The organism is Romboutsia sp. BSD2780061687b_171204_C1 (genome assembly GCF_015560225.1).
Lineage (GTDB): Bacteria > Bacillota > Clostridia > Peptostreptococcales > Peptostreptococcaceae > Romboutsia_C > Romboutsia_C hominis.
The window spans coordinates 634,385-692,055 of sequence record NZ_JADMRK010000001.1 but is presented as its reverse complement, the minus strand read 5'-3'; the positions used below and the strand labels follow the sequence as shown (position 1 = coordinate 692,055).

General features: G+C 26.8%; 54 protein-coding genes, 1 pseudogene and 1 other annotated feature (2 of these 56 running past the window's edge). Of the genes and pseudogenes, 11 read left to right on the top strand and 44 right to left on the bottom strand.

The features are described from left to right. The 13 genes from yjeM to bioB form a co-directional block, all read right to left on the bottom strand. Positions 1–863, bottom strand: partial view of a glutamate/gamma-aminobutyrate family transporter YjeM gene (yjeM, locus tag I2H23_RS03500; protein WP_092926076.1) — the 5' portion only. Its footprint begins 670 nt before the window's first position; the window shows 863 of its 1,533 coding nt (coding positions 1–863); it begins with the start codon at positions 861–863; its stop codon lies beyond the left edge, outside the window. 641 nt (positions 864–1,504) lie between these two features. Further along, positions 1,505–2,272, bottom strand: coding sequence for an EFR1 family ferrodoxin (locus I2H23_RS03495; protein WP_092926078.1), 768 nt, complete (start codon positions 2,270–2,272; stop codon positions 1,505–1,507). A 45-nt stretch (positions 2,273–2,317) separates the two neighbouring features. Then, positions 2,318–3,001 (bottom strand): hypothetical protein, encoded by a 684-nt coding sequence (locus tag I2H23_RS03490; protein ID WP_195581085.1) that lies wholly within the window; start codon positions 2,999–3,001, stop codon positions 2,318–2,320. Positions 3,002–3,148: 147 nt separating this feature from the next. Continuing rightward, positions 3,149–4,801, bottom strand: a complete 1,653-nt coding sequence (locus I2H23_RS03485) for a M20/M25/M40 family metallo-hydrolase (RefSeq protein ID WP_092926082.1) — start codon at positions 4,799–4,801, stop codon at positions 3,149–3,151. Positions 4,802–4,894: 93 nt separating this feature from the next. Next, a complete protein-coding gene (locus tag I2H23_RS03480) occupies positions 4,895–6,241 on the bottom strand; it encodes an alanine/glycine:cation symporter family protein (RefSeq protein ID WP_195581084.1) in 1,347 nt (448 codons plus the stop codon). Positions 6,242–6,407: 166 nt separating this feature from the next. Next, the gene (locus I2H23_RS03475) at positions 6,408–7,667 is read right to left on the bottom strand and encodes an MFS transporter (protein ID WP_092926086.1); all 1,260 of its coding nucleotides are present in this window, start codon (positions 7,665–7,667) and stop codon (positions 6,408–6,410) included. 205 nt (positions 7,668–7,872) lie between these two features. Further along, positions 7,873–8,811 carry a hypothetical protein gene (locus I2H23_RS03470; protein WP_092926088.1) on the bottom strand — a complete coding sequence of 313 codons (939 nt, stop codon included), beginning with the start codon at positions 8,809–8,811 and terminating at the stop codon, positions 7,873–7,875. 55 nt (positions 8,812–8,866) lie between these two features. Continuing rightward, a complete protein-coding gene (gene bioF / locus I2H23_RS03465) occupies positions 8,867–10,003 on the bottom strand; it encodes an 8-amino-7-oxononanoate synthase (protein WP_195581083.1) in 1,137 nt (378 codons plus the stop codon). A gap of 16 nt (positions 10,004–10,019) precedes the next feature. After that, entirely contained in the window at positions 10,020–10,811 is a 792-nt protein-coding gene (locus I2H23_RS03460; RefSeq protein WP_195581082.1) for a 6-carboxyhexanoate--CoA ligase, read from the bottom strand. A gap of 129 nt (positions 10,812–10,940) precedes the next feature. Next, on the bottom strand, positions 10,941–11,480 hold the full coding sequence (locus tag I2H23_RS03455; protein ID WP_195581081.1) for a hypothetical protein: 540 nt from the start codon (positions 11,478–11,480) through the stop codon (positions 10,941–10,943). A 1-nt stretch (position 11,481) separates the two neighbouring features. Then, positions 11,482–12,858 (bottom strand): adenosylmethionine--8-amino-7-oxononanoate transaminase, encoded by a 1,377-nt coding sequence (bioA, locus tag I2H23_RS03450; RefSeq protein ID WP_330615389.1) that lies wholly within the window; start codon positions 12,856–12,858, stop codon positions 11,482–11,484. Positions 12,859–12,907: 49 nt separating this feature from the next. Beyond that, positions 12,908–13,639 (bottom strand): dethiobiotin synthase, encoded by a 732-nt coding sequence (bioD, locus tag I2H23_RS03445; RefSeq protein WP_195237613.1) that lies wholly within the window; start codon positions 13,637–13,639, stop codon positions 12,908–12,910. Beyond that, positions 13,626–14,576 carry a biotin synthase BioB gene (gene bioB / locus I2H23_RS03440; protein ID WP_195581080.1) on the bottom strand — a complete coding sequence of 317 codons (951 nt, stop codon included), beginning with the start codon at positions 14,574–14,576 and terminating at the stop codon, positions 13,626–13,628. The genes bioD and bioB overlap by 14 nt, the downstream gene beginning before the upstream one ends. A gap of 182 nt (positions 14,577–14,758) precedes the next feature. Continuing rightward, positions 14,759–15,051 (top strand) — a binding site (T-box leader). A gap of 138 nt (positions 15,052–15,189) precedes the next feature. Between bioB and I2H23_RS03435 the strand changes: the two genes are divergently transcribed. Then, positions 15,190–15,729, top strand: a complete 540-nt coding sequence (locus tag I2H23_RS03435) for a tryptophan transporter (RefSeq protein WP_195581079.1) — start codon at positions 15,190–15,192, stop codon at positions 15,727–15,729. Positions 15,730–16,041: 312 nt separating this feature from the next. Here the strand turns inward: I2H23_RS03435 and rocF are convergent, their stop codons facing one another. The 4 genes from rocF to I2H23_RS03415 form a co-directional block, all read right to left on the bottom strand. Next, a complete protein-coding gene (gene rocF / locus I2H23_RS03430; RefSeq protein ID WP_195581078.1) occupies positions 16,042–16,950 on the bottom strand; it encodes an arginase in 909 nt (302 codons plus the stop codon). A 249-nt stretch (positions 16,951–17,199) separates the two neighbouring features. Beyond that, a complete protein-coding gene (locus I2H23_RS03425; RefSeq protein ID WP_195581077.1) occupies positions 17,200–18,141 on the bottom strand; it encodes an aminotransferase class IV in 942 nt (313 codons plus the stop codon). A 153-nt stretch (positions 18,142–18,294) separates the two neighbouring features. After that, entirely contained in the window at positions 18,295–18,558 is a 264-nt protein-coding gene (locus I2H23_RS03420) for a Mor transcription activator family protein (protein WP_092926106.1), read from the bottom strand. A gap of 413 nt (positions 18,559–18,971) precedes the next feature. Continuing rightward, positions 18,972–19,643 (bottom strand): YkgJ family cysteine cluster protein, encoded by a 672-nt coding sequence (locus tag I2H23_RS03415; protein WP_195581076.1) that lies wholly within the window; start codon positions 19,641–19,643, stop codon positions 18,972–18,974. A 382-nt stretch (positions 19,644–20,025) separates the two neighbouring features. On the opposite strand from I2H23_RS03415, the gene I2H23_RS03410 reads away from it, so the two are divergent. Next, positions 20,026–21,624, top strand: coding sequence for a peptide chain release factor 3 (locus tag I2H23_RS03410; protein ID WP_195581075.1), 1,599 nt, complete (start codon positions 20,026–20,028; stop codon positions 21,622–21,624). Positions 21,625–21,782: 158 nt separating this feature from the next. Here the strand turns inward: I2H23_RS03410 and I2H23_RS03405 are convergent, their stop codons facing one another. The 9 genes and pseudogenes from I2H23_RS03405 to I2H23_RS03365 form a co-directional block, all read right to left on the bottom strand. Continuing rightward, positions 21,783–23,255, bottom strand: coding sequence for a potassium channel family protein (locus I2H23_RS03405; protein ID WP_195581074.1), 1,473 nt, complete (start codon positions 23,253–23,255; stop codon positions 21,783–21,785). A gap of 126 nt (positions 23,256–23,381) precedes the next feature. Further along, positions 23,382–24,275: a hypothetical protein gene (locus tag I2H23_RS03400; RefSeq protein WP_195581073.1), complete on the bottom strand. Its 894-nt coding sequence runs from the start codon at positions 24,273–24,275 to the stop codon at positions 23,382–23,384. Positions 24,276–24,477: 202 nt separating this feature from the next. Then, a complete protein-coding gene (locus I2H23_RS03395; RefSeq protein ID WP_243248183.1) occupies positions 24,478–25,512 on the bottom strand; it encodes a type II toxin-antitoxin system antitoxin SocA domain-containing protein in 1,035 nt (344 codons plus the stop codon). A 55-nt stretch (positions 25,513–25,567) separates the two neighbouring features. Continuing rightward, on the bottom strand, positions 25,568–25,960 hold the full coding sequence (locus I2H23_RS03390) for a hypothetical protein (RefSeq protein ID WP_195581072.1): 393 nt from the start codon (positions 25,958–25,960) through the stop codon (positions 25,568–25,570). A 134-nt stretch (positions 25,961–26,094) separates the two neighbouring features. Beyond that, positions 26,095–26,640 (bottom strand): DUF5986 family protein, encoded by a 546-nt coding sequence (locus I2H23_RS03385; RefSeq protein ID WP_195581071.1) that lies wholly within the window; start codon positions 26,638–26,640, stop codon positions 26,095–26,097. A gap of 214 nt (positions 26,641–26,854) precedes the next feature. Next, a complete protein-coding gene (locus tag I2H23_RS03380; RefSeq protein WP_195581070.1) occupies positions 26,855–27,478 on the bottom strand; it encodes a hypothetical protein in 624 nt (207 codons plus the stop codon). A 135-nt stretch (positions 27,479–27,613) separates the two neighbouring features. Next, positions 27,614–28,789 carry a restriction endonuclease subunit S gene (locus I2H23_RS03375; RefSeq protein ID WP_195581069.1) on the bottom strand — a complete coding sequence of 392 codons (1,176 nt, stop codon included), beginning with the start codon at positions 28,787–28,789 and terminating at the stop codon, positions 27,614–27,616. Then, positions 28,782–30,338: pseudogene (locus tag I2H23_RS03370) on the bottom strand (type I restriction-modification system subunit M). The gene I2H23_RS03375 and the pseudogene I2H23_RS03370 overlap by 8 nt, the downstream one beginning before the upstream one ends. A 19-nt stretch (positions 30,339–30,357) precedes the next feature. After that, positions 30,358–33,666, bottom strand: a complete 3,309-nt coding sequence (locus I2H23_RS03365; protein WP_195581068.1) for a type I restriction endonuclease subunit R — start codon at positions 33,664–33,666, stop codon at positions 30,358–30,360. Between the two features lie 570 nt (positions 33,667–34,236). On the opposite strand from I2H23_RS03365, the gene I2H23_RS03360 reads away from it, so the two are divergent. The 4 genes from I2H23_RS03360 to I2H23_RS03345 all read left to right on the top strand — a co-directional run bounded on the left by I2H23_RS03360 (position 34,237) and on the right by I2H23_RS03345 (position 35,832). Beyond that, positions 34,237–34,902 (top strand): N-acetylmuramoyl-L-alanine amidase family protein, encoded by a 666-nt coding sequence (locus I2H23_RS03360; RefSeq protein WP_195581067.1) that lies wholly within the window; start codon positions 34,237–34,239, stop codon positions 34,900–34,902. Between the two features lie 166 nt (positions 34,903–35,068). Then, positions 35,069–35,293, top strand: coding sequence for a DUF1659 domain-containing protein (locus tag I2H23_RS03355; protein WP_195581066.1), 225 nt, complete (start codon positions 35,069–35,071; stop codon positions 35,291–35,293). Positions 35,294–35,399: 106 nt separating this feature from the next. Continuing rightward, positions 35,400–35,627, top strand: coding sequence for a DUF2922 domain-containing protein (locus I2H23_RS03350; protein ID WP_195581065.1), 228 nt, complete (start codon positions 35,400–35,402; stop codon positions 35,625–35,627). A gap of 58 nt (positions 35,628–35,685) precedes the next feature. Then, positions 35,686–35,832 carry a YvrJ family protein gene (locus tag I2H23_RS03345; RefSeq protein WP_195581064.1) on the top strand — a complete coding sequence of 49 codons (147 nt, stop codon included), beginning with the start codon at positions 35,686–35,688 and terminating at the stop codon, positions 35,830–35,832. Between the two features lie 157 nt (positions 35,833–35,989). Here I2H23_RS03345 and I2H23_RS03340 read toward each other — a convergent pair whose 3' ends face one another. The 5 genes from I2H23_RS03340 to I2H23_RS03320 form a co-directional block, all read right to left on the bottom strand. Next, on the bottom strand, positions 35,990–36,256 hold the full coding sequence (locus I2H23_RS03340) for an RNA polymerase sigma factor region1.1 domain-containing protein (RefSeq protein WP_195581063.1): 267 nt from the start codon (positions 36,254–36,256) through the stop codon (positions 35,990–35,992). A gap of 73 nt (positions 36,257–36,329) precedes the next feature. Further along, positions 36,330–37,043 (bottom strand): DnaA ATPase domain-containing protein, encoded by a 714-nt coding sequence (locus tag I2H23_RS03335; RefSeq protein ID WP_243248181.1) that lies wholly within the window; start codon positions 37,041–37,043, stop codon positions 36,330–36,332. After that, positions 37,012–37,944, bottom strand: a complete 933-nt coding sequence (locus tag I2H23_RS03330; RefSeq protein WP_195581061.1) for a DnaD domain protein — start codon at positions 37,942–37,944, stop codon at positions 37,012–37,014. The genes I2H23_RS03335 and I2H23_RS03330 overlap by 32 nt, the downstream gene beginning before the upstream one ends. A 12-nt stretch (positions 37,945–37,956) precedes the next feature. Next, on the bottom strand, positions 37,957–38,208 hold the full coding sequence (locus I2H23_RS03325; protein ID WP_195581060.1) for a BRO family protein: 252 nt from the start codon (positions 38,206–38,208) through the stop codon (positions 37,957–37,959). Between the two features lie 43 nt (positions 38,209–38,251). Continuing rightward, positions 38,252–38,470 (bottom strand): helix-turn-helix transcriptional regulator, encoded by a 219-nt coding sequence (locus I2H23_RS03320; protein ID WP_240275892.1) that lies wholly within the window; start codon positions 38,468–38,470, stop codon positions 38,252–38,254. A 225-nt stretch (positions 38,471–38,695) separates the two neighbouring features. On the opposite strand from I2H23_RS03320, the gene I2H23_RS03315 reads away from it, so the two are divergent. From I2H23_RS03315 to I2H23_RS03300, 4 genes are all read left to right on the top strand, one after another. After that, entirely contained in the window at positions 38,696–39,088 is a 393-nt protein-coding gene (locus tag I2H23_RS03315) for a helix-turn-helix domain-containing protein (protein WP_092926145.1), read from the top strand. A gap of 127 nt (positions 39,089–39,215) precedes the next feature. After that, positions 39,216–39,689, top strand: coding sequence for an ImmA/IrrE family metallo-endopeptidase (locus I2H23_RS03310; protein WP_195581059.1), 474 nt, complete (start codon positions 39,216–39,218; stop codon positions 39,687–39,689). A gap of 799 nt (positions 39,690–40,488) precedes the next feature. Beyond that, the gene (gene megL, locus I2H23_RS03305) at positions 40,489–41,682 is read left to right on the top strand and encodes a methionine gamma-lyase (RefSeq protein WP_195581058.1); all 1,194 of its coding nucleotides are present in this window, start codon (positions 40,489–40,491) and stop codon (positions 41,680–41,682) included. Positions 41,683–41,771: 89 nt separating this feature from the next. After that, positions 41,772–43,166 (top strand): Na+/H+ antiporter NhaC family protein, encoded by a 1,395-nt coding sequence (locus I2H23_RS03300; RefSeq protein ID WP_195581057.1) that lies wholly within the window; start codon positions 41,772–41,774, stop codon positions 43,164–43,166. A gap of 108 nt (positions 43,167–43,274) precedes the next feature. On the opposite strand, the gene I2H23_RS03295 is transcribed toward I2H23_RS03300, so the two are convergent. The 8 genes from I2H23_RS03295 to I2H23_RS03260 all read right to left on the bottom strand — a co-directional run bounded on the left by I2H23_RS03295 (position 43,275) and on the right by I2H23_RS03260 (position 50,172). Further along, entirely contained in the window at positions 43,275–43,796 is a 522-nt protein-coding gene (locus I2H23_RS03295; protein WP_195581056.1) for an ECF transporter S component, read from the bottom strand. 27 nt (positions 43,797–43,823) lie between these two features. Next, positions 43,824–44,414, bottom strand: coding sequence for a class I SAM-dependent methyltransferase (locus tag I2H23_RS03290; RefSeq protein WP_195581055.1), 591 nt, complete (start codon positions 44,412–44,414; stop codon positions 43,824–43,826). Positions 44,415–44,459: 45 nt separating this feature from the next. After that, a complete protein-coding gene (locus I2H23_RS03285) occupies positions 44,460–44,978 on the bottom strand; it encodes an FmdE family protein (RefSeq protein ID WP_195581054.1) in 519 nt (172 codons plus the stop codon). 177 nt (positions 44,979–45,155) lie between these two features. After that, positions 45,156–45,911: a MerR family transcriptional regulator gene (locus tag I2H23_RS03280; RefSeq protein WP_195581053.1), complete on the bottom strand. Its 756-nt coding sequence runs from the start codon at positions 45,909–45,911 to the stop codon at positions 45,156–45,158. Between the two features lie 178 nt (positions 45,912–46,089). Further along, complete coding sequence (locus I2H23_RS03275; protein WP_195581052.1) at positions 46,090–47,196, bottom strand: DUF362 domain-containing protein; 1,107 nt, start codon at positions 47,194–47,196, stop codon at positions 46,090–46,092. Positions 47,197–47,292: 96 nt separating this feature from the next. Continuing rightward, positions 47,293–48,555 carry a 4Fe-4S dicluster domain-containing protein gene (locus I2H23_RS03270; protein ID WP_166505287.1) on the bottom strand — a complete coding sequence of 421 codons (1,263 nt, stop codon included), beginning with the start codon at positions 48,553–48,555 and terminating at the stop codon, positions 47,293–47,295. 317 nt (positions 48,556–48,872) lie between these two features. Beyond that, a complete protein-coding gene (locus I2H23_RS03265) occupies positions 48,873–49,136 on the bottom strand; it encodes a hypothetical protein (protein ID WP_092926167.1) in 264 nt (87 codons plus the stop codon). Positions 49,137–49,335: 199 nt separating this feature from the next. Further along, entirely contained in the window at positions 49,336–50,172 is an 837-nt protein-coding gene (locus I2H23_RS03260; protein WP_195581051.1) for a class I SAM-dependent methyltransferase, read from the bottom strand. Between the two features lie 239 nt (positions 50,173–50,411). On the opposite strand from I2H23_RS03260, the gene I2H23_RS03255 reads away from it, so the two are divergent. After that, the gene (locus I2H23_RS03255; RefSeq protein ID WP_195581050.1) at positions 50,412–51,791 is read left to right on the top strand and encodes a DUF4832 domain-containing protein; all 1,380 of its coding nucleotides are present in this window, start codon (positions 50,412–50,414) and stop codon (positions 51,789–51,791) included. An 85-nt stretch (positions 51,792–51,876) separates the two neighbouring features. Here the strand turns inward: I2H23_RS03255 and pelG are convergent, their stop codons facing one another. From pelG to I2H23_RS03230, 5 genes are all read right to left on the bottom strand, one after another. Further along, complete coding sequence (pelG, locus tag I2H23_RS03250; protein ID WP_195581049.1) at positions 51,877–53,331, bottom strand: exopolysaccharide Pel transporter PelG; 1,455 nt, start codon at positions 53,329–53,331, stop codon at positions 51,877–51,879. A gap of 2 nt (positions 53,332–53,333) precedes the next feature. After that, positions 53,334–54,740 carry a GT4 family glycosyltransferase PelF gene (gene pelF, locus I2H23_RS03245; protein WP_195581048.1) on the bottom strand — a complete coding sequence of 469 codons (1,407 nt, stop codon included), beginning with the start codon at positions 54,738–54,740 and terminating at the stop codon, positions 53,334–53,336. Position 54,741: 1 nt separating this feature from the next. Beyond that, the gene (locus I2H23_RS03240) at positions 54,742–56,562 is read right to left on the bottom strand and encodes a DUF2194 domain-containing protein (protein WP_195581047.1); all 1,821 of its coding nucleotides are present in this window, start codon (positions 56,560–56,562) and stop codon (positions 54,742–54,744) included. Next, positions 56,555–57,265 (bottom strand): hypothetical protein, encoded by a 711-nt coding sequence (locus I2H23_RS03235; RefSeq protein ID WP_141664389.1) that lies wholly within the window; start codon positions 57,263–57,265, stop codon positions 56,555–56,557. The genes I2H23_RS03240 and I2H23_RS03235 overlap by 8 nt, the downstream gene beginning before the upstream one ends. A 178-nt stretch (positions 57,266–57,443) precedes the next feature. Then, positions 57,444–57,671, bottom strand: partial view of an NAD(P)-dependent oxidoreductase gene (locus tag I2H23_RS03230; RefSeq protein WP_195581046.1) — the end only. 1,797 nt of this gene lie beyond the right edge of the window; only the last 228 of its 2,025 coding nucleotides appear in the window; the start codon falls outside the window, past its right edge — the gene reads right to left on this strand; its stop codon occupies positions 57,444–57,446.

Here is a 57,671-nt window from a genome sequence, read left to right as displayed (position 1 = left end):
CCCATGTGAACGCTCTTGTCTGATAGTATATCAGCCCAGTTAGTGAACATACCACATGCAAATATACCAATAGCATATCCTATAGATATAACTATAGCAGATATAGCAAGACCTTTAGGGAATGTTTTCTCAGCATTTTCAGTTTGGTCAACTAATCCTCCTAAAACTTCAAGTCCTCCAAATGCAAATATTGCAAATGTAACAAATGATAATACCATTAATGGACTTTGGTAAGCAGGGTTTGGAGAAGTTAAAAATGCATCTGCAAAATTGTTTACTGGTTGAGCTAATTCTCCACCGTTAAATATAACTACAGCTAATGCTCCAACTAATAATACTATGTTTAATAAGGCAACAAATGTACCACCTATAGAAGTAACCTTTGTTATCTTTTCAACACCTTTACTTGCTACTACTGTAACAAATACTATCCATAAAGCACCAAGTATTCCTATAGTTTGAGTTGAACTTAATCCAAATAAACTCCAACTTTGAGTTATATCTGCTCCAAATATGGCATTCGAAAACGGTATCCATATACCTGAAGATACGTTAACCATCCATATTATATAAGAAGCATACCACATGAATGTTCCTATGAATGCATACTTAGGTCCTACAGATTTTTCCATCCATGAATACATACCACCACTTTCATTTTTGAAAGATGATCCGTATTCTGCCATCATGAATGCATAAGGTATGAAGAATACTAATGCACTTAGTATATACCAAGGTATAGCTCCATATCCCATTAAGTAGTATGATCTTGGCATGTTAGCAAAACCAAACACTGATGTAAATATCATTAATATTAATGACATTAAAGTAAGTTTCTTTGCACTACTTGTGTTGTTTCCCATTTTTGCACCTCATAATATTTATTTTTGATTATTCCTTTTGTAATTTCATCTGTATTACTTAAGGGATGATAAAATTATAACATTCGACAAGCTATTTCGACAATACTCTGCAGTGTTTTCACAATATTTTCTATTTTGTAACTTATTTTATTTTTCTAAAAATTAATTTTTTATTAATTTTAATTTTCATTTTTATATATTTTTTTCTTTGCATAAGTATTTGCCTTTTCAAAATTAACATATACTAATACTACATTTTTCAATGTGTTTACTTTATTTTGATACTAGTATTTTTAAATCTTTTAATCATTTAATTCATTAATTATTTTTAATAACTTTTCAATTTTTGACTTTTTTGAATAATTGATTAAATTTTATTCAAACGAAAGATTAATAAGAAGATTTTAAAAAAATAATTTTTCTTTTATTTTTATTATTGTGATTACTTCACTTCTAAATTGATAAACTTTTAACTATAAATTTGCAATTGTTTTCTTCTTTAAAAATATAAAGTTTAATTTAGAATTACTCAATATTTTTATTATATATTAAACCACTGAAAATAGTTAAAAGGTTAAAAATATAAGTGATATATAATAAAAAAGATATAGAGGCTTTTACTAGCTTCTATATCTTTTTTATTATATATATTTGTTTATATTGTATTGTTTAAAGTTTTGTTTTTTGTATAAAATAGCATTAGTAGGACATCTATGTATACACTTTAAACATCCTATGCACTGATTTTTAAATGTCAATTGCCTATTATTCATAGATATATTATTAGTAGGACAATTTTTTTCACATATACTACAGTCTATACACTTATCTTTATCCAATGAAAATTTCTTTTTAGGAAATTTTTTAGTATACAGTAAAAACATATCATAAACTATTTTACTGCTAAATACCTTTTTACTATAGTTTATAATTTTTAAATTTTCTTCTAAAAACTTATTTACTATAGCCTCTACCTTTGGTTTTGCATTTACTATGCTTTGTTTTATTTCTTCTTCACTATCTCTTTTAAAGAAAGCTACATAGTAATTATTTGGCATAGAAATAGCTTCATCCACTAACACTTCAAATCCTTTTTTACTAACTACTTTACCAAGATATTTTCTTCCTTGTTTGTCTTCTTTATCTGCAAGTGTTGAATATATTATACATTTTTTATTTGTATCTTTTATATTTTTTATCCAATCTATTAAAATCTCAGGTATCATATCAGCATGTATTGGCCCACCAAATATATAAAAATCATACTCTCTATCTAATTTATTCTGCTTTTGTATATCTATAAGATCTATACTTATATTTCTTAACTCAAAATTTTCCTTAAATAATTTTGCTACGTACTCTGTATTTCCTGTACCTGAAAAATAAATTACTGCCCCTTGTTTATACAAATAATCGCCTCCTTTTCATATTTCATATAATCTTAATACAAAACTTTATTTTGACTCTTTTAGCATTATATTTTCTAAGTTTATTATCATATCAATATTAAGTCCTTTAGAGTTTAATTTAATCTTTTCTAATTTTATATCTTTGAAGTTTTCTTTATGTACTATCACATTTCCTTCATTAAAATCTACTAATATACCTTTTTCCTTTGGGAACCAATCTTTTATAAAACTATTTAATCCCATATCTACTATAAAATTAGCTATCTTTAAATCAAGTAATTTTACTTCTTCTATATTTAATACTAAATCTTTATCCTTATTTAAAGATGGTATAACTTTAACTTCTATTGGAGTGGTTATATTTTTCATTATTTCATAATTTACTCTTGCTTTTATATATCCATCTTCTATATTTATGCTTAATTTATTTATTTTATTATTTTTAGTTTTTTCTAGAAAATAATTAACACCATTTAAAATAGCTTCTTTAGGTGCTATAAATTCGCCTTTTATACCTACTGGATTTTTTATTATCTCTACGTTATTTGCTTTAATTCCAGCCACTGCCTCTAAAAATTCTATGCTTTCTGTTTTATTTGATACATTTTCTTCTTTTTTAGTAGGGGTTATAGTAACTTCTTTTTCTTCTTTCTTATTAAATATAAAAAAGCCACTTATGATTAAAACTGCTACTATGATGCTTATTATAAATTTTTTTCTTTTGTCCATACCATGTGCTCCTCATTTTTTATTTGTCTATATTTAATATTCTACTACAATTTAAAATTATATAAACAAATTTATATTACATCTATATATAAATTTGCTTATATAAAAAGCTATCATTAATAGATAGCTTTTTATATTTCTATTGTTTTATTTTATATTAAATATCTCATAAACTAGATCTCTTATAAGTTTTGGAGCTACCTCATAAGAATAGTCTACTAATATTCTTTCAGTAAACTTATGAGGATCTCTTCCATGAGGTCCATAGTTTATAACAGGAAGATTTAATTTTTTAATATCTTCTAGTGGTAACTTATATTTATACCCAAGTGAAGGCATATTAGGTTTTAAAAAGTCTATAACATCATCTGCATCTTGTAGTGCAAAATAACTTAAATCAGATAATCCTTGGAAGTATTTTTGTTTTTTAATATCTACGTTATACTCTCTCTTGCCTTTTTCTATTATTTTATCAGCTACTTTGATAAGCTTTTTATCAAATTCTCTGCTCTCATCAAGTCCTACATGCGGATAATATGGTGGTGCAAAGAATATTATTATCATAGGATTTCTGTCTTTTGAAAACTTATGAACCTCTTTAACAATATTTGTACTAACATCTCTCTCATCTAAAGTTTCATCTTCTATCCATATATTTATCATTTCATCTAAGTGACTTTTAAAATCCTCACCATTATCTTTTAATACTTGACTATAAAATTCATCAAAAGTAAGAACTTTAACATCTAAATCCATGTCTTTTACTGGCAAATTACTTTTATTTTTGTATATTTCTTGATATTTCTTAACTTTATTATAAGCTTCATTTATAGATTCTTCACACACATCCCTAAATTTATCTATGGCTTCTTTAGGATTCATTTTGAATGTTTGTAAATTATAATATATTATAGAAGATATTGGAGTTTGAACATTATATAAATCCTTAGTGTCTTTATATTTTAGACAAGTTGGAGGCATAGTAACTTCACCGCTTACGTCTTCACAAAAATCTGTATTTACATCTAATCTACTTATAAGCTCACTAGCTATTAAGTTAGCATTTATTCCAGATAAACTTTCTCCAACGTGAGTTTCTTTTCCTACTACATAAAAACCTGGAAGTAGTTTACCGCAAGTCCCTAGATATATATATTTATTGTCATCACCTGGATAAGATGCAAAATCTGGTTCACAATTAAGTACTGTTATAGCTTCTAAATTTTCTTTTTCTAATAGTTTATTAGCAAAAGGAATGGCACTTATTGCACCTTCTGAATTTGTTTCTTCATCTGGTACAGCAAGCAACATTATATTTCCTTCAAAGTCCTCTAATTTGCTAAAATACTCTATTAAAGACATTTGTATAGAAAGACCTGTCTTCATGTCCATTATACCTCTACCAAATAACCATTCTCCAGATAATAAATCTTTTTTAGAATCTTCATCTAAATTGTCTATATTATCTCTTAATCTTTTAGTATACTCATATGGTTTTAGTATATATTCCTTTAAATTACCTGCATCTTCTATTCCTACTGTATCCATATGCGCTACTGTAAGTAATGTTTTTTTAGTCGGCTTTTTAGATTTCATAAGTGCACACACAAAATATCTATTTAAGCTATCATTTAAAGGAACTAAGTGTAGGTGATTTGGATTTTCTTTGTAATAGTCTAGTTCTGATAATTTTTTATACACTAACTTTGCCATATTTTCTTCGTTATTAGTTCCTGATACACTATTTTGACCTACTAACTCAATAGCCAAACTTTTAAGTTCTTCACTACTTAACCACATAAAAATTCCCCCTAATTTTATATATAAAAATTATAGTAATGCATTTAAAAATAAATCAGTTAATAACATTTAATCTAAACTTATTTATAATAACTATTTATTCATTAACTCTTTATTGTTAAAAAAGCTATCAGACTCTTTTTTAACTTCTTTTCTAAGTAGTAAAACTCCTATCATATTAGTAACTATTACTCCAGCTAAAGTAAAGTCTAATAATACAATTACACTTCTTAAATCTACTAAAGCACCTACCATTATAAATGCCAAGTAAACTATTCTCATAACCTTAGCAAACTTACTTCCAAATAAATATTCAGCTTGTTTTTCTCCGTAAAATATTATTACTATCATAGTTGAGAATACAAATAAAAGCATACAAATAGTTAACATTCCTCCACCAAAACTATTTCCAAATACAGTTTGCATTGCCATAGCTGGCATAGCTGCTGCCTTACTAGCACCAACTTTTGTCCATATATCTGTTGTTAATACTAAAAATCCTGACATAGTACATATTATTAATGTAGCTACTATTATTTCAAATACTCCCCATAAACCTTGTCTTGCAGGATGGTCAGTTATTGCTGCACTATGTGCTATAGTAGATGTACCCATACCAGCTTCATTTGAATAAGCTCCTCTTGCTGCTCCTGCTTTTATGGTAGATGCTACTGCTGAACCCGCGAATCCACCAAAGGCTGCTACAGGTGTAAAAGCACTCTCTATTATTAGCATAAATGCTCTAGGTATTTCAGTAAAATTAAGACCAATAACTATTAAAGCCATAACTATGTATAGACATGCCATTATAGGAACTAACTTTTCTGTTATCTTTCCTATTCTTTTTATACCACCATATACTACAAAACCTACAAATGCCACTAATAATATTCCAGATACAATAGGTGCTATATTTATAGTTTCTGCACTTTGAACAAAAGATGCTGATTGCGTTGCTATTGAAGGAGCTATTTCTATCATTAGGAAAAATGCAAATAAACTACCAAGCCAAGGCAATTTTAATCCATCTCTTATATAATACATTGGTCCACCTACATACTCTCCTTCTTCATTTTTCACCCTATACTTTATACCAAGTATTATTTCTGAGTACTTAAGGGCGCATCCAAATAATGCTATAAGCCACATCCAAAAAATAGCTCCAGGGCCTCCAGTAGCTACCGCAAGTGGAACTCCTATTATGTTTGATGCTCCTATAGTAGATGCAAGCGCTGAAGTCGCTGCTTGAAATGGACTTATAGTCCCATCACCATCAGTTTTAGCGAACATCTTCCCGAAAGTCTGTTTTAGTATAAATGGTAACTTAGTAAATTGAAAAAACTTAAGTGTGAAAGTCATTACTATACCACCACCTACTAATATAACTAAAACAGGATATGTCCATAGCCAATTAGTAAAACTTTCAAATAATTCAAACATTATACCAACTCCATAATTTTATTAAATAGAGAAGTTTCTATTTATTAAACAATATTCCTATACTGTCTAATAAATGTATAAAGTTATTATTTTTAATATAATAAAAAACACTAATGTATAAGAATTTATAATTACCTATACATTAGTGTTTTTGTTTGATTAAATATTAATTTACCTTTATAGCTAAATCCTTTTTGTCTTCTCTAATACCCATGTTAGCAGATATTAAAGCTATGATATTCATAGCTATAAATATCACAAATCCTATTTTATACCCAAGTACTACATTACTAGCATTCATATCTATAGTAAAAGCTATAAATAAATTTATTATACCGCTACCTATAAATTCACAAGTATTTACAACGCTAGTAGATAATCCTGAGTATTTTTCTTCATTTTTATATTGAACATCATTAAATGCTTGTATATGACTCATATTTATAGTTCCCACTATAAAAAATAATACTGGAAGAGTAAAAATAGGTGGCTTGACATTACTTATAAGTATTATATAAGACCATATGAATATATTTATTATGTTGCCAAATTTTATAACATTAAATTTATTAGTTTTTATTCTAGCAAATACATAATCCATAAATAAAGCACCAAATACAAGACCATAAGTCAAAAATGATGCAATAAAAGCTGCTACACTCTTTTTAACTTCATAAACATCTGTAATATACGATACTATCCACAAACTACTAAACGCGGTAGTTATACCAACCATAGAAAACATAATTAAAGAATTATACCAAGTTGCTTTATTTCTAAATACAGACTTTAATCCTTTAAGTAAATTTACTTTTTCTTCTTCTATAACTTCTATATCAACTTTAAATCCATATTCTTTTGGGGTATCTCTAACTACTAAATATATTACTACTCCACATAAAACTCCTATAATACCTATTAATATAAAAGAATTTCTCCAACCTATAATATCATTTAGAAATACTAATGGAAATGTTGCAAATACACCACCTAAGCACCCTATAAAAGAAAACTTAGCTGTAGCTGATGTAAACTCTTCTTTTTTAAACCAACTCCCTTGAAACTTTAACACAGAAAGTAAAGTTACAGATACTCCCGCACCTATCATTACTCTAGATAGATAGGCTACTTTTATCCCTTCTATAAATCCAAATAATATAGAACCAATTCCACCTATAAGCATACCTATACTACATACTTTTCTAGGTCCATATCTATCAAGAAGTATTCCCCCTGGTATTTGCATAAGTGCATATGCATATAAAGTAAATGATGCAATATTAGATATTTCTATATTGCTAAATCCTAATTCTAAGGATAAATTATCAGATATAACTGCCGTAGATAACCTTAGAAAATAAGCTATTACAAAAGAAAATGTAAGTACAGACCATATACCCCATTTAGTTTTATTATAGTTTTTCATCTTACTCCCCTATCCTTTTACTATTTTTAATTATTTTTACCTTACTATTTCAGTATACAAATATTTTACTTGTTAATAAACTATAATTTTTATAAAAGACTTTTTATTTTGCTAAAATGTAATTTAAATTATGCTTTTTATTAAAACTACCTTTATAATAAATGTACTCTAAATATTTATAAAAAAAATGCCATATAAATGGCATTTATCTTAAAGAATTTATTCTTATTTTATCAAGTTCATCTTCATTAAATATATGATTATTATAAAGCACTAAATACTCTTCACTTACAGTGGAATCAAATACTATTAAATCATCAGTGTTTATACTTATATTTATACCTTTATCATATATTTTTCTAACTGGATGATTTTTTATATCATCTACTGCCCCTAGATATATATTACTAGTAGGACATATGTTTAATCTTATATTTCTTTCTTTTATCATGTCCAATACATAATCACTTTCAACGGCTCTAAATCCATGTTGAAGTTCATCTATATTAAGAGTTTCTATAGCTTCTTTAACATTTTCTGCACCTAAAAACTCCCCTGCATGTACTTTTAATTTTAGTCCATTTTTTTTAGCATAATCATAGTATGTTTTATATCTATCAAATCCAACTATTTCTTCATCTCCATATAAATCTATAGACTTAAACACTTTACTATCTATAATTTTAGGTATTAGTTTTTCAAGATTTTCATCACTTATACTTTTAGCTATACCTATTTCTGGTCTAAAATCTATTTTATCTTTGTACTTATCAACTAAGCTTCCTATACAATCAAAAAAATCTTTATCATTTTCAAATCTTAATATATCATGACAGTCTACACTAGCTTCAAGTATTACTATATTATCATCTATAGCATCTTTAATAGTTGCTTCTATTGTCCATAGAAAATCTTCTTTAGTTTTTATATGATTCATATATTCATTAAATATAAAATCATCTAATCCTTTTATTCCCTTCATATCTTTAGAAGGTCTTTTTATTTTACCTTTTGTATAACTATGTATATTATCAAATTTCATACCTAAGCCACAATGATTGTGAAGTTCTGCTTTTTTTATAGTTTTTAATCCTTTTAAGTCATTTTCTTTTAGATATCTCTTAAAGTTTTGGCTATTTGTCATATTTTCCTCCTTAGGCGTTTTAATCCATTATAACATATCATAGTTATTTTTCTTACTATATTAATTTTTTAATAGAATTTATTACTAAATCTATATCACAAAAATCATGAGTTGCCATTAGTGTAACTCTAAGTATAGCTTCTCCTTTTTTTACTGTTGGATATCTTATTGCTGGTATATGTATACCTTCTTCTAGTAAACTTTCACTTATTTTTATTGCCTTTTTTTCATCTCCTATTAATATAGGTATAATTGGTGTTTCTCTATTAATATCAAATCCAATATTTTTAAGACCTTTACATAGATATTCTACATTTTCTTTTAGCTTTTTGACTAAGTATGGATTCTTTTCGATAATTTCAAAACTTTTAATTGATGCTCCTATAACTGCTGGAGAAAGTGCTGTTGAGAATATGAAGCTTCTTGATTTATTTCTTAAATAATTAATAATATCACTATTAGCACATACAAATCCTCCTTCACTTCCTATTGACTTAGAAAGTGTCCCTATTGTTATATCTGGTTTTATATTAAAATACTCACTACTTCCTCTTCTAGTTTTTCCTATTACTCCTGTAGCATGTGCATCATCTACTATAGATATAAGGTTATGTTTTTTAGCTATTTTAACTATTTCATCTAGTTTACATATATCTCCATCCATACTAAATATACTATCAGTAACTATTATTCCATGCTTTGGATTTATTTCATTTATCTTGTTAGTTAAATCTTTAATATCATTATGTTTATATACTATAGTTTTTCCTTTTGATAATCTACACCCATCTATTATAGATGCATGGTTTAATTCATCACTAAATATATAATAATCTTCATCACATATAGCTGAGATTACTCCTATATTTGCCATATACCCAGTATTAAATATTATTGCATCTTCATACCCTTTAAACTTTGCTATTTTTTCTTCTAATTTTTTGTGTAAATCATAGCTACCTGTAGTTAATCTTGAACCTCCAGAACCTAATCCATATTTGTTAATAGATTCTATTGCGCTTTTTTTAACCTCTTCATTATTACAAAGGCCAAGATAATTATTAGAAGACATTAAAAGTACTTTTTTGTTATTTATAGTTGTATATTTATCTTGTGGTTTATTTAAATATTTTATCTGTCTATAAAGATTATTCTCTTTTATTTGTTGTAGTTTTGCTTTTATTTTATCCATTATATCTCCTTATTTATTATTTAAATATGACTTTGTCTTTAACTATTACTTTGGTATTTTCAAGATATTTTATAGTATCTTCAAGTGTATATTTAGAATCTATAGTAGGGTCATATAAAAATATTCTTCCCCCTCTATCCTCACCTATATCTTTCATATGTTTAACTCTTATATATCCAAATTTTTTACTTGCTATATATCCTGTTGTATAATTTTTATCATCAGAACAACACATTTCACCTATTATATTAGGAGCATTACATACCTTAGATGATAGGCATAATGCTTCTATAAAATGTGTATTTTGAAGTAGTTTTTCATTTTTATTTAAGTTATCAGTACATTCATATTGTTTATCTAACATATCTACTTTTGAATCTTCAAAATCCATATAAGTGGCTCTTATTCCTCTTAACTTATCTTTTTCTAGTCTTTTAAGATTATTAACATCAAGAAGTACTGCACCTCTCATATTTTTTATACTTTTAAATAAATCTATAATATATATAGCGTTTTTACTATTTATATTTAGTTTTAATAAATTATTATATAGAAATTCATAGCTTTCTTTTTTATTTTTAGTATTTGAAGTTGTAACATAAAGTGGATCTATGTATTTTAATTCTTCTTTTTTAACCTCTTCTATTTTTATATTAATAAAATCACTTTTTCCTTTTGAATGAGTTAATGCTCTTTTTATTAAAACACTAACTGCATTTTGTAAATCTTTTTCACTTACTATACTTTCAGCTCCAGATATATGATTATACGATTTTGACCCTCTCATCTTTATACTATATAAATTCATTTGTTATCATCCTTTATCTGATTTTAGAGTTATAATTAAAATGCTATATTCAGATAAAATATTACTTCTAAATATAGCATTTTATATTTTAGTTTATGATTTACTAATTTCTAATTTATTTTTATAGGTTTATACTAATTCTTCTTTAATATTTACTACTGCATTTTCTTTTTTATCATACTTTTTTATAAATGACTTATAAGGTGTTACTTTTACTATTTTTTCTATTGTCTTATATATAAAATATGAAGACAATAATGTGTAAATCATCCCGGGTAGTGCTGATAAAATTAATGCTTTAAATGGTGTACCTGTAATACTTGCCATTACTACTCTACCTACTGCTGTACCTACTATACCAGCTGTTGATACTACTATTATATTGCTACCTAAAATACCTATTAGTGAACCTGCTACTACTCTAAATGTCATAGCTACTATTACATTTAAAATTGTATGAGTTCCCATAATAAGGTTTATCATACTAGCTATTATTCCTGCACTTATATATCTTTTAAATCCAAAAGTAGAACATATACCTATAGCAATTGGTGCTGACATTTGAAATTCTGTTCCTGGTATAATTCCTGGTAATTTAAATGTTCCTGATATTGCTATTATTACTGATAATAATGCCACTAGTGTTATTTCTCTAGTTTTATTGTTCATATTACATCTCCTTATCAATAACTGGATTTTCCTTAAAGTATTTTATTATACTATCTCTAGCTACTTCTACCATAAAGTCTATTTCTTCTTTGCTTATAACATATGGTGGCATAAAGTATATTATATTTCCTAAAGCTCTAAGTAAAACTCCCTTTTCTAAGGCATTTTGATATATGTTGTACCCTACTCTTTTTTCACTTTCAAATAGCTCTTTAGTATCTTTATTTTTAACTAATTCTATAGCACCTATCATACCTATTTGTCTGTACTCACCAACATATGGTATATCATTTAATACACTTTCCACCTTTTTTCTTAAATAATCACTTTTATCTTTATTTTTATCTAATACATTCTCTTCTTCAAATATTTTTAAGGTCTCAACTGCTATACTACATCCTAGTGCATTTCCTGAATAACTATGACTGTGTAAAAATGCCTTCATTGTATTATATTCATCATAAAAAGCATTATATATTTTATCACTCATTAAAACTAATGATAATGGCATGTACCCTGCCGTAAGTCCTTTTGATAAACACATTATATCTGGTGAAATATCACTATGCTCACAAGCAAACATTTTACCAGTACGTCCAAAGCCTACTGCTATTTCATCAGCTATTAGATTTATATCATACTTATCGCATAACTTTCTTAAATGAACTAAATACTTAGGTGAATATATCTTCATTCCTGCCGCACATTGAACTATAGGTTCTACTATTATTGCACTTACTTCTTCATGAATTTCTTTTATAGTGTTTTCCATATTTATAAAACACTCTGCATTACAGGTGTCTCTATTTTTATCAAACTTACATCTAAAGCAATCTGGTCCTTCTACTTTTACAGTATCAAGTAACATTGGTTTATATATTTTACTGTATAAATCCATATCAGAAACTGCTAAAGCTCCTGTTGTTTCTCCATGGTAAGCATCACTAATTTTTGCAAACTTTGTTTTTTTGCACTTTCCTATTTGTTGATGATATTGAAAGCTTAACTTTAAAGATATCTCTATAGCTGAAGATCCATTGTCTCCAAAAAATACTTTATCTAATCTATCTGGAGTTATATTTATAATTTTTTCACATAGATTTATGGCTGGTTTATGGCTAAAATTTGCAAATATAGTATGTTCTAAAGTATTTGCTTGATTGTATAAAGCATTATTTATTCTTTCGTTTGAGTGACCAAATAAATTTACCCACCAAGATGAAACTGCATCTAAATATTTTTTTCCATTGACATCTTCTAAAAATACACCTTTGCCTTTTTCTATTACTATAGGTTTAAAAGTTTCATAGTCCTTCATCTGAGAACAAGGATGCCATATATATTTTAAATCTTTTTCTTGAAGTTTTTTCATACTCATACTTTTTCTCCCTTACTTTTATAAAAATCATCTATGTTTAATACAATTTTTACTCAAATAATGAAAGTATATTTTCTAAATTAAGTTTGTCGTATTCTTTACATATACTTTCTTTATTAAACTCTTTAATTTTATTTAAAATACCTAGTACCTTAAGGTTGGTTATTTTTTCTATCATTTTTATATTGTCATCTTCATAAAACTGATTATTGTAATTATTTATAAATATTCCTCTGCATTTTATATTCTTAGACTTTAAAAACTCATAGGTTAGTACACTATGGTTTATAGTTCCAACAGATGCACTTGCTACTATTACTACATCCATATTTAAGTCTTTTATAAGGTCATATATAAAATAATCATTAGTTATTGGAACAACTATACCTCCAGCGCCTTCAACTACAACATAATCATATGTTTTTAAAAGTTTGTTATAATGATTTTTTATATTTTCTTTATTTATATATACATTTTCTATATTACACGCTAAATGAGGTGACACTTCTGTTTTTAGGCAGTAAGTATTCATAGTATTGTAATCTATATCTAAGTCACAAATATCTCTTATATATTTAATATCTGGCGGTATTATTTTTATATTTTCTTCTATACATCCACTTTGTATTGGCTTATATGTTATTACATTTTTATTATGTTTTTTTAATTTATAAGTTATAGCTCCACTTACAAAAGTCTTTCCTATGTCTGTGTTAGTTCCTATTACAAATATACCTTGTCCCATATTTATCATCCAATCTTTTAAATTATCTAACTTCAAATCCTAATTTTTCTATCATTTTTATATCATCAGCTATGCTATTTCCACAAGTTGTCAATAAATCACCACTTATAGTAGCATTAGCACCACATTTAAAAGCTAATTCTCCATAGTTTGTTAGTAAATTTCTACCACCTGCTAATCTTATTTGGGCACTTGGGTTTATAAATCTATATATAGCTACCATCTTTAAAAAGTCTTCTTCCTTAATAGATTTACTATCTATTTTTGTTCCTTTTATATAATCTAGTGCATTAAGTGGTATCGACTTTATCCCTAAATCTCTAATCTCAAAAGCCATATCAATTCTATCTATTTCACTTTCTCCAAGACCAAATATACCTCCACTACAAACTTCTAGTCCTACACTTTGTGCGTCTTTTATAGTTTTTATTTTTTCCTCATAAGTGTGTGTTGTGCATATATTGTCAAAGTAATTTCTTGATGTTTCTAAATTATTATGATATCTTTTGACACCAGCTTTTTTAAGTTTTCTTAAATCTTCTTTACTAAGTAAACCATGTGATGCGCATGTTTTTATGTCTACATATTTGTTTATAGCCTTATAGGAGTTTACTATTTTATCTATTTCTATATTGCTTAATTTTTTTCCTGATGTTACTATTGAATATCTTTTTATCCCTTTATCTTTATGATATTTTGCATCTTCTACAAAGTAGTCTGTATCTTTTAATGGGTAAACTTCTATATCTGTAGTATGATAAGATGACTGTGCACAGAACTTACAGTCTTCACTACATTTTCCACTTTTACCATTAACTATTGAGCAAATATCAAATTCATTTTGTAAAAAATATTCTCTTATTTCATTTGCAAACTTTCCTAAACTTTCAAAGTCATAGTCTAATAGTTTTATTGCTTCTTTTCTATTTATTAAATGTCCATTTTTTATTTTATTTGTCATTTCATATAACATTTTGTATTCTCCTTTTATTACCTGGTACTAATTATATAGTAGTTTACTTTTTTATTTACGTCAACCTATTTTTTATTTTAAGTTTACATTAAATATATTTCTTATATAACTTAATTTTTTTATATAATTATTTTTTCATATTGACAAATTTGAAATTTATTAATACCATAATATAAATAAATATTAATCCATTGATAAGGGGTAGTAGTTAAGTTTAGGTTCGTTATAGAGAGCTAAGGATGGTGGAATCTTAGCATGAAAAAACTTAATGAATGGGCCTTTGAGGAGTAAAGGGAAATCTATTTAGAGAGTACTATTTACCGTGTCCTTCACGTTATAGAAGGTAGAGTATGTTAGTACTTGATTTAAGAGGGATTTTTATATTTAGTGTTATGTTAAATATATTTATATTTGATATCACACTGTATATAAATTGCAATTTAGGTGGCATCGCGGAGAAGACTTCGTCCTATTTATTTAGGACGGAGTTTTTTTATTTTATATACAAATATATTTAAGGAGGTGATTTCTATGGTATGAAAGATTGATTGTGATAATAACACTCATTGGTTAGATTTTATTAAAATATCAAAATTTAGGAGGTTTTTCGTTTATGAAAACAAAAAAAATAACAACAAATTCAATACTTTTAGCTATAGGTTTAATACTTCATCAAATCACCCCTACTTTAGGTTTACCTATGCAACCTGATTTTGCACTTGCTATGTTATTTATAGTAATGATGCTTAATAAATATGATTATAAAACTTGTGTAATATCTGCAATCATCACTGGAATATTTACAGCTTTAACTACAAAGTTTCCAGGTGGCCAAATACCAAATTTATTAGATAAAATTATAACTGCTAATTTTATATATTTACTAATGTTTATGTTTTATAAAATAAAGCTTTTAGATAAATTTCTTAAAAGTAAAAAAGAAAGTGTATTAGCTATGATTATACTACCTTTTGGTACTTTAGTTAGTGGTACAATATTTTTAATCTCTGCTAAAGCTATAGTAGGACTTCCTGCTCCATTTTTACCTTTATTTTTAACAGTAGTACTACCTACTTGTATTATAAACTTATTTGTGGGTATATTTTTATATAATATTGTCAATTTATCTTTAAAAAGAAGTTTTAGAGCTTAAAATAAACAATAAATAAAGCTACCTATAATTTAGCTAATATTAGGTAGCTTTATTTATTATTTATACACTTATTTATCTTTTTTATCTAATTCTTCTCTTAACTTCTCCTCTGTCAAAACATAAGCATTTGCAATTATCTTATTGCAGAACCTGCAACTATATTCGGCTCCACCTCAACAAGTTTTTACTTGTAGTCTGTTTTTACAGTAAGGACAATAATATGCTTTTGTCATATCTTCACCCCTTACTATACTATTGCATCTATCTACAAATCGTTCTTATTTATAACTTATATATCTGTAATTATTTTATTTATTTTAACTTTTTAATTAAGTTAGATGTATATTCTAATAAGTTCGTACATATATTAAGAGTTTCATCGTTTTCATCTAAAATTGGGTTAAATTCTACAAAATCCATAGATTTAACAAGTCCACTATTTATAAGTTCTTTTAATATAAGTTTTGTATCCTCTATGCTATATCCATCACTAACTCTTGTTCCTGTTCCTTTAACTATATCTTTATCCATAAAATCTATATCTAAACTTATATGGATTGCATCTACATTTTGTTTTTTACATTTTTCAATTATTTCATGTATTATCTTTTCAATTCCTAATTTATTAATTTTAGTTTTGTCATACATACTAACTTTAGTATTGTCTAACAATTTTCTCTCCTCTATATCTATATCTCTTCCACCTATATGAAATACATTCTCTTCATGTAGTTTAGTTTTATGCCTATATAAGTTTACTAATCTTTCATCTCCATAACCACATAAGAAAGCTAAAGGCATACCATGAGAATTTTTACTTTCTGATATTATTTCTGTGTTAAAGTCTCCATGTGCATCTATCCAAACTACCCCTAAATTTTTAAAGTATGAACTTGCACCTGATATACTTCCTAATGCTATACTATGATCTCCACCTATTATAATTGGAAAGTCTTTATTATTTAGAGATGTATATACCATGTGTGCTAAATTTAGATTAACATTATATATGCTATTATAGTACTTTATATTTTTATCGCTCAAAAACTTATCTTCCTCTCTAATATCTTCTACATAGATATCTCCCATATCATATATACTTAGTTCGCTTTTTTTCATTATGTTTACTATATTAGCTTCTCTAAGCTTTTTAGGCCCGTATTGAGCTCCATTTCTGTCACATCCATGATTTGTAGGTACACCTATTAAATTTACATTCATAAAAAATCCCCCTTGTAGAAATTACTTATTATAGTTAAAAATCTACCTTTACAATTATTTTATGATGCATTTTATAAGTTATTCTTAAGCTATTTTTATTAATTACTATTTAGCTTGTCCTTTTATCTTCTTATTTTTTAATAATAATCTAAATCCATCCATGTTATATAAAAATAGAGAGCTAGTTTTTAGCTCCCTATTTTTATATAACATATTTATAAGCTACATCAAAGTTTAATAGTATTCTGATTAAACTTTAATGACCCAATCTTTTGGTCCTTGTATATCTTTATATTGTATTCCTCTTAATATATCATAAAGTTCATTAGTAATAGGTCCAATCTTATTATTTTGCACTATATACTCTTTATTTTCATATATAATACTTTTTATAGGTTTTATCATATATTTAGTAGAACAAGTTCCAATTTCACAAAAGTTATCTATTTCATCTAAATATATATCTCTTTCTTCTACCTTCATATTTAAATAGTTTTTAGCAATATACATAAGGGAATTTTTAGTTATACTAGGTAGTCCTGATGAAGATTTTAAACTTACAAACACATCATTTTTAGTTATAACAAAAAGATTTATATTATTTATGTCTTCAAGTTTGTTATTTTTATTTATATATATAAGTTCTTTATCTTTTAAACTTTTAGTACTATTACTGACTTCATCTATTCTTTTCCTATCTTTGGTTATTATAATATTTGAAAGATTCATAGGTGTAGGCCCTACTGGCGTTACATATATAGAAAATATGTATTCTTTTGGTACTTTAATGTTTGATATTTCACTTATAAATGGTCTTATATATAAGCTAGCTTTACTATCATATGGCGGTACAAATCTTTCATTAGCTCTCACTACATCTTTTAATGCTTTTATAAACTTTTCTTTTGGTATATTTGGGATTAATAGCTTTTCACAATTTCTATTTAATCTCACTATATTTTCATAAGGTCTGAATAAGTAAATATCTCCTTCTTTACTTCTATATGCTTTTAGTCCTTCGAAACACTGTTTTATATAATCTATATCTAATTTTTTTTCATCTATACTTAGTCTATTTTGTTTTACTTTACCTTCATCCCAATCATTAGCTATATATCTAGATATATAACTATAATCTGTTTCTCTATATTTAAATCCTAGGTTTTTCCAGTCTAAATCAACATACTCCATAGATTATCCCCCCTAGTTTTATATTTAATTATATATATGTTATTATTTTATTTTTAATACGAAACATATAAATTATAATCTATATATTCCTACCAGGAAATTTTTATATTTTAAGTTTACAAGTAAAGAGGAACGAAACGTTCCTCTTTGTATTTAATATGTTATATTTGAATTGATGATATTTCTAACTTGTACTTCACTTATACCAAACTTTCTAGATAGCTCTTTATAGTTACCATTAAAAGATTTTCTAATTATCTTATTTCTAATAGGTTTTAATACACTATTTTCACTAGGTATATAAACACTACTTCCACCAGCTAATTTTATAAGTTCCTTAACATTATCAAGTCCTATTACTTCTTCAATATCAATTAAAGACTCTGGTAAATCTTCTTTAGTTAAATACTTAAGCATAATATCCCTCCATATAATAGATATAGATTGTAATACTTATAATTATTTTACCACCTATATATACCTATATAAACGTTATTTATTATGCTTATTTCAACATAATATTTATTTTAACCATATTCTCTATACTTCACTATTATATTCAATTAGGTTTAGCTACATATTAATATACGTTCTATAATCATTTTAGGAAAACCAAAATATGAAAAATTATCTTTGAATAATAATAATTAAAAGTATTTTTAAAAAATCAAGCTCCTAACTAACGCTAAAAGCTTGATTTCTTATTTTATTATAGGACTATATTTTAAATTATTTAATTCTTCAATACTTAGTCTTATTTTTTTAACTATAGTATTAATATATAATAATGACTTTGCTATTTATACTGCTTTATTTTTTCTATACTCTTTTTAAATAACACCTAATCTATTTTTTATATTAGGTAAATTTTTTGTAAATACAAAGTAAAAATTCTCTCCTTCATCTATCTTAATACGATAAAATTCATCTAATAAAATTTCATTTATTTCTTTTATTTCACTCTCATCTCTTACAAACTTTAAACGGAAAGTTAATGCCTTAATAAATTTATGCCACTCTAAAATAAACTTCTTATTTTCATCATAGTTTTCAATTCCTACCCATTTTTTAACCTTAACATCTTTTAAATTCTCTTTAGGACAATTTCCTACCTGTAAAAAGTACTTAAAATCATCATCTTTGTACACTCTTCCAAGAGGGAATAAACGACAAATATTTGGTCGTTTAGCATGAATAGTACATCGCCCTTCTTCATTTAAAAAGCTACATCTTTTCTTATTATCATCTTGCATATTTAAATATGGTAATAAAATTTTGTTGGTTTCACGTAATTTAATTTTGTTTCCTAGTAATTCATCAAATCCTACACCTAAATAATTCACCATTTCATATATATCAAAAGGTGTAAGCACCACTAGTTCTCCAACATCACAACAACAATCACTACATCCATCGCAACCACATGTATCTGCTTTTACTGTGTCTTCAATGTCATATAATTTTCCATCTGATATTTCTTCTAGTATATTTATTCGTTTCATATATTTCTCATCCTCATTTATTATTTAGATTTTATTAAATTTCAAATAAGATATTACCATACTAAAAATATTCTTACAACTTATCATCATCCTATATTATATAGTCTAGTTTTTATATAAAAAAATCCTCTTAATCTTAAAGAGGACTTTGTGTTATACAGTAAAATAGTAAAACTATTTTCATAATATTTTCACAAAGAAAGTGTTACAGTATGTAGCATTTAGTTGCTTTCTATATTGACAGTTTTTAAATAAAGTTATAATATCAAAAAGACTGTAGTTTTTTATAGTACATAGAAAATTATGTTCATTTTAAAACTATTATTAAGTATAACTTTTTATATTTATATAATCATAAAATTAAAATAAAGGATGATAAAAAATGACACAACAAAATTTAAACTTGATTGATGAGGTTAAAAGAAGAAGAACCTTTGCAATCATTTCCCATCCCGATGCAGGAAAGACTACATTAACTGAAAAGTTTCTATTATATGGTGGCGCCATTCGTGAAGCAGGATCAGTTAAATCAAGAAGATCTCAAAAACATGCAGTATCTGACTGGATGGAAATTGAAAAACAAAGAGGTATATCAGTTGCATCAAGTGTTCTTCAATTTGAATATAATAACTTTTGCATAAATATTCTTGATACTCCTGGGCATCAAGATTTCAGTGAGGACACTTATAGAACTCTTATGGCAGCAGACTGTGCAGTAATGGTTATTGACTCTGCTAAAGGTGTTGAGGATCAGACAAAGAAATTATTCCATGTTTGTAAAATGAGAGGAATTCCAATATTCACTTTCATCAATAAAATGGACCGTCAAGGAAAGGATCCATTTGAGCTACTTGAAGATATTGAAAATGTTTTAGGAATTCGTTCTTGTCCAGTAAACTGGCCAATTGGTTCTGGTAAAGAATTTAAAGGTGTGTTTAATCGTCATAAAAATCAAGTTGAATTATTTGATGATGGTAACCATGGACAATCTATTGCTAATTCTATAACTGGAGATGTATCTGATGAAAAATTTAATACTTTATTAGGTGATGCTCTTCATTCAAAATTACTAGAAGATATTGAACTTTTAGATATTGCTGGAGATAATTTTGACTTAGATAAAATATTAAATGGTGAATTAACACCTGTGTTCTTCGGAAGTGCCCTTACTAACTTTGGTGTAGAACCATTCTTAGAATCGTTCCTAGAAATAACACCACCACCAACTCCTCGTAGCAGTAATTTAGGTGATATTGACCCTAGTTCGGATAACTTCTCAGGATTTATATTTAAAATTCAAGCCAATATGGATAAATCTCATAGAGATAGAATTGCATTCCTTAGAATTTGCTCTGGTAAATTTGAAAAAGGTATGACAGTAAATCATGTACAAAGAAAGAAAAAGATAAAACTTTCTCAACCTCAACAGTTTGTAGCACAAGACCGTGTTATAATAGATACAGCTTACCCAGGTGACATTATAGGTATACATGACCCAGGTATATTTAATATTGGCGATACATTAAGTGAAAAGCAATCAAATTTACAATACAGTGGTATACCACAATTTGCTCCTGAGTATTTTGCAAGAGTATCTACAAAAAATGCTCTTAAAAGAAAGCAGTTCGTAAAGGGTATTACACAGTTATCAGAAGAAGGTGCTATACAAGTATTTAAACAACCTAATTCTGGTATGGAAGAACTTATTATAGGTGTAGTTGGAGTTTTACAGTTTGAAGTTTTAGAATATCGTCTAAAACAAGAATATGGTGTTGAGATGCTAATGAATTCACTACCTTATCGCTATGTACGTTGGATTGAAAATGATCCTTCCAAATATGGTAAGCTTTCAATGCCAATGGATACATTATTAGTTGAGGATAAAAATAGCAACCCAGTAGTGTTATTCCAAAATGAATGGTCTATTAGAACTCTAATTGAGAGAAACGAAAATATAGTTTTAAAAGAAACTTCTTTATAAAAAAATTCACTTCGCTCATGTCGCCAACGACTTCGTCCGTTGCTAAAAATAAATATTAATCCCCCTACGTCTATTTTTAAACTTAGGGGGATTTATTGTATATTAAAAGCTTCATAGTTTTTTATCTCTGAGTTTTAAATGTTTATCTCATACTATTACTATCTAATAATTTTTCTAGATAATACTACTAAAAAATAACTCATCGTAGATACTCCAAAAAATGCTTGTACTAATACAATCATTTTTGTAAGTTCATTTAATGGTAATATATCTCCATAACCAACAGTAAAGAAAGTTATACCACTAATATATATATAATCTATAAAACTCGTAGCATTTTCAAACTTAAAATATGGACATGTAAAGTACAATATAGCAAATCCTAAAATCATAATAATAATTAGTATAAACATTCTTAAGGGACATGTTCCATAATCACTTACTAACCAGTTAATATAATTTATTAATTTACTACTCTTTTTTTCAGTATAGAATTTATTTTCAAGTTGTCTATATTTTGAATAGCATAGATCTTCCGATATATATTGACCAATGTTTTTGAAATTTTCCTTTAACATTAATAATTGTTCTATATCTTTTGTTTCACTTACTCTACTAACAATAATAGGTAATACTTCTTTAAAATTACGTATGTGAATTTTACCATTATTTAATGTTTTATCAAATTCTAAAGTCTTCGGTATTTTATCAAAAGTTAATTTCGTATCAGAATTTATAATACAATTTTTTATACTCATTTCCACATCATTAAGAGTATGAATTTCTACTAATCCATTGAATTCACATCCAAAAATAGATATTTTATTTGCTGTTAATTCTCTTGCATCTATTTTATCAAACTCACAATGGTCTAAATCTAATGAATCTATTTTTGCCTTAATAAAACAAACTTCTTTAATTGTCCCTATAGGGTTACCTATCCTCAATTCAGTATTAGCCATATCTGCTAGTAAAAAACTTATATCCAATTCATTTCTTATAAACTCAAACCAGACTTTAGAATTGTTATACTGTGTATAGTTGCACGATATAATACCATTATTGTACAGACCTTTACTACAACTCGCTCCAAATATAGATAACTCTGATTCATAAAATTTTGAGTTGTCAAAATATAGTCCACCTTTCAAAACTTCAATATTGGCTAAATTCATTAGTGTTTTAAAAAATATTGAATAATTGAAACACATATCTCCATTTTCAATACTCAACTGAAGTAGACTTACTAAATAATTTTCTTTTTCTTCTGCATTCCAAAAAGAACAACGTGCATTAAAACTTCTTATATTTTTCAGTGGATACTCTTCAATTTCATATAGTTTATCTGTTCCATACCAAGAGAAATTATCTATATAAGTATAGTTTAGATCTATATCTTCCCCCTTCTCATATTTCTGTCTAAGGTCTTCATAGTCTATATACGCTAATTGTGCTATTTGTATTTCTTCTCCAGCTTCATTAACTGAGTAAACTGCAACTGTATTAATAATCTTAATATTAGTTATTTGTGATGTATAAATACGACCACTAGTTTTATTTGAAATTTCTTTTTCCATTATCCAAAATATATTATCTGGATTTTCAATTACTTTAGTGTATACTTGTTTCATATTTCTCCCTCTAGAATCTATATACTATAATAAAAATTAATCATAGGCATTAACCTATGATTTAAAATTCCCTTTAATTAGTTACCATGTTCATTTAATTATATCATTAATTCATATGTACCTCTACTATTTGCATTGTTCAGTTTCTTCATACTTTCCGCTTAAAATATCTTTAATCCTATAATCTAAATCTCTCCAATTTTCTATTCTATAAAAATCATTTATATTATCTAATATAAGTACTAATTTTTCTCTCTTTAATAAACAATTCTTAAAAGTAACTAAATATATAATCCACTTATTTAATTTACTTCTAATCCCTATATATAACCCAACTTGTTCATATAAAAGATACCATCTAAAATAAAAAATAAGTGGTATTGATCCTGATATACATACTATATCTATAGATATACTTTTCCAAAACACTATATCTTTTATATCATCTATATTAGCAATAAACCCTTTAAATCCATAATAAATCATTACCATAGATATAATTATCAATCCACCATTGAATACTTTTTTTACATAAGGTGATACATCCTTATAATCACACATAACTAAACATCCTGAACATATAACTGCTAATGGTATTATCAATAACTCTCCTATTAAGCTCATAGTGTATGAATTAATTATAAATAAAGGTATTATACTAAATTTAATTATATCTTTAATTATATGCTTTACTGTTATAGTTTTATAATTTTCTATTACTCTAAATATTACTGGTAAAAGACCAAATAAAACCCACCATATATAATCTTTTATTATAGTCGATTTTAAATATCCTAATTTATATAATAAAGCTCCAAATGCTGCTATGTATATAATCATAACTATTCCCGGGATTTTTATCAGAATCTTTCTTATTGATTTTATTAAATCTTTTATGCTACTTCTTATTTTCTTATCTTTTATACAAAATATAGCAATAATAACACACCATATTATCATTGCTTGTTCTCTAGTTGTAAATATATTATTTATTGTATCTATTATGTTTATAAAAATCACTTCCTTATTTTTAATATTCTATAAGAAAAAGAGAGTAATTTACTTACTCCCTTTTAATATTATAATTCTCCATTGAATGCTCTTTGTGTAAGTGAATTGAATAAATTATTTAATTCTTCACTACAGTTTATATTCTTATTTTCATAGCTTCTACACTATAAACTATTTGTGCAAATTTTACTTTTAGCTCGATTTAATAAAACTAATATATTTTCTTAAATAAACTACTGCTATATTGTTCAATATCATCTATATTTACTAAATTATACTTATTCTTTATATCAATGAAATAACTATCTATTAAATGCTTTTCTATTACTCTATTACACCCCTCATTTTTCTTTAATCCTTTTCTAGTAAGAATCCATGGATTTTCTAAATGAGTCATCTCTTCCAATGATTTAGCACTATAACAACCAAAATGTCTTATTACACTATTTACTACATGCTCCTCGACTTCATCTAGTACTATCTCATCTTCTTCAATTTCTATTATACTTCTACCATACTTTCTATACTCATCATAAACACATCTATATACAGGTCCATGTACCCAAGCTTCACAATCTTCTTTAAATAAATGAGAATCCGTAAAAAGCTTATAAATAGCCTGTGAATAATATAGTAGTTTTTGAAGTGCAAGTGGTGTTATTTCTCCACATTTAATTATTATATATTTCGCTACCATATCAATTTTACTTAGCTCCATAGTTATAGCCGACTCTGAACTTTGTAGCTCTTTAATTCTCTTGCTACACTTCTTATAAGCCACTTCACTTATATTTTCTTTATTTACTTCTAAAATTCTATTCATTTCATCTATGTCATTTAGTATCAATTTTAATTTATCTGAATAGTTTTTAGTAGGTAAATCTCCATCTAAATATCTAGTTATAGTCACTTCACCCCATCCTAATAATAAAGATAGTGGTCTTTTGCCTATATTATATTTACTTAATATACTATTAATATCTTCTATACTTATAATATTATCTACTTCTCTTATTTTAGAGTATAGTCTATCTAAATTTTCATCATTAATTTCGGCTATATATATAGGACTATTACACTCTGTGCAATATGCAGTCTTACGCATATACTTTATTTCTTTCCCTCTAATATTTTCTATTTTCTCTTCTTCTTTTATTAGATAATGTCTATCATCTAAGCATACTTCACAAAAATCAATATTTTCGCTCATACTTTGCTCCTTTTTATTAATCTGATTTATACTCATACTTAATTTCCCCCATATCTAATTTATTTAAAGGAGCTGTATTATCTGCTCCATATTAACTATTTTTAAAGTGATACTTTATAGGCCAATTAGCCTTATGAAAAGATATTATCATCATAAACTCATCATATCTTCTTTGCTTAATAGTAAACTTTATATATACTTCTATATTTTCCATTCCTCGTTCTACATGGTTTAGTTCATATTCTTTACCAAAGAAATATAATATTTCAATGTTATTGTTCTTATCTATATCTATTCTTGAAAAATCATATACGTCTAATGCTAGTATCATTTCCTCTTGTCTTTTAGTTGTCAATCTATATTCATTTATGAAAGTTTCATTCTCTATTCTATTTGGGTTTATACTTATTTTATATAATCCGTTATATACACATTCTTTTACTTTTTCTATTATTTTATTTACTTCCTCTTTTGTAATTTGCATATATAGTTTTTATTCCTTTCATTGGTAATTGTACCCCTTTTGATACATTTTATTCGTTTTTTTATATATTAACACAAAAAACGTATCATTTCAATCTAATGATACGTTTTTTGTGTTAATATATTTTTATTATCCTAATTAGCTTCTTCTAAATTTAATTTATTATCAAATTCTTCTTTATAGCTACATCTAAACTTAGAAGTTATTTTTCTTCCAATAAAGTCAAATTTACTTTGATTTTCATTATATTCATATGTTATCAATATATATTCTTTAGCTTTTGAGATATATTCAGGTAACTTTTGTTTAATAACTTCACTTGCTTCAGTTTCTTCATTTTCATTTACTGCACCTAATATTTGTATCAAATGCAGATTTTTTCTATTCTTATCTCTTTTGATATCCTTATATCTATTTTCTCTCATAATAAAATATAATCTTTTATCATATGTATTATATATTACTATCTGATTCCAAAAACCTCTTTTAACTATAAGTATCTTATAATCATCTTCTGTGAATATATTATTTATATTAGTATTTATAAAATCCCATCTAATACCAGGGTCACCATTATGAGTTATCAACTTTCTATCATTATAAAATTCTGGCATATCTTTATAATATGCTTTTTTTACACTATTTATTATCCGTTGTATGTCTATTTCTCTCTTGTTCATATTCTCCCTCCTTAATATATATTTACTATATTAATATGGGATTATTGATAAATTATAACTTAGAATAAAGTGTTTCATATGGATATGATACTTATATATAACAAAAAGAGTAGATTTCTCTACTCTCTTGTTGTTTTATAATAATTTTCTTATAATTCTTCCTTGATTTATTTCACAAACGAGTTAACGATCTCATTTAAATTTTCATTAGAATTTATTTAACTAAGTAATATATTATACTTTTAATGGTGTGCTTTATAGAAATCTGTTCTTCTAATATACCACTTCTACCATTTTCACTCAATACTATTTCCCCTAATATAAAATCAAATCTTTGATATTCTACCAAGTATCTAGGCATACCACATGGTAAATAAGTATTAAATTTTATAGCAAATCCGTTTTTCAGCAATCCATATTTTTTCAGTAAATTACCTTTTTCATGGATACCTTTGTCCTCATTGTATCTATATTCATACACTTTTATCCAACGAATAACTTCTGAAGAAGATAAATAAATTTCTTCACTGTTATTATCACCTAAATCATACTCTTCTACTACTCTTAAGTTTTGTTCTTCATTATTATACGATACATTTATAACTTCTGAAATTGTAACTTTCATTTGTTTTATCATAAATATTCTACCTGCTATATAAGCTATAAATAAAACTAAAGATATAATTGATGAGGTAAACCCAATAGCTTCTATAACTTCTGATTTTGATAAATTTGATGTTATAGCTTTGAGAATTGAACTAAAATCTATTTTTCCACATATATACCCTAATGCGAAGATTACTATAGTTGTAATTATTTTTCTTAATGTATGCTTCACCCTTTATCTCCTTCTTAATTCTACTATATATTCCTTATAAATATATAGTATTTTGCTTTAATTGTTACTTTTAACATTTTAGTATCTCTATTAACTATAAAAAAGAGTAGAAATTTCTACCCTCTTATTATTTTCTTATAATTCTCCATTAAATGCTCTTTGCATAAGTGAATTGAATAAATCATTTAATTCCTCACTAGAGTTTATTTGTTTCTTCTTCATAAATTCTACAGTGTGTACTATATGTGTAAATTCTTCTTGAAGCTCTATAGGTGGAACAATAATATCTAAATCTCCTAATATCTTCAAGTTTATATTCTTCTGTGCAGACTCAGGAGCAGTCCTTTCTAACATTTCTTGTAAAAATGACATCCACAAGCATACAAATTCAACATTTGTATATTCATTTGGTATAAATCCAACCACACTATCAGGAAAACAGGCATCAATATTTAGTATAGCTGTCTTAGCTATATTTGCAGCAATAGTTATAGCTAATGTTCCTTTATTCCACATCTTACTTTGCTTTAATCCTAATTCCGAATATGTTTGAGTATATTCACTCAAGTACATTCCTGAATTAGCAATGTCACCTGTTTGAATTAATGGGTATATTCCACCTAAAAGTTCTGGTGCATTTCTTGGTCTATGCTTTGACTTACCTCTTTCTAACGTTCCTGCATCTTTTAATTTTTTCTTATCCCATCCCTTAGGATTAATAACAGGGTCGCCAAACATATCGACAAACACAGACTTTAAATACTCACCTAAAAGCCTATTACTTTCTTCTCTTTTACTAATAGCATCTTCTGCTCTTTCTAAAATAGAAACAATTTTTTCTTGTTCTTCAAGTGATGGTAATAATACCTCATAATCTCTTAGTATAGATAAGTTTATATTTTTTTGAGCTACTCCTCTACCATTGCGTTCTATTGTCTCTTTTAAACTTCTCAAGAAATAATACAGATACTCTTTGTTTACAATTTCTTCATTTACATTTATTCCTGCTATAGCTTGATTGGTTGTTGCATCCATATTTAAGATACCTACTTCTCCAAGTGTAGCAAATATAGTAAATAAAATAGTACCTTTGCTAAACAGCTTAGTGGATGAATTATCTAATCCTTCTTGTGTTATAAATTCTTCACTATTATTTATATACTTTTCTTTAATATCACTTATTTTAATCCAAGGTATATCACCATTATTCCAATATTCGTTCTTACTTCTTGATGGTGTTCCTCCTGATTTTATATCTGCTATTTCTCCTAATTTAACTTTCTTCCATCCTTGTGGCAACTTCTTACTCATGTCCATTCACCATCTTTTTTAAAGCCTTAATATCCTCAAGTATACCCATCTCCAGCTTTTCAATCTTCTCCATAATCACCTCTGGAGCTTCATACACAACTTCCTCATACTCAATCTCTTTATACTTATTAATACTTAAATCATAACCATTATCAACAATCTCACTCTTATCAACAAAGAACCATTTATCTTCCTTCTCTGGCTCAAACTCTTTATCATCCATACACTTTTTAAAGCTCTCTATAATATCAGGTATATCATTAGCTTCTATCTCATTTCTCTTATCATCTAAACTATACCCATCAGCTTGCATATCATAGAACCAAATCTTATCAGTCATACCACCCTTAGTAAATATTAAAATACCAGTAGATACCCCAGCATAAGGCTTAAACACACCACTAGGCATAGAAATAACTGCTCTTAACTCACACTCTTCAACAATCTTTTTTCTAATATCCTTATGAGCTTTAGAAGAACCAAATAACACCCCGTCTGGAACTATTACGGCACCTCTGCCACCCATATCAAGTATTCTATCTATAAGTGCTAAGAATAATAATTCAGTCTTTTTAGTTTTTACAACACTTCTTAAGCTCTTGTTTATATCACCTTCATCTATACTTCCCTTAAAAGGAGGGTTAGCAAGTACTAAAGAATACTTCTCTTCTTCATCATATTGACTAGATAGGGCATCAACTTGAGTTATTTGTGGATTTTCTATACCATGAAGCATTAAGTTCATTGCTGCAATTCTAAACATAGATGGGTCAAATTATGTAGCATTAAACATCTTATTTTTATAATGCTCCCATCCATCACTATCTATTTTGTCCCCTATCTTGTCGTGAAGTATTCCTTCTTCATCAGTAAATACACTGTTCTTATCTGTATACTTTCTTAGTATATACTCACTAGCACTTACTAAAAATCCTGCCGTACCACAAGATGGATCTGTTATTACGTCATTTATATCTGGATCCATAAGCTCCACCATCATATTTATTATATGTCTTGGTGTTCTAAACTGACCATTTACACCTGCTGTTGCTAGTTTTGATAATAGATATTCGTATAAATCACCATTTGTATCATTATCATCTAAGTTTATAGAGCTTATTAATTGTACTGCTTCATATAATAAACTTGGCTTTTGTATTAAAAATACAGCATCTTTCATCTGGTCTGCAAATATACTATCATCATCTGAATATGACTTTAAAAATGGGAATACTTTATCTTGCATATTTTTAAACATATTCTCAGTATCATAATGAACAAACTCTGACCATCTTAAATTATCAGAATTTAAATTAAGTCTAGTTACTTCACTTTCATCCATATTTTGTACGTACTTTTCAAATACAGTAGTATATGGTCTTCTTATTCTTTTAGCTTTCTTTTCTTTTGCAATTTCACTATCATCTAATTTTTTTATAAATAATAGATATGATATTTGCTCTACAACAGTTAGGGGATTTGATATACCCCCTGACCAAAAGCTATCCCATAGTCTATCTATTTTACTTCTTATTTCTGAATTAAGCATTATTTCTACCTCTTTCTATTTATGCATATATATCATCTTCTTCTGCTCTATATGGTTCTATTAAATCAAATACTTCATCACAAAGTTTTTCGTCAAATACTCCATCTATACCATCTTTACTTAAAGTAGTGTACTTTCCTTCATATAGAGATGCAAATGAAATTCCTCTGTTTTTTAGTATATCATCTTTTATCATTTTAATCATATTCATTTGCTTAACGTTCATTTTAGAATGTTTTGCATTTATAAATTCTTCAAACTTGCTATTTAAGTCTTCTTCATCTACACCTACAAACTTTCTAATTATACCGATAACATCTTCTTTGCTTACATGAGCTTTCTCTGATAATTCATCTAAGCTAAAGTCTACCTTACCAGATTTAAATATGTCATATATCATATCTAATTCTTCTTTAGTAATTTCCTTGCCTTTTCTTATCTTTTGAATAACTAAGTTCATGCCCATTTCTTTTTCAAGCGAAGTCTTTACCCTTTCTATATAAGCATCAACATTTACTTGTCCATAATTATCACTTGTATCTATGTCTTTTATAACTATATCACTATCTTTTATATCTATTTCTACAAAGGACTTTGGATTTTTAGATTTATACTTCATTAAATCTCTTAAAAGTATTCTTATTTCTTCTAATTCTTTATAGCTTAAGCTTCCCCATTTTTCTATTTTAAGAAGTTCCTTCACATAATCACGAACTCCATTAAACTGATTCATACTTGTGTTAAGCCTAGATAAATCGCTCACTACCTTAGATACATGAGTTATTATTTTAGGGTCATCGTTAAGCTTTAGTATTTCCACTTTATACATTGAGTTGTCAAATAGTATCGCATCTCTATGCTCACTTACATCTACCCAACCCATTAGTGGTGCTATGTTTTTCATTAATTTATCTATTAAATTTTTATCTATGACTTCCCATACTTTATCAGGTTTTAATGAGTCTATAAGTTTCTTATTTTTTCTTATTTCTACTGATTTATCTGGTAATGATTCTATATCTTCCCTTATTAGCTTTACAATACTACTTACTTCTTCATCTAAGTTTTTAGATTTAAGTATTTCTAAAAGCTTTACTCTACTTTCAAATCTAGTTTGAAGTGATGATTTAGCTTCTCTTGGAACTATACCTTCTGGCTTTTCCTCAAAGAACTCAAAGTTTTGCCAATGGTCAAATATATAGAATTCTTCTTTATCTTCACCTTCACCAAATAGGTTTGGACAAAGTCTCGTTCCTCTACCTATCATTTGTAAGAACTTAACCTTTGAATATATTGGCTTTGCAAATACTAAGTTTACTACCTCTGGAACGTCTACTCCTGTATCTAGCATATCTACTGATATAGCAATTTTAGGTCTTTCTTCTTCTTTAAATTTTTTAAGTACATCATCTTTATTTTTTATATCTGAATGTATTATAGCTGCTAAATCACCATTATATTGAGGATACATTTCATCAAATAATTTTAAAAGCAATGTTGCATGGTTTTTGTTTTTAGCAAATATAATACTTTTACCTATTTCATCTTTTACTTTTATTCCATTTTCCATTAAGTTTTGTAGTATTTTTCTGTTAGTATCTTTATTACTTACAAACTCCTCTAATGCATTTTTATCAAAGTCTATTTGTTCTTCATCTAATCCATTTTCTTCTAAATCTCTTTTTTGCTCTTCACTTAAGTTTTTCCACCTTATACCTTTTCTTAAAAACTCTGTTGAAGCATCTTTTGCTCTATATTTTAATAGATATTGTGGTTTGTGATTTACAGCTTCTTCATAAGAATATGAGAATGTTGGGTCTTTATCGCCACAATCAAATAATGTAAATGTATTTCTATTTATAAATCCTACTGGTGTTGCTGTAAGTCCTACTATGTAAGCATCAAAATAGTTTACTATATCTTTATATACTTTATATATACTTCTATGAGCTTCATCACATATTATAAGGTCAAAAAATCCTACACTAAATTCATGGTAGTAATTTATCATTGTTTGATAAGTTGAAAAATACAGTACTGATTCTCTATCTTGTGATGTTTTTGATGTTATTCTCATTTGTGGAGTATTAGGCATAAATGTTTTGAAACTACTTTTATCTCTACTTGCTTGTTTTACAAGTTCATCTCTATCTGCTAAAAATAATACTCTTTTAACATGATTTGCTTCTATCATTCCTTTTGTAAGAGATATTGCTGTTCTAGTTTTTCCACATCCTGTAGCCATTACTATTAGAGATTTTCTATGTCCTTTTTCAAACTTTTCATATACACTTTTGATACCTTCTATTTGATAGCTTCTACCACTTATACTTGTATCTATTTCTACCTGACTTAGAGGTCTTTTATTTTTATGTTTAAACATTTCATATTCTAAATCTTCTAAACTATAAAATCCCCATACAATTCTTGGAGCACTGTATTTATCGTCCCACATATGAGTTTCATATCCATTAGTGAAATATATTATAGGTCTTATACCAGTTTGAGCTTCTATGGCATCAGCATAAGACTTAGCTTGCTGTTGACCTACGTATGGATCTACCATAGTTTTTTTGGCTTCTACTACTGCTATTGGGTTATCTTTTTTATCAAGTAGTACATAATCAGCATATCCTACTTTGCCCTTTTCTCCTTTGTAGTTTTCTATCTTATATTCTTTAGCTACTTTACTACCTGACACTTCCCATCCTGCTTGTTCAAGTAAAACATCTATTAGTTTTTTCCTAGTTTCGGTTTCATTTAAATCTAACATGTCTTCTACTTCTTTTAGTTCTGTATAACTATCTATTATAGAAGTTTGTTTTGTTTCTTCTTTTACTTGTATAATTTCCTTTTTATTATCTTCTTTTACACTTTCTACTTCTTTTTTGTAATCCTCTATATTATATACTTTCTTAGAAGATGTTTTTGGCATTTTAAATTTAAGTGGAAGTATAGACTTGTCCTTAGTTACATTTATATAAAACCAAGCACTTATTTTATGCATTGACATTAAGGCCTCTTTAGCTTTTTCTTTATCATCCATAGCTTCATGCATTGCTTTATTACCGTGTAGTCTAACTATGTTAAACCAATCTGGTATAGATTGATTTATATTTAAAGTTCTTAACTTTTTTATTTTGTCGTCTTGAGTTGCAAATCTATCCATTTCTATTTTAAGTGCTACTAATACTAAATCTATTAATTGTTCTCCTAATATTCTAGTTTTTAGCATTGAAGCATTTGGATCTGCTATTATGTATCTTTCTGCTTGCATTCCTAATTTTTTTAGATTGGGCCATTTATCTAAAAAATAAAAGTTTGACATTTTTCTTTTCTCCCCTTTTAATTTTGTTCTTATACTATTTTTACTTCTTGTATTTATATAAGTATAATTATACCATTTTTATGTACTATATAATTATAATTTATAAATTATAATTATTGTTTCTAATCATAAAAAGATAGTTAATGTGTGAATGGTTTTCTCTCACTTTAACTATCTCCTTCCCTACCTTTAAACACTAGCTGCTCTTATCATCTACAATATGTCTAACCTTAACTTCACTTATACCAAACTTTCTAGAAAGTGCTTTATAATTACCATTAAAGCATTCCTTCATAATCTTATTTTTAATAGACTTAGTAATACTACTTTCATTAGGAATTTACAAACTACTCCCACCAGAAAACTTAACAAGCTTCTTTAAAGAATCTATTCCAATAACATCAGCAAAACCCTTAATAGACTTAGGTAAATCATCATTAGTTAAATACTCTAACATAAAATAGCACCTCCACCTTTAACTTAAAGTATAGTTTGCTTCTTAAGTTTTTTCATATACTTCTTTCTATTTCAAATTATAAAATTTGAGTAAAAACTTAGGAGGAAAATAATATGAAATGGTACTTAGACTTTGGACATGGAGGTAAAGACCCTGGAGCATTAGGAACTAACTCAACCAAAGAAAGTGATACAGTATTAAAAATAGGAATGATAATAAAAGCTAATCTAGAAGAAGCTTTTGAAAAAGTAATAACAACTAGAGAAACTGACAAATACTACTCACTAGATTATAGAATCCAACTGGCAAATAAATCAAACTGCGACTACTTTATAAGCCTTCACATGAACTCATCAACTAACAAATCAGCCAAAGGATGTGAAATATGGGTATATGATGAAAGCAGCAAAGTATATCCCCTAGCTAAAACCATATGCTCAAACTTATCAAAAACTATAAATACTCCTAATCGTGGTGTAAAAATATCAAAAGACTTCTTTGTACTTAGAAAAACTAAAATGCCTGCTCTTTTAATAGAGATAGACTTTATATCAAACTCTGTTGTTGAAAATAACTTAACTTCTCCTAAATATATAAAAGACATAGCAAACTCCATATCATCTACACTGCTTTCATTTGTAGATAAATCAATAATAGATGAAATGAGCAACGCGAATTTTTATAGAGTATGTATAGGAGCATTTAAAGATAAAACTAATGCTATAAACCTTAAAAATAAAGCAATTTCCAAAGGCTTTAATGACACTTATATAATCTAGTACACCCTACGTCGTGCTTTCATACTCAAAATACCCTACGTCGCATTTTCAGCCCCCGGGTATTTAAATATTTTCATAAAAAACTTTAATATCTTTAAAAATCCAATTTTCCTATACTTATTATCAAGAAGTATAAAACTTCACTAAAAACAAAGGAGGAATACTTATGGCAGTAACTGCAACTAAAAATCCATCAGGATTAAAAATAAGATTTGACTGTGGGCTTGATGATGAAACTGGAAAAACAAAGGTAAAAAGTAAAACTTACTCTAATGTAGATCCAGAAGCAACAAATGATGATGTATATGCCGTTGGAGCTGTTATAGCATCACTTCAAAACAATACACTACTTGAAGTAGCTATAATAGACAACACTACATTATCAGAATAAGAATTCGCTTCGCTCCTGCGCCAACGATATACCTTCGCTCTCGCTTCAGGTATATCCGTTGCTTAAAAATTTATTAATTAAAATCTAAATTATATGGAGGTGTATTATGGAAGTTTCAAAGAAATTATTAATGAGCTTTATGACAACATCAGGAAAGAAGGTTTCTATATCAGTAGATGACCCTAGAGAAAATTTAACTGAATCAGAGATAAAGACAGCTATGACTACTATACTTTCTAAAAATATATTTAAACTAGCTGGAGAAAACTTTGCATCTTTAGTAGAAGCTAAGGTTGTTGAAACTGGAACTACTGAGTACGACTTGGTTTTATAGTTAATAAGGCTATGCTATTTTTAGCATAGCTTTTAATTTATTGAAGGGATGTGTTTTTGTGAATTCTGAATTACAAACTCTTATAGCTTCTGTTGGCTTTCCTATAGCCCTTAGTATGTATTTACTTGTAAGGATTGAGGGAAAGCTTCAGGTTCTATCTGATAGTATTAATGAGTTATCTAAAACTATTATAGGTATAAAATAATTTTTATAATAAATGTATAATTATTCCATTTTAGGATATACTCTAGATATTCCATTAAAATAAATCCAATTTATACTTTTTATCTTTAAAATAATTTACTAAATCAAAAGACAGGCAACGGAGGCCTGTCTTTTTTATATTCCTTAAGTTTTATATATTATTCACTTATTGTTATTCCTAAATCAACTATTCTATTATATAAGTAGTTCATTTGTACTTCATCAAGATTAGCTTTTTTAAAAGCATTTAATATCTCTACTTTTGTAAGAATCCCTTCTTTTTTACCTTTTTCTATTAAATCAGCTAACTCTCCTACCATTAATTTTTCTATAAATTCAATCACTTTTTTCATTTCACCTTTATCAAGTTCTTTAAATAAATTTATAAATTCATCCATTACTTCTTGCTTTAATTTTTCGTTCATTTTAATCTCCCCTTATGTTTAGTCTATATATCCTAATTCTAATTATAACAAATTTCAGACTATAATTATAATTTTATTTTCCATATATTCTAAAATTTAATTTCTTTCCAATAATCTTTACTAAATAATTTTTACTCATTTCAATAAGTCTACTACCAATAGCCTCATCTATACCCATAAGTTCCTCAACACTCTTCTCCGAACTAACAATAAGTGGCAAATTATTAAAATACCTATGATTAACAATCTCAAAGATAATATTAACATCACTATCACTAATTCTGCCCTTAAACAAATCATCAATCAAAAGCACCCTAGCATTTTTATATCTGTTCATCACCCTATTATAATAAGCCTCATCCATAATATTTTGCTTAAGTTTAGTAACAACTTCTCTATAGCTCATATACACAACACCTACCCCATCATCCATAAGCTCATTAGCTATAGCCAGGGAAAGATGGGTTTTTCCACACCCAACTTGTCCCATAAACATTATAGAGTTACATCTATCCTTTTCAATATCTTTAAAGTTTCTTGAATAATTACAAGCTTCTTTATAAGCATATATAATTTGTTTTTCTATATCATAAACAAAGTTGCTAAATCTCTTTTTTCTAAACTCTTCACTTATACCACTTTTTATTAAAATATCTTCAGCTATCCTTACTTGCCTACATGCACAAGGAATTGCAACACCTTCATCTATAATAAAGGTCATATCTCTACACTTATCACATCTATACTCACTAACTTTAGTTTCTAAACCTTCCAAACTCTCGTTCAACTTCTGCGATTTCTTCTGGTGTTGGCTTTCTATAAATGTCTTCATCCTCTCCTTCATCATATGTGGCATATTCATTGTTTCTATAGTTGTTACTACCCTTTCCATATTTATCTCCCCTGTTCTTTAAGCTTTTTTCATATGCTAATAAATCACTATAACTTTTTATGTTGTTATCATTCCATTGTTTTATTATTCCATTTACATATCCTTTGTTACACTTACCTCTATCTGTAGCAATTTCTATAGCTCTTTTAAATAATTCATAATCTATAGTTTCTGTAATATCTATTAGCCACTGTGCTACTATACCATTTATAAGTCCTATATTTTCTTCATATAATTTTTTAAACTTACTTAAAGATGAAGAATACGATAAGTGTTCATTTTCTTTTTCTTTTTCTTCTTCTTTTTCTTTTTTATTTTCTTTTTCTTTTTGCCCACCTATGGTAGATATACTATCCAACGAATCGTTACACGTATCGTCTATATACTTTTCAAACTCTCTTTTTATCTCTTCTTTATCTATATATTGTGCTATATAAGCTAATAGACTCTTATCCTTTACTTCTTTAACTTCTTTTTTTACACAGTCTATTATTGGCTTTCCACCTTTTACTAAATTGTACTTTCCCCATCGTCTTATGGCTAATTCACGTGTTTGTTGATTATATTTTATAATTTTGTAGTAATTTTCAAATCTATCTATAAGTGTATTTATACTTTCTACTGAATACCCCAATTCAAATGCTATTTGCTTTTTAGGTATTTTATATATTCCTATTTGTGTTGTGTTTGTATTAGTTAAAATATATAAGAAAAATAGCTTGTCCTCTGGTGTCATCTCTTCTAATACTTTTTCATCTTTCCAAAATTCAGTTCTTACATGTCTAAATATTGCCATATAAAATCCCCCTTAATTTAAACTTTCTATAGTATATAGTGAATTATCTACTAAAAACATATCATTATCAATACTACCTTTAACTACCCCTACGTCTAAAAACTCGACCCCCTCTTTTTTGCATAATCTAATTATTGCATCTCTTGGATTTGAGTATCCTAATGCCCTTGCTATTGGTATAGCCTCAAAATATTCTTTTTTATTTATTACTACTACATTTATTTCTCCAAATTCTTCATTTGAAAATATCTTTAAATCATTCATTTGTATCCCCCTTATTTTCTGTATCAGCATATTCTTAATTTTTTTAGCTCTTTGGTAATTTATTAGAGAAAAAAATATCATTAGCTTCATCAAGTGTTAAATCCAAACATTCAATTACTTTTAATATCTCTCCAACAGTAAACACTATTTTGCCATTTTCCTTAAAGTTGTATGTCTTATGAGAAATTCCCATCTTCTCTGCTAGCTCATATTGGTATAACCCCTTAAGTACCCTCTTTGATTTAAGTAATCTTAATTTCAATTTTATCCCCTCCATAATTTTGCTGCCTTTCTGTAATTTAATATTAACTGGAAGTAATATCCATAGTCAAGAAAAAACTTGACCATTTGTATAAATTCACACTTTAATTTACCATTTAGTAAATATATATTACTTTATGGTAATATATATTTGTATCTTACCATTTGTTAATTTTTCTTTCCTTACTGGTAAATATATACTATAATATTTTTAGAGGTGATATTAATGGAAAGCATCGGAGAAAGAATAACAAAGGCAAGACGTTATTTAGGTATGAATCAGAAAGAATTGTGCGAAAAAGCTGAAATAAATGAAGCAACTCTATCAAGATATGAAAATGGACTTAGAGAACCTAAAGCTGCTACACTTTCAAAGTTAGCAGAGATTTTAGAAGTATCTACTGACTATTTACTTGGTATAACAGATATTAGAAATTATAAGACTTTAAAAGACGATATGAACAAAAACGTTGAAAGTATATATGAAAATACTAAGGAAATGTTAAAACAAGACGGTTTAATGCTTTATGGTAAGCCTGCTACTAAAGAAGATATAGATCACATACTAAAAGCTATGAAGGTTGGTATGTTAATGGCTCTAGAAAAAGATAATGATTAATTTTAAGTAGGTATGTATATATTTACATACCTACTTAAATAAAGTCATTATTAAAAAAATTATATAACCAACATATAGCTTAAGATAAGTAAACTTATATATTGATTATAAAGGTGGAGGACTTTTAGTGAATATAAATCATATAAGAGAGGCAATTAGAAGAATTACATACTGTTATGATACTTCTGATCCAAAAGAACTTATAGATGCAATGGGGATTAAATTAGGTTTTTTACCTAATGATACAGATATAAATAAATTAAAAGGATGTTATGGCATGATTAATGGGGATAAAGTCATTCTTATTCATCCTGATTTAAATGATGAATGTCGTCGTGAGGTTTATGCTCATGAGCTAGGACATGCTATACTTCATCCTACTACTAATGCTTTATTTTTAGCTACTTATACATATTTTAGACTTGGTACTCTAGAAATAGAAGCTGATACCTTAGCTTCTGAGCTTTTACTAAGTGATGATATATATTATAAATATATGGGTAGAAACAATGGATTTATAGCAAGTTGTGAAAAAGTTCCTGAAAGATTTGTTGAACTTAAACTTAATAATTTTAGAAAAAGATTAAATAAGTTTTGGTAATAAAAGAACAATAATACTGTAATTAATTATTTTTTTGCCTTTTCATAGAACATAGGTTTGTTTTTATTAATTATTATTGCTTTAGTCTTAAAGGTATAGAAAACATGTTTTAATATCCCTCATATATTTTTAAGACTAACTACTTTTAGTAATAACAAATAAATAGCGGCATGAGTTCAATTGAATATGAAACACATGCCGCATAAGCTTTTTTTATGAGTCTCTACCTGATAGTGCCATAAATATAAATATGTGGAGAATATCTATAAATTTGTGTATCTTATTTAATTCATCTTTTATTATTTGAGTAGATGTTTTAAATGTTTCATAATTAAACCTATTTCTCAATATTATGCACTGTGTCCAATTATTATTATAAATTAAATTATCAATATTTTCTAATCTTCTAAATGATATTATTATAATTTTTTTAATTTAATATATCTCCAGCTTACTATTTATGTGCTTATCATAGTTATATTTTTAATATCTATTTTTAAATTTTTAAATAATTTTTAAATTTTTGAATAATTTTTAAATAAATAAAGTAAAATTTATATTAATTTTTAAATAAATAAAGTAAAATTTATATATATAAAATTTTTTTTAAGCCTAAATAATCTAAAGTCAAAATTTGTCTAAATTAAGTTTAAAAAATTTTTATTATTTTAAGTTTCATACCTATTTTTTAATTTGCCAATAAATTACAATAGTGTTATATTAAAAAAGAAAACAGCAGCAATCGTTTTCATGAAGTAAGACACTACTATATTAATGAAAATCTAGGAGGAGAATTACTATGGAAAACTTAAAAAACAAAAGATTTGCTACAAAAGCGATACATGGAGGACATCATAAAGATCCTGTATCTGGAGCATTAACTACACCAATATGCCAAACATCAACATTTGTATTTGATAGTGCTGAACAAGGTGGAAGAAGATTTGCACTTCAAGAAGGTGGATACATATACTCAAGATTAGGAAATCCAACTAATGCTCAATTAGAAGAAAAAGTAGCTTTACTAGAAGGCGCAGAGGCTTGTATGTCTACTGCATCAGGAATAGGAGCTATATCTTCAGCATTATGGACAGCCTTAAAAGCAGGAGACCATGTAGTTGCGTCTAAGACATTATATGGATGTACATTTGCATTATTAAATCATGGCTTAACAAGATATGGAGTTGAAGTAACTTTTGTAGATGCTACTAATTTAGAAGAAATTAAAGCTGCTATGAAAGAAAATACTAGAGTTGTTTATTTAGAAACTCCAGCAAATCCAGACTTAAAATTAATAGATATAGAAGCTGTTGCTAAAATAGCTCATGAAAAGAAAGATTGTATAGTTATGGTAGATAATACTTTCTGTACACCTTACATACAAAGACCTCTAGAATGGGGAGCTGATGTTGTACTTCACTCTGCAACTAAGTACTTAAACGGACATGGAGACGTTATAGCAGGTTTTGTTGTTGGTAAACAAGACTTTATAAACCAAGTAAGATTATTTGGTGTTAAAGATATGACAGGTGCTGTACTTAGCGCATTTGATGCTTACTTAATATTAAGAGGTATGAAAACTTTACAAATCAGAATGGATAGACATAGTAAAAATGCACTAGAAGTTGCTAAATTCCTAGAAGGACATAAAAATGTAGTAAAAGTTAACTATCCTGGACTTGAAAGCTTCCCTCAACGTGAATTAGCTAAAAAACAAATGCATTTACCAGGTGGTATGATAGCATTTGAAGTTAAAGGTGGCTTAGAGGCAGGTAAAAAATTACTTAACTCTTTAGAATTATGTACTCTTGCAGTTAGCTTAGGTGATTGCGAGACATTAATACAACATCCTGCTTCAATGACTCACTCTCCTTATACAGCTGAGGAAAGAGCTGAAGCTGGAATCTCAGATGGATTAATAAGAATTTCTGTAGGTCTTGAAGACCCTGAAGATATAATAGATGATTTAAAACAAGCCTTAGATTTACTTTAAGCTTTAAAATTGAACCTAGTTTAATTAAGCTAGGTTCAATTTTTTTAAAGTCTTAATTGTCACAATTTTAATTCAAAAGGAGAATTCTTATGAGAAAAGAAGAAAAAGTCAAACCGAGTTTTAAAGCTTTAATTCCATTTTTAGTTTTTATAGCAGTTTATTTAGGAAGTGGTATAATTCTTCAAGCTCAAGGCGTAGAAATGGCCTTTTATCAATTCCCAGCCCCAGTAGCTGTCAGTTGTGGTGTCTTAGCAGCTTTTTTCTTAATTAAAGGTTCTATTGATGAAAAATTTGATATTTTCGTTAAAGGTTGTGGTAACTCAAACATTATAATAATGTGTGTAATATATTTATTAGCTGGAGCCTTTGCTAGTGTCTGCCAACAAATGGGAGGCGTTGATTCAACAGTAAACTTAGGTTTAACATACATACCTTCACAATTTATCGTAATTGGTATATTTTTAATTTCTGGTTTCATATCTACTGCTACAGGTACTTCAGTAGGATGTATTGCAGCAATTGGTCCAATTGCAGTTGCAGTAGCTGAAAAAACTGGTGCTTCTCTTCCCCTTGTAATGGCTTGTGTTTTAGGTGGAGCCATGCTTGGAGATAACCTTTCTATAATTTCAGATACTACAATAGCTTCTACAAGAACTCAAGGATGTGATATGAAAGATAAGTTTAGAATAAACTTTTATTTAAGTTTGGTTCCTGCCATTATTACAATTATTTTACTATTTGTATTTGGTAAGCCAGAAGTTCCTACTACAATTCAAGCTTATGATTTTAACTTAGTTAAAGTTTTACCTTATTTATTTGTATTGGTATTAGCAGTTGCTGGAATGAATGTATTTTTAGTTTTAACTGGTGGAATATTTTTAGCTGGAGCAATAGGAATGTATTATGGTGATTTGACAATATTAACTTTTGTAAAAAGTATTTACACAGGTTTTACAAATATGACAGATATCTTCTTGTTATCTCTTTTAACAGGTGGTCTTGCCGAAATGGTAACTCATGCTGGTGGTATAGAAGCACTTCTTGTAGTTGTTCAAAAGTTTATTAAAGATAAAAAATCAGCAGAAATTGGTATAGGTGTTTTAGTTGCATTAACAGATATAGCTGTTGCAAATAATACAGTTGCCATTATAATAAATGGACCTGTAGCTAAAAAACTTTGTTATAGATACAAAGTTGACCCTAGACGAAGCGCTGCTATTTTAAGTACTGTTTCTTCTATTTTACAAGGATTTTTACCTTATGGTGCTCAAATGTTGATTTTAACTAGTTTCACAAATGGAAAAGTATCTCCTATGCAAGTTATGCCTTTAGTTTGGTTCTGTCAATTGTTATTGGTTTCAACACTACTTTCAACTTTCATACCATTTGCAAACAAATTAATCGTAAGAGATCCTTGGAATTTTTCTAGTGAAATGCCTGAAAGTAAAATTAAAAATATTGGTAGTGAGAGTATTCAAAATTAATAGATATATATAAATTTTTATATTTTATAAAATAAAAGAGTAGGTAAATTTTTACCTACTCTTTTATTTTTAATATTTTGAAAATCTATTTTTTTATCTTATATAATTTTAAGAAGCTAAACTTCTCTTTATCTCTGGATTTTTAGTTGTAAACTTAATTAAAATTGGAATAAATATTAGTTGTATAAGCATTCCAGGAATAGCTTTAGCTAAATTTCCAAATACAAACATAAATGGGCTAACTTTTGGTGCTATAGTTAAAGAAACAATGAATGCCCCCAAAACAGCAAATAATCTACCACCTATCATAGCACCTATAAGACTTATATATATTTTATTAGTTTTTTCAAATAAAAATCCACTTATAACTCCATATGCACATAATTCAAAAGCCATTATAGGCATAACTGGAACTAATGGTGGCATACCTGTCATAAACCCACTTAATATAGGTGTCAATAATCCTACTAATCCTCCATAAAGTGGTCCTAATAAAAATCCACCTATTAAAACTGGTATATGCATTGGTAAAAATATTGATCCTGCCATATTAAATGTATGGAAAAACATAGGTAATATAATTCCAAATGCAATAAATATCCCCGATAAAATTATTTTTTTTGTTTTCATAAAAATATCCCCCTAAAATCTAAATTATTAATTTTTATCTATTATTAAATAATAAATTTCATCATTTTCAAAAGCTTCACTTACATTTAACCCTACATCTTCAAATAATGACTTTTGTTTTTTAACACATATAAGCCTATCATTTTTAACAGTTTCATCTTTTTCTTTATGCATATTATTTAAAAACTCTCTACTATTAGAATGAGCTATCATAAGTTGCCCATTTTCTTTTAAATTATTTTCTACTAATGATTTAATAGTTAAAGTTTTATTTTGTAAATGTGGAAACATTGAATATAAAATTATTTTATCAAACTTTTCATATACCTTATCGTTTTCAACATCTAGTACCTCAAAGGATAAATTTTTAGTATCCTTAAACTTTTCTTTTGCTATACCTAGCATTTGAGTAGATATATCAACACCTTTTATAAATCCAGTTTTATTTAATTTTTTTAAAAAAGGTATTAATACGCCAGTTCCTGTTCCTACATCTAATATACTTTGATTATCTTTAATATTTATCTTAGATAAAAGAGTATTTATTTTTAATTCATTTACTTCTATTATGTTGTCCCAATCTTTTGCTATACTATCAAAAAACTGTACTTGATTCATAGAATATCTCCTCCATTTGATAAATTATTTCCATCTTAGTAATATCTAAAAAAATCTTTTATAATCACTGTAACAATCTAAGCAAACCTTCTTTCCCTCTTGAAGTCTTATAAATTGTTCCGATGATTTCTCTTTACATATTTCACAAGTATCGGATAAAAATAATCTAGCCTTTTCTGGAAGTTTTATATTAGTTGGTTTAAATTCAAATAAATCTTTTGGATCAGCCTTTATCAAAAAATTTTTATATTCCTCTCTTGATAAGTTCTTACTTTTGTTTTTTAATGACATTCTAACAGATTTATTATTTTTTCTATTATAAAAATGATAAACACTTTTTCCTCTAAGTCTTATAAGTAAATTTCCCTTACCTACAGTGCACCCAAGCATTAATTGTATTGCATCTAATCCACATGCATCATTTTCAGCTATACAAACAATCTCTTCGTCCCCAGAAAATTCTAATTCTAAGTATTCTTTGGCTCCTTTTGCAGCTAAATACCCTATAGCTAACCCTGGACATTCGTGTCCATGAAATTTAATTACTTCTTCCCAAGTTTTCATAAGTTTTCTCCCCCAAAAACAAAAACCATGAAGATACACTTATATTATTCGTGTAAACCTTCATGGCTTAATTTCTAAATTTAATAATTCTTTTTTCAATATAAATAGTATATATTTATACATTATTTGTCAACAAACATTTTATCTATTAATATTTTTAGTATTTTAAAATTATCATTACTTTTTATTATCACAATAAACATTCATAGCATCACTTAAAAATTTAGCAAGCCCTTCTTTATACTTATCTATATTTTTAGTAAATCTTTCATCTGCTACATACATAAGAGCTAATCCTCTAAATATTTCTACCGTACAGTTATAGTAATTATTGCTTATATGATCTCTCCATTTTTGTACTAATACTTGAACTTCTTCATCATCTGGATTTTTATCCATTAAATTTGCTAGCTCAATATATATATTATTAGCTTCTTCACTTATTTTTTCCCAGTCTTCTTTTGAATATTTAGATGTTTTTTCCCTACTTTCTTTATAAGCATCACTATCTTTATATCTTCTTTCTGTCTCTTCTTTGTACTTTTCTTCATGCTTTTTAATATCATCATAACTAAAAGCGTTAAAATTCTTTTTACTCATATTATTCTCTCCTAAATTTTTTATTGTTTCATCAATAGAATCTATTATATTTTCTAGCCTTTCTTTCTTTTTCATTATAAGTTTTCTTTGTACCCTTAAGGCATTTTCTATATCAAAATTTTTATCATCTAATATATTTTTTATTTCGCTTAATTTAAAGTCTAATTCTTTAAATACTAGTATTTGATAAAGTCTTAATATATCATCTTCACTGTAATATCTATAATTAGATTCAACTTCTCTACTTGGCCTTAATATTCCTATATTATCATAGTGGTGTAACATTCTTACACTTATGCCTGTTAATTTTGATACCTCACTTATTTTATACATTTTTACACCTCCTAATGAAATTCTATTCTATAACATTATGTTAGAGTAAATAGTTTTTTATATAATTATCTTAAAATATTTAATTTTATCCTTTGTTTTATATATTTGTATATATAAGAATTAATAAAACAAAAAAACTAGCTCAGATCTAGTATAGACTTTAAGCTAGTTTATTGTTTTATACTTCTATTAATTCATACTCTTTATTTCCTATTCCAAGCTTAACACTATGATCAATACATACTTCCCAGTTAGTTTCAGGGTGTGTATTTATAAAATGATCATGTGTATGATGCTTTTTCTCATCTAAGTAGCTTCCATTTATTACACTTTGCTTATTTGCCATATCTACACAAGCCATATCAAGTGCTACTGGATCAAATGATGCAAATATACCTACATCAGGTATTATAGCTAAATCATTTTCAAAATGACAATCACAATTAGGGCTTACATCTATTACAAAACTTATATGAAAATGTGGTCTATCTTTAAGTACTGCATAAGTATACTCTGCTATCTTTTTATTTAATATGTCATTAGCTTCAAATGTTGTAGTACCTACTGCATCAAAATTACAATTCCCTATACATCTACCACATCCTACACATTTATCATGATTTATAGCTGCTTTTTTGCTTTCATTAAAACTAATAGCATCATGTGCACATACTTTTTTACAGGCGCCACAAGATACACATTTTATTTCTTTAATTTTAGGCTTACCGCTACAGTGCATTTCCATTTTACCTGCTCGAGAGCCACACCCCATACCTATATTTTTAAGTGCACCACCAAATCCTGTTGATTCATGACCTTTAAAATGGTTCATAGATATAAATATATCAGCATCCATTATTGCTTGACCGATTTTCGCCTCTTTTATATATTCTTTGTCTATTTTAACGTTGACTTCATCTGTTCCTTTAAGTCCATCACCTATTATTATATGACATCCTGTTGTAAATGGATTGTATCCATTTTCATATGCTGCATCTAAATGTTCTAGTGCATTTTTTCTTCTTCCTACATATAAAGTATTACAGTCTGTTAAAAATGGCTTTCCTCCATTTTTCTTTATTAAATCTACAACTACCTTAGAATAGTTTGGTCTTAGATATGCAAGATTTCCAGGTTCTCCAAAATGAATTTTTATAGCACTAAATTTTCCATTAAAGTCAATGTTTTCTATCCCTGCTTTTTTTATAAGATTTTCTAATTTCATAAGTAAACTTGTATTTTGGTCTGTTCTCAAGTTAGTAAAATATACTTTTGATTTTTGCATTTACCTTATCCCCTTACCCTTTTATTTATATAATATAATTATATCTATTTTTTCTTTTATTTTAAGTAATAACCTTAAGGTTACTAATTATAATTTTTATTTTTTTACTCTAAGTAACCTATCTAAATATATAGATTTCATCTGATCACTTGCCATAGCTTTATGTATAGGAGAGAGCTTAAGTATACTAGAAAGTATTGAAGCCATAGCTCTGTGACTATGAAGCGCTCCTTTATCAAATATTAAATTTTGTAATTGTCCTTTTTCAATAGCCATAAGTACTACTCTATGAGCTGATGATGCTGGAGTTATTATTTTTTCTTTTCGCTTTTTTAGATGTATACATTTTTTAGGGCAACTTCTTGCACACACTCCACATCCTAAGCATATATCTTCATCTATTTTTATAGTAGTTTTGTCTTTATCTTTTACTTCTACTATTGAATATATAGGGCAAGTATTTAGACATTTTTTACAGTTTATACATTCATCATAATCTATATACGGTATAAAACTACTAGTAGCTACTGGTTGTAAGCTTCCATATTCTCTTGCAGCAACTAATGCTTCACAGCAACATCCACAACAATTGCATATAAAATTTACTCCTTTTTGTACATTTTCTCCACATTGTACTAAGTTACTTTCATAAGCTTGGTGAAGTAATTCCTTACACTCTGATACATCTATTCTTCTTGCAAAGTTATTTTTAATTAAAGAGTTTGCAGTATTATTAAAGGTCATACATATATCCATAGGAGCATCACAAGCCTTACCTACATGTTCCATTTTATGTCTACAATAACACATACTAACCCCTATATGGCTTGCAGTTTCTATTATATGTGTCGCTCTTTCATAATCAAGTATAGTTATTTCATCATCATTAGTTAAAACTTCTTCTTGTACATAAACCCTTCCTAATTTAGTTTCTGCCGAATAAAACAAATCTTTTATAAAATCTTCTTCTACATTCATATATTGATAGTAAAGTTCGCCTAAAAGTTTTTGGTCTATATCATTTCTTGTTCTCATTAGTGCAAACTCAAAAAAACCTGCCATAGGAGGTGGCAGAATATATTTTTTACCTTTATCATCTTCTAGATCTAAAAGTATTGCCTTTGCAGCAAGTGAGTCTAATATTTTTAAAGCTTCACTATCACTTACACTCCATATTTTAGCTGCTGTTTTTACCCTAAAGGGCCTTATTGGAAGTTGAGCTACTAAAGTTGCTTCCCTTTCTGTAAATAGTACCTTTAATATGTCATAAAGTGTTTTAGATGGTGGTACCCCTTGCGGAAATTTATTTAATCTTTCCTCTAAGCTTTTATAAGCATTTTTAGCACTTATATGGCTCATATTATCACCTCTTAAATTTATATGATTTAATTATTTACATATTATCTAATATTAATAACTAAAACTTTTTATATATATTCTTTATATTTCTATAAATTTCCTTTAAAGCTTTATATTTATTATCTTTTTTACGAAATTATAATTTTTTTATTAATTATCTATATTTAATAAAATGCATCTACTTAATAAAAGTAAAATAACATAAATTTACTATATAAATAAAAGTCCAAAATTTTTCTATCGTAAATAATTCTTAATACTAAAAAATGAGCAACTTCAATTAATATGAAGTTGCTCATTATATATTATCCATTTAATTATAATAGCTCATCTTTTAATTCTTTATTTACTTCTTTTACTAGTTCTTTTTCTTCTTTTTTAACTTCTCTTATTATTTCTTTTGCTTCTTTTTTTGCTTCTTTATCTTCTTCTTTCATTTGATGCTTTAATTCTTTTGCAAATTTATGTGCTTCGTGCTTTTCTTCTTTAAACTCTTTTCTGCTTTCATGTTCATACTTTAAACATTCAGCATCTTTTTTTAATTCTTCTTCAATATGTTTTACTTCTGATTTAAATGTCATTTTTAACATCTCCTGACTAATATTTTATGTAAGTTCAACTTTCTTGTTGATAGTTTATAGATACCCATAAAATACCAACATAAACATAATATTAGTTTTTTTATATTTTTTTTTCTAAAATTATAATTTCTAATTAAAATTTGCTATTATACTAAATTTTGTAATTATTATTTAGATATTTAATTTTTCTTTTATATTTTTACATAACTTCCCAAGTAATAACCCCTAAAGTTACTTTGCTTTCATGATAAAATATGCCATCTTTAATTTCCCTATTAACAAATTCTTTTATTTTATCTATGATTTCATGCTTATCTAAGTACTCTTTATATCTATTTTTTAATTTATTTACTGAACCTTCATAACTTGTTTTATATTTCCAAGTAGTACCTGTATAAAAAATACTAGGTCTATAACCACTAAAATATAATATATTAAATGGATATATAATATTACTTACTCCACAAAATTCTAGCCTTTTTCCTAATATGAATTCATCTGCCTTTTCTAAAACATCATCTTTTGACTTTCCATCTGTTGCTATGTAACAACAACTTTTATTTGAAGCTTCATTTATTTTTAGTAAACTATTTGGGTTATAACATCCTGGGTTTAAGCTACTTATTACTAAGTCAAATTTTTTATACATATTCTCTTTGTTTAAGTCTATATCATTCCAATTAGCTTTAATAATTTCTATATTATTTATATTATTGCTTTTTATCTTTTCTTTTAAAATATTAAGCATACAATCTGAATAATCAAGTGCATATACTTTTTTGCATATTTTACTTAATTCTATAGAATATGAGCCTGTACCACAACCAATATCTAATACCTCACTATTTTCATTAATATATCCCTTTAATTTTAAATTTTTAATAACATCCTTAACTCTAGTATTACAAACTGTTTCATCATAATTTTTTGAAGATTCATCCCAAACCTTTATATTTTTATCTTCTGTGTTTTTGTTTAAAATATATTCTTTACCTACTTTAATCCATTCCTTTTTCCAATACTCTAAATTCTCCATACTCCACCTCTGATAAATAAAAAATTAATTTTAATACAAAAAGCCATAAAGACAAATCTACTATAGATTAAAACCCTTATGACTTTATATTATAAATCCTGCTAATTTAATGATAGTATTTTTTTTAACAAACTTCAACATATTTTATATTTATAGCTATTTAACTCTTATTTTTATATTCCTAAATTTATTAAATATTAGGTATAATAAACTATAGAACCTAATATTTGGAGGAAATTATGAATCTACGCATAAAAGCACTTTTAACATCATTGTCACTTATACTTATATCAACTACTGCTGTATCTTGTAAAACTAATACTAAAAATACATATACTCCACCTAAATCAGATGCAGTTTTAAATAATCCTTTTATGGGATGGGCACCTGATGCACAATATACAGATTACACTCAACCACACAAACTAGTTTATGCAAATATATATTTTAGCGAACTAGAACCTAAAAAAGGAGTATATAATTTTGATTATATAGAAAAAAAATATAACTTTGATTATTGGAAAAGCAAAGATGTAAAAATAATAATAAGACTAGTTATGGACTTACCTAACAGTGAAAACAAAATGTATATCCCTAACTGGTTGTATAAAGAAATTGATAAGGACGGTACTTGGTATAATATATCTTATGGTAGTGGGTTTAGCCCAAACTATGAAAATAAAAAATTAATCAAGTATCACGAAGAAGCCATAAAAGCTTTATCAAATAGATACAATAAATCTTCTGAAATAGCATTTGTAGCTCTAGGTAGTATAGGTCATTGGGGAGAATGGCATACTTATCAATCAAATGATTTTTTCATACCATTTCCTAGACAAGAAATAGCAAATATTTATGCTTCTCATTATGTAAAATACTTTGATAATAAAAAATTATTAATGAGAAGGCCATTCAAAGTAGCTAGAGATAATAATATGGGATTATTTAATGATATGCTTGGTAATAAACATTCTACAAAAGAATTTATATCTTGGCTAAATGATGGATATACAGATTGGCTAACAAAGGTTGATCAACCTTCTATGAAAGATTTTTGGAAAAATGCACCTTCTGGTGGTGAATTTGCAAGTGGTAACTCTGGAATGAATTTTTTAAAAGATTTTTCTATAGATAATACTATAAAGCAAATACAAGATACTCATATAACCTATATAGGCCCTAACTGTCCTGCTGATAAAAAAGGGAAATTTCAGTATAATTTTGATAAAGTACTAAAAACCTTAGGGTATAGATATGTTATAGATACTGTAAAATTTAATAATAACTTAAATCCTAATGATAATCTTAAACTTAATATTAATATAAAAAATGAAGGTGTTGCTCCTTTTTATTATAAATGGCCTGTTAATATTTCATTAATAGACAAAAATAATAATATTATTTATAGTTTAAATATTGATGAAGATATAACAACTTGGTTACCTGGAAATATAAACTTTAATACTTCTATAAAATTACCTTCACATATATCTAGTGGAAATTATAATATAGCTTTATCTATATTAGATCCATCTAATAATAAACCTAGTATTAAATTTGCTAATAATAATGAAATAGTACCTAATTACTTTAAATTAGGTGAAATAACTGTTAAGTAATATATTAAAATTTAGATAATATATATTTATAAAAATAACCTATAAAGTGGATTCTTTATGTTACCCACTTTATAGGTTATTTTATTTATACTACTTTGTTTTTATTGAATAGACCATATATACTACTAAATATGCCCTTTTTCTTTATATTAAACATTGGTTGGTCTGCGAATATATGGTATTCTATCCTATTAAAGAATTTATTTATTTCATTAAAAGCAAATACCATAGATATTATACTTGAAAAGAAAAATCCATATCCATAAAAGTCTTTCCCAATAAATACAGTAATTATTGATAATACTATTGTAGTTATTAAAAATACTGTTGCTATTTTTAAACTTTCACTTCTTGCATCAAAATAAAGTAACATTATAATTAAAAAGTTCATACATATATACGCTAGTGCTCCTAGTGTTAATATTCCAAATATCTCAATAGAGTCACTTAAAAAGCCCATATATGGAAGTAACTTAAACCCTAATACTATACATGCAAAGCTTCCTATAAACTGTACCTCTATCATATGAGTCATATGCATTACTACACAATCTATCAATTCTTTTTTAGCTCTTTTTATTTCATTTATACTGCCAGTGTCTCTTACAAAGTTATAAAACTCTTTATACTTTGGATATATTAAAGTTTCAACTTTTACAGTAAATATTACAACTGCTGGTATAACACTTAAAAAGGCATAAAAACTAGGAACATCATAAAATGAGGCTACTCTAAAAGTATTGTCAACTACTGTGGCACTATCTGTCATCCAAATTATAAGATTATGAGAATATGCACCTAATGCTAAAAATATTCCTATTAAAAATAGTTCAAAATACTTGTCTAAACTCTCCATAAATTTCATGCACCTTGATAATTTTAAACTATCAAATCCAAATGCTCTATAAATTATTCCTATAAACATTATAGATATAAATATATATCCTATTAAAGTAGCTAAAAGTGCTATGTATAACTTAGGCATATTTATAAACTTTATTCCAAATATGGTTCCTAAAGTTATAATTAACATACCTATTACAAACCCTAAAACTATTTTTAAATAATCTTTTACAGCTGATAGATATACCACTTCTATCCATATTATTCCTATTATTATGGTTATCATAACTGTCGCCAACTTTATATATATATCTAAAGTCGAATTTATAAATAATAATGATGTTATTATTAATGCACTTATACTATATATAATTATACTTCCTATTAAAGATTCAAATATATATCCTATCTTTTTTTCATATATGCAATCTGAAACAAATCTTGATATAAACATACTTATACCATTAGATAATATATATGATATAAAAAATGCATATATTATTATAGAGCTAAACAGTTGTATGTTTAAGTAGGTTTCTCCAACTTTTTTTAATATATCTTGCATAATTAAAAATGACAATATTGAGATGATCATTGGACCTATGGTTATTAATGAAGACATAAAATAGGTTCTAGTTTTAGAAAAGTATCCGTCTTTATCTATTATCTTTTTAAGTTCAAATCCAATTCCTGCCATATTTATATTTCTCCATAAATTTTTCTATAATTTTGTATAAATTGATCTTGTGTATAAAAAGTTGATACTCTTTTATATCCATTTTCGCCCATTTCTTTTCTTAAATTATCATCTTTTGCTAGATTTACTATTTCATTTGCCATTTGAGAATAACCCATAACGGGTACTACTACTCCACAGTGTCCTATATTATCATTATTTCCATATAAAAGTTCCCTACATGCTCCTACATCTGTAGTTATATAAGGCTTTTTAGCTGCCATACCTTCAAGTACTGATAGTGGCTGGCCTTCACTTATACTTCCAAGAAGTAACATGTCCATTTTACCTATATACTTTGATATATCTACTCTCCCTGTAAATACTATATTTTTATTTCCTAACGACTGGACTAGGTCTATACATTCTTTGGTATAGTCTTCATCCTCATCCATAGGACCTATAATATATAGCTTCATATTTTTCATTTCTTCATTTGCGTTTACAAAAGCTTGTATTATAGTTTTTACATCCTTTATAGGTACTACCCTTACTATAGCACCTATATATATAATACTTTCATCATCTTTTTTAGTATCTATATTTTTAAATCTATCAAGCTTTACACCATTTGGAACAACTTTTATCTTATTACTATCACACCCTAGTTCTATTTGAAGCTTTTTATTTTTTTCAAATAAACTATAAACCTCATCACTATAAGTATACGCAGCTCTTGATAAATTGTAAAAATACCTTATCCAGTTATCTTTAAAGTAACCTTTAACCCAATCTGCCTTTATTATCTCTTCTTCTCTTTCTCTTGTATATATTCCATGTTCTGTTAATATAAACTTAGAATCTTTGTTGTAGTATTTCCCTAAAGCTCCCACTAATCCTGCATATCCAGTAGATACACTATGATATATATCACATTTTGGTATATCACTTTTTAGAACTTCAAATACAGTCATCATCATAGACCTTATAGTCCAAAAGAAATGGTTAAATATTATATGTGGATAATATTTACTTGCTATATCGCTTACTACATCAAAAAAATCTTCACTCATTAATATATCCACTGTATTTACATTTTTAAGTCTATTTATGCAGTCAAATAAATCTTTCCAGTCAAAGTATTCACCTACTATAAACTTACCTATAACTTCTTTTTCTATATCTGTAAGATTAAATTTTACTTTACTTTTAACCTTTTTATTATCGTCTATATCTAAGTATATATCTTTAATTTCTACAACATTATCTGGTATTTCATACTTATAGGTAAGACCTTCATCATTTTTAGCACTTATTGCATATATTACAAATTCAATTTCTTTCATACTACTAACTAGCATTTGAATCCAGCTTGAAACTCCACCTGTTACATATGGATAGCTTCCTTCTGCGATTAAACATATCCTCATATTATTTACCTCCTGTTGTTATACTAAAATCAGTATTAGTTGAATGTATAAGGTAAATATCTTCATCTATTTTTTTATAACTACATCCTTTAGTTTTTATTATCTCTTTATCACTTCTAAGTATATAATAATCATTCTTTGAAGTATCTTTTGAATATCCTTTTATATTATTTTTTTCATAAGAAAATACACTTTTAGTTTTTAGATAAGTGTCTAAGGATTCTACACCTTGAGATATAGTATCAGCCTCTAACCATCTAAAGTCTTTATAAACTATCTCCATAATTTTTTCAAAGTCCTTTTTAAGTTCTTCCCAGCTCATACCATGATTTCTTTCTGGATCTAATATGTCATCTGGATGTATAAAGTGAGAAAATACTCCATTTATAGTTATGCCATTGTATATCATCCACTTTTCAAATTCTTCAAAATCATAACCTGAACTATATCTAGGAAAATTGTATATTCCATCTTTTCCTTTTGAAAACTCTTGTTCATAAGCTAGTTCATCGTTACTTACTACATATAAAGATGCTATAACATTAATACTTGGTATACCTTTTTTTAAGACTTTTATACCTTCTTCTGTTATAATATTAGATGGTGGTACATATCCCCTTATTATATAGTTTGGGTATATCTCATGTATAAATTTATTTAACGCTCTCTGCGCTTTTAACATTTCATCGTAGCTTTTCCATGGCTTATATCCAAGTTCTTTACCTACTAAGTATTTATTAGTAGTAAGTGGCTGATGATTAAATCCATGTATACCTATTTCTCCGCCAACCTTTAGTAAGTTTCTACCTAAAGTTACTAAATTTTTAGAATATACATCTCCATTAAACTTTTCTATATTATTTGTTACATCTTCGTAATTGTATATTAAAAAACCTGTTGGAACTGCATTATAATTTTCACACATTCTAACAATATCTGGCCACCATATATTAACAAAGAATTTTTCATCATTAACATGATAATATTTATAAATTATATCTGAATTTCCATTAGGCATTGGAGCTGGGAAATCATCTATATCTAAAACCTTAGAGTTTATAATAGGATATATAAACTCATCTCCAGTTCTATAAAGTATACCAGTTAATATACCTCGATTAGACTTTTCACCTAAAAACTGTCCATTTGAAAATATTACTTTACCACTACCTAACTCTTCCTCCCAAAGTAGAGGTATATTATTATCAGCACTTATATGAACCTTAACACCTTTTTTTAACTTAACATCTAAAGAGCTATTTTCTGTATCTTCAGTTCTTTTAAGGCCCTTACCTTTTATAAGTATATTAGATTTAACATACATATTCTCTGCTTCTATTAGCTCATTAATACTTTCTATTCCTAATTCACTTGAATATCTTTTTATATTATCACTAATCAATGGCCTTTGTGCAAATATTAAGTTTCCTCCTGATTTAGCATAATTTATAAGTTCATCTAAGTAACTAAACTCTTGTAATCTTTCAGAATTTATTATAACTGCTTTATATCCCTTTATATCACCATTAAAATTTTTAATATTTTCATTTACTATAGACTTATCCATAGATTTTATAATCTCATTAAAATTTCCTTCAACCTTTTTAGATTCTTCACTCTCATCACTTAGTAGTAAAAACTTTTCAGTGTATTTCTTACTAACACTTTCATATTCTTTTGATGTGTATACTTTTTTGTCTAAGTTTGTGGTTTTTGTATTTTGAATTTTATCAAATATATAGTTATTTTTCATAAGAGATATTAAAAAACCTAAAACTAAAATTATAGATGTAAAAGTTATTATAAATCTTTTTCTAAACACTATTATCACCTTCTATCCAAAATCTTAGTATGTCTAATCCTTCTTTGTCTAATTTAATATCAGATTCTCTTAATGACTTTATAACTTTTTCAAAATTTTTTTTATCATTAAGTGTATAGTAAACTTCTAATAAAAACATATATGGTTTATAACTTTGTACAAATTTTTTCATATACTTATAAGAATATATTATAGCTTTATCATAGTTTTTAATATCTATATATATTTTTATAAGCTCATTTAAGTAATTTTCATCATCTTCTATGTCTCTTATATAGTTTTCTAATGCTAATTTATAGCTATAAGTTAACCTCGTTCTTTCTTTTTTGTCTATTAAATTACTATCTATACATTCTTTGAGCGCTTTTATATACTCTTTGCTCACCTCTTTATTCTTAGAGTTTTTATAATACTCAACTTCCATATCTTGTATAGCAACAGTAAGCTTACTTTTAAGCTGCGTTATAGCCGTTGCTGCATAGTGTGACGTCTCACTATCTTCATCTTTAAGTGCTTTTAATAAAAATTCTAAATATTTATATGAATCTTCTTTTAGCATTTCTATAACTAGATTTCTTTTTATATTATGGTCATTTAAATTTAGTGCATCTTCTATTGGTATTAAATCTTTTTTATTTTTAAGCTCTGCTTCTCTAATAAGCAAACTTATATTTCTATCATACTCATTTTCTTTATCTATCAAATACTGTCCATTGTCACTTTTAATAAAAAATTTAAATAAATAAATAAACAATATATATATAATACCTAAAAAAGGAATAGCTATAATTAGTAAGAAATTGGTGTAAGCATTTTTCACTCTAAAAATTTTCATAAGTAGTAGTATAAATAGACCTATTAAAAAATTAATGACATATATTTTAATCATCTTCATCTACTCCATCTACTATTTTTACTGTTAGATTTTTACCTAGTAATCTATTCTTTACTATACTACTTTCTTCTTTATTAGTATTGTTAAGTATTATGTATACATGATTATTACATACTCCAGCTAAATCAGTACTTCTTATGCACTTAGATATTTCTTTAGATAAAAAGTTAATATCATTTAACATATCAACTTTTAAAAGTGTATAGTCTGATTT

Coding starts and splice junctions, on each gene's coding strand:
- I2H23_RS03490 (WP_195581085.1), bottom strand. CDS start 3,001: ATGGACAAAAGAAAAAAATTTATAATAAGCATCATAGTAGCAGTTTTA.
- I2H23_RS03485 (WP_092926082.1), bottom strand. CDS start 4,801: ATGTGGTTAAGTAGTGAAGAACTTAAAAGTTTGGCTATTGAGTTAGTA.
- I2H23_RS03480 (WP_195581084.1), bottom strand. CDS start 6,241: ATGTTTGAATTATTTGAAAGTTTTACTAATTGGCTATGGACATATCCT.
- I2H23_RS03475 (WP_092926086.1), bottom strand. CDS start 7,667: ATGAAAAACTATAATAAAACTAAATGGGGTATATGGTCTGTACTTACA.
- I2H23_RS03470 (WP_092926088.1), bottom strand. CDS start 8,811: ATGACAAATAGCCAAAACTTTAAGAGATATCTAAAAGAAAATGACTTA.
- bioF (WP_195581083.1), bottom strand. CDS start 10,003: ATGGATAAAATAAAAGCAAAACTACAACAAATAAAAGAGAATAATCTT.
- I2H23_RS03460 (WP_195581082.1), bottom strand. CDS start 10,811: ATGAATTTATATAGTATAAAGATGAGAGGGTCAAAATCGTATAATCAT.
- I2H23_RS03455 (WP_195581081.1), bottom strand. CDS start 11,480: ATGAACAATAAAACTAGAGAAATAACACTAGTGGCATTATTATCAGTA.
- bioA (WP_330615389.1), bottom strand. CDS start 12,858: ATGAGTATGAAAAAACTTCAAGAAAAAGATTTAAAATATATATGGCAT.
- bioB (WP_195581080.1), bottom strand. CDS start 14,576: ATGTTATATGAAATGACAAATAAAATAAAAAATGGACATTTAATAAAT.
- I2H23_RS03435 (WP_195581079.1), top strand. CDS start 15,190: ATGAAAACAAAAAAAATAACAACAAATTCAATACTTTTAGCTATAGGT.
- rocF (WP_195581078.1), bottom strand. CDS start 16,950: ATGAATGTAAATTTAATAGGTGTACCTACAAATCATGGATGTGACAGA.
- I2H23_RS03425 (WP_195581077.1), bottom strand. CDS start 18,141: ATGGAGTATGTTGATTTAGACTGGAAAAACCTAGGATTTAAATATAGA.
- I2H23_RS03420 (WP_092926106.1), bottom strand. CDS start 18,558: ATGCTTAAGTATTTAACTAAAGAAGATTTACCAGAGTCTTTAATTGAT.
- I2H23_RS03415 (WP_195581076.1), bottom strand. CDS start 19,643: ATGAAACGAATAAATATACTAGAAGAAATATCAGATGGAAAATTATAT.
- I2H23_RS03410 (WP_195581075.1), top strand. CDS start 20,026: ATGACACAACAAAATTTAAACTTGATTGATGAGGTTAAAAGAAGAAGA.
- I2H23_RS03405 (WP_195581074.1), bottom strand. CDS start 23,255: ATGAAACAAGTATACACTAAAGTAATTGAAAATCCAGATAATATATTT.
- I2H23_RS03395 (WP_243248183.1), bottom strand. CDS start 25,512: ATGAGTATAAATCAGATTAATAAAAAGGAGCAAAGTATGAGCGAAAAT.
- I2H23_RS03390 (WP_195581072.1), bottom strand. CDS start 25,960: ATGCAAATTACAAAAGAGGAAGTAAATAAAATAATAGAAAAAGTAAAA.
- I2H23_RS03385 (WP_195581071.1), bottom strand. CDS start 26,640: ATGAACAAGAGAGAAATAGACATACAACGGATAATAAATAGTGTAAAA.
- I2H23_RS03375 (WP_195581069.1), bottom strand. CDS start 28,789: ATGAGTAAGAAGTTGCCACAAGGATGGAAGAAAGTTAAATTAGGAGAA.
- I2H23_RS03365 (WP_195581068.1), bottom strand. CDS start 33,666: ATGTCAAACTTTTATTTTTTAGATAAATGGCCCAATCTAAAAAAATTA.
- I2H23_RS03360 (WP_195581067.1), top strand. CDS start 34,237: ATGAAATGGTACTTAGACTTTGGACATGGAGGTAAAGACCCTGGAGCA.
- I2H23_RS03355 (WP_195581066.1), top strand. CDS start 35,069: ATGGCAGTAACTGCAACTAAAAATCCATCAGGATTAAAAATAAGATTT.
- I2H23_RS03350 (WP_195581065.1), top strand. CDS start 35,400: ATGGAAGTTTCAAAGAAATTATTAATGAGCTTTATGACAACATCAGGA.
- I2H23_RS03340 (WP_195581063.1), bottom strand. CDS start 36,256: ATGAACGAAAAATTAAAGCAAGAAGTAATGGATGAATTTATAAATTTA.
- I2H23_RS03330 (WP_195581061.1), bottom strand. CDS start 37,944: ATGGCAATATTTAGACATGTAAGAACTGAATTTTGGAAAGATGAAAAA.
- I2H23_RS03325 (WP_195581060.1), bottom strand. CDS start 38,208: ATGAATGATTTAAAGATATTTTCAAATGAAGAATTTGGAGAAATAAAT.
- I2H23_RS03315 (WP_092926145.1), top strand. CDS start 38,696: ATGGAAAGCATCGGAGAAAGAATAACAAAGGCAAGACGTTATTTAGGT.
- megL (WP_195581058.1), top strand. CDS start 40,489: ATGGAAAACTTAAAAAACAAAAGATTTGCTACAAAAGCGATACATGGA.
- I2H23_RS03300 (WP_195581057.1), top strand. CDS start 41,772: ATGAGAAAAGAAGAAAAAGTCAAACCGAGTTTTAAAGCTTTAATTCCA.
- I2H23_RS03295 (WP_195581056.1), bottom strand. CDS start 43,796: ATGAAAACAAAAAAAATAATTTTATCGGGGATATTTATTGCATTTGGA.
- I2H23_RS03290 (WP_195581055.1), bottom strand. CDS start 44,414: ATGAATCAAGTACAGTTTTTTGATAGTATAGCAAAAGATTGGGACAAC.
- I2H23_RS03285 (WP_195581054.1), bottom strand. CDS start 44,978: ATGAAAACTTGGGAAGAAGTAATTAAATTTCATGGACACGAATGTCCA.
- I2H23_RS03280 (WP_195581053.1), bottom strand. CDS start 45,911: ATGTATAAAATAAGTGAGGTATCAAAATTAACAGGCATAAGTGTAAGA.
- I2H23_RS03275 (WP_195581052.1), bottom strand. CDS start 47,196: ATGCAAAAATCAAAAGTATATTTTACTAACTTGAGAACAGACCAAAAT.
- I2H23_RS03270 (WP_166505287.1), bottom strand. CDS start 48,555: ATGAGCCATATAAGTGCTAAAAATGCTTATAAAAGCTTAGAGGAAAGA.
- I2H23_RS03265 (WP_092926167.1), bottom strand. CDS start 49,136: ATGACATTTAAATCAGAAGTAAAACATATTGAAGAAGAATTAAAAAAA.
- I2H23_RS03260 (WP_195581051.1), bottom strand. CDS start 50,172: ATGGAGAATTTAGAGTATTGGAAAAAGGAATGGATTAAAGTAGGTAAA.
- I2H23_RS03255 (WP_195581050.1), top strand. CDS start 50,412: ATGAATCTACGCATAAAAGCACTTTTAACATCATTGTCACTTATACTT.
- pelG (WP_195581049.1), bottom strand. CDS start 53,331: ATGGCAGGAATTGGATTTGAACTTAAAAAGATAATAGATAAAGACGGA.
- pelF (WP_195581048.1), bottom strand. CDS start 54,740: ATGAGGATATGTTTAATCGCAGAAGGAAGCTATCCATATGTAACAGGT.